The following is a 56397-nucleotide window of genomic DNA, read 5'->3' as shown; positions in this document are numbered from 1 at the left end:
TCCGATATCAGAGAACCGGCTCTATACGGCGTCAGGTGACGCCGGATTCCGGGAGAATGGGAGCCGATCTACCGGAGGCTTCCGGGCAGACAGCTCGCGCTGCAGACACGCTTGAAGTCGACATGGCGGCGTGCCACGAGTCGTACTCCAAGTCCAGTCATGAAGGTTATTGTGCCACGTCAGAAGGGTCGTTCCGACTGCCGGATCGAATTTTCCGCAGTTTTCCGGGAAATCCCCTGGATACATTGTCCGATTTGTGACGGGCATCATAGATCAGCCCGTACCAAACCACTTGGACGGTTGACCTGAACGGCTGCGTGTGAGTCTAGGACGCGCGATCGGCGTCGGTGTCGGCGAGGCGGGCCTTCGCGGCTGCGAGGCGGGCCAGTTCGTCGCCCAGTTCGGGGGAGAACATCCAGTCCGGGCGGTCGATGAATCCGGCCGGTAGGTACTCGGATCGGATGGCGGTGCGATAGCCGAGGTCCCGGGCCCAGCAGGCCAGGCCCAGGAGGGGCAGCGAGAAGACGCCCTCGGGGTCGTTGCGCCACATGTCGTTGTCGAAGAACGCTCGATGCCGGCGTAGGGCGTGGTTGAGCTCCCGGTCGAAACCCTCGGAATCGCCGTCCGCCAGGCGGATGAATACCTCCACGGCCGGGCGGAACAGCAGGTCGGTCACGCCTTGCGCACCCACGCGGCTGGTCATGTCCAGCGCCCACGCGGCCTCGTACACGCTCTTCGGGCCGAATCGCCACGCCGTCTGCAACAAGCGCACCCACTCGTATTGAAAGTCGTCGAACGCGCCGTCGCCGTACTCGCGCAGCCGCTCGATCGGGTAGTCGACGAGTTCGTTGATGGCCTCCGCGTCGCGGGCGATCAGTGTCCACCAGAACGCGGCCCGCCAGCCCGCCACCTTGTCGTGGCGGTCGAAGCCGGATTCGATGCCGTCCGACCGGAACCGCCGGGTCACCGTCTGCTCGGTCGAATGGGCGAAATACCAGGTCCGGGATCGCAAGGCCGCCGGATCCGGCAGCAGCATGGTCGCCAGCAGCACCCCGTCCATGGAGCGGGAGAAGTTCGGGCCGTCCGGGCGGACCGGCCGCCGCGAGCGATAGACCACCGGGGCCACCGACCCCTCGTCCACTTCCCTGATCGACTTGGCGTCGATCCCGTGCCGCGGCACCTCGATCATCGGCTCGTCCCCGTCCGCAACCCGGACCAGCTCGCGCCCGGCCCGCCGAAATCTCTTGGAATGTACCCGGATTCGCGGACTGCCGCCGGGTGGGCGGGAGGGACGCGTGCCCGTGGGCCCGGAGATCGCCCCGGCGGGTCGCCACCCGGATCAGGTATGACCGCGGTGCCACCGGGGCCCGGGCGTGGCCCCCGGCGTTGCCGCCGCCGGGTCCGGGCATTGGGCCCCGCGTTGTCGTCGCCGGGACCGAGCGTGGCCCTGGTACCGGCTGTCCCTCGGGCTCGGGATCGCCCGTTTGCTCGGCTGCCACCCGGTGCGCTGTGATGCGGGCAACCGGTCACACTGAAGGGGTGACCTCGACTGCTCCCGCACCGACCTCCGGCCCGGCCGCCGCGGACGACTCCGCCGCGCCGGTGCTGCGCGACTTCGGGGGCGGGCCGTTCGGGATCTACATCCACGTGCCCTTCTGCGCGACCCGCTGCGGGTACTGCGACTTCAACACCTACACGGCGGGGGAGCTGGGCAGCTCGTCCTCGCCGCAGTCCTGGTTCGAGGCGCTGCGGGGCGAGCTGGCCACGGCGGCACGGGAATTCGACGCGCTGCCGACGTCGACGCCCGCCGTGGAGACGGTGTTCGTGGGCGGCGGCACGCCCTCGCTGCTCGGCGGCGACGGGCTGGCCGGGGTGCTCGACGCGATCCGCGACAACTTCACCCTCGCGCCCGGGGCGGAGGTGACCACCGAGTCGAATCCGGAGTCCACCTCGCCCGAATTCTTCGAGCGGCTCCGGGCGGCCGGGTACACCCGGATCTCGCTGGGCATGCAGTCCGCCGCCCAGCACGTGCTGAAGATCCTGGACCGCACCCACACGCCGGGCCGGGCCGTCGCCGCGGCGAGGGAGGCGCGCGCCGCGGGCTTCGACCACGTCAATCTGGATCTGATCTACGGCACGCCCGGCGAGACCGATGCCGATCTGGACGCGAGCCTCGATGCCGTGCTGTCGGCGGGCGTCGACCATGTCTCGGCCTACTCGCTGATCGTGGAGGACGGCACCGCGCTGGCCCGTCGCGTGCGCCGCGGGGAACTGCCCGCGCCCGACGACGACGTCCTCGCCGCCCGCTACGAACGCATCGACAGCCGCCTGGCCGACGCGGGCCTGCACTGGTACGAGGTCTCCAACTGGGCCGCCTCCGATGCGGGCCGCTGCCGCCACAATCTCGGCTACTGGGACGGCGGCGACTGGCTCGGCGCGGGCCCGGGCGCGCACAGTCACGTCGGCGGGGTTCGCTGGTGGAACGTGAAACACCCGGCGCGCTACGCGGATCAGGTCGCCACCGGCGGGCTGCCCGCCGCGGGCTGGGAGGCCCTCACCGACGAGGAGCGCTACACCGAACGGGTCATGCTGACCGTGCGCCTGCGCACCGGGCTGCCGCTCGACGACCTGGACGCCGACGGTCGCGCCGCCGCCGCGAAGGTCGTCGCCGACGGCCTCGCCGAGATCGTCGCCGATCGCCTGCTGCTCACCGACCGCGGCCGCCTGCTCGCCGACGGTGTGGTCCGCACCTTGCTGACCTGACCTGCCGAATCGCCTAACCGCGAGTGAAACCGCCTGGTCCGGACTAGATTGGTCAGCGGAGAATTCCTGCAACCGGTCTGGATCGCGGCGGAGTCTCGGCCGCGATCCGCGCATTGAAGCGAACACCCTTCGGCCCGAGGACATCTCATGGTGAAGCCCCAGATGCGGCCCGTCGAGCTCGCGGATCGCCCCCGTACCCGTCGCGTAGCCCGCGCGGCCGCCGGCGCGGCCGCGGTCCTGGCCCTGGCCGCGAGCCCGATCGCCGCCGTCCCGGCGACCGCCGCGCAGCTACCGACGGTCGTGCTGGTGCACGGCGCGTTCGCCGACGCCTCCAGCTGGGACGGGGTGGCCGCGCAATTGCGCGCGGACGGCTATCCCGTTGTGACGCCGGATAATCCGTTGCGCGGACCCGCCTACGACGCGGCCGCGATCCAGGGCACCATCGACGGCATCACCGGCCCGATCGTGCTGGTCGGGCATTCCTACGGCGGCACCGTGATCAGCAATGTGCACGACTCCAAGGTCGAATCGCTGGTCTACGTCTCCGCTTTCGCGCCGACTCGAGGCGAAGCCGCACTGCTGGAACTGAATCCGATCCAATATCCGGGCTCGCAACTCACGCTCGCACTGCGGTTGAAGACGGTCGACGACACCCAGGGGATCGCGGGCAAGAACCTGGACGCCTACGTCGACCCGGCCCGCTTCCCCGAGGTCTTCGCCCAGGACGTCGACCCGGCGATCGCCGCCGACATGGCCGCCCGCCAGCATTCGCTGGCCCTGTCGGCCAACCTGGAGCCCTCCGGCGTGCCCTCCTGGGCCTCGACGCCGAGCTGGTACCTGGTCTCCACCGCCGACCGGGTGATTCCGCCCGCGTCCCAATGGCATATGGCCGAGCGCATGAACGCCCACACCTCCTCGATCGACGCCTCGCACGCCGGTCTGGTCTCGCACCCGGGCGACGTGGCGGCGGTGGTGGAGGCCGCCGCGGCCGGCTGACCCGACCGAGGGTGCAAGGGCGGTCACGCGGCGAGCTGCGCGACGCCCACTATCCTGGAGTGGATAATCCGGGAAATCCGCGTGGCCGGTGCCGAGTGCCCGCCGCGGAGGGCTCGGGCGTGCACGAGGCGTTCCCGAGGTCGAGCGAGGAGGTGGGGCCATGTCGAGCACCGAGCAGCGCCGGCTCGAGGTCCTGCGGGCCATCGTCGCGGACTACATCGCGACGAAGGAGCCGATCGGGTCCAAGACGCTGGTGGAGCGGCACAATCTGGGTGTTTCCAGCGCCACCGTCCGCAATGACATGGCCGTGCTCGAGGCCGAGGGTTATATCGCCCAGCCGCACACGTCCTCGGGACGGATCCCGACCGACAAGGGCTACCGGCAGTTCGTCGATCACATCTCCGAGGTGAAGCCGCTCTCGGGCGCGGAACGCCGGGCCATCATGGAATTCCTGGAGAGCGGCGTCGATCTCGACGATGTGCTGCGCCGCGGGGTCCGGCTGCTGGCGCAGCTGACCCGGCAGGTCGCCATGGTCCAGTACCCGACGGTGTCGGCGTCGACCGTGCGGCACATCGAGGTGGTGGCGCTGAACCCGGCGCGGCTGCTGCTGGTCGTGATCACCGACACCGGGCGCGTCGATCAGCGGTTGGTGGATCTGGGCAACCTGATCAGCGACGACGATCTGGCCGCGCTGCGCGGCATGCTGGGCAAGGCGATGGAGGGCAAGCGGCTGGCCGCCGCGTCCGCCTCGGTGGCCGAACTGCCCGAGCACTCCCCGGTCAAGTTGCGCGACGTGCTGATTCGCGTTTCCACGGTGTTGGTGGAGACCCTGGTCGAGCACGCGGAGGAACGGCTGGTGCTGGGCGGCACCGCCAACCTCACCCGCAACGCCGCCGATTTCCCCGGCAACGGTTTCCCCGGTTCCCTGCGCACCGTCCTGGAGGCGCTCGAAGAGCAGGTGATCGTGTTGAAGCTGCTGGCCGCGGCACAGCTGCCGGGTACCGTGACGGTGCAGATCGGTGAGGAGACCAAGGTCGAGCAGATGCGCGGGACGGCCGTGGTGTCCACCGGTTACGGGCTGACCGGTACGGTGCTCGGAGGTATGGGGGTGCTGGGGCCGACCCGCATGGACTATCCGGGGACCATTGCCTCGGTGGCGGCCGTCGCCCGGTACATCGGTGAGGTGCTCGCCGAACGGTGAGCAAGCACGAGACGAAACAGGACTAGAGACGCACGTGGCACGGGACTATTACGCACTGCTCGGAGTCGCACGGGGTGCGACCGACCAGGAGATCAAGCGCGCCTATCGAAAGCTGGCGCGTGAACTGCATCCCGACGTCAATCCGGAGCCGGAGGCGCAGGAGAAGTTCCGCGAGGTCTCCACGGCCTACGAGGTGCTGTCGGACCCGGAGAAGCGGCGCATCGTCGACCTCGGCGGTGACCCGATGGAATCCGGCGGCGGCATGGGCGGCGGGTTCTCCGGCGCCGGCTTCGGCGGACTCGGCGACGTCTTCGAGGCGTTCTTCGGCGGCATGAACACCGCCGGCGGCAGCCGCAAGCCGCGCGGCCGCGTGCAGCCGGGCGCGGATTCGCTACTGCGGACCCGGCTTTCGCTGCAGGAATGCGCGGTCGGTGTCACCAAGCACCTGACCGTCGACACCGCGATCCTGTGCGACCTGTGCCAGGGTTCGGGCACCAACGGCAATTCCAAGCCGGTGCGCTGTGAGACCTGTGGCGGCGCGGGCGAGGTGCAGACCGTGCAGCGGTCCTTCCTCGGCCAGGTCATGACCTCGCGTCCCTGCCCGACCTGCCGTGGTGCGGGCGAGACCATTCCGGATCCCTGCCGCAAGTGTGGCGGCGACGGCCGCGTGCGTTCGCGCCGCGAGATCGCCGCGCCGATCCCGGCCGGTGTCGCCAACGGCATGCGGGTGCGGCTGGCCGCGCAGGGTGAGGTCGGCCCCGGCGGCGGTCCGGCCGGCGATCTGTACGTGGAGATCGTGGAGCAGCCGCACGACACCTTCGTGCGCGACGGCGACGACCTGCACTGCACCATCCGGGTTCCGATGGTGGACGCGGCGCTGGGCACCACGGTCGTGGTCGACACCATCCTCGACGGCCCGGTGGAGCTGACCATCCCGGCCGGCACCCAGCCGGGCGAGGCGTCGGTGCTGCGCGGCCACGGTATGCCCAAGCTGCGCGCCAACTCTCGCGGCGACCTGATCGCGCACCTCGACATCGTGGTGCCGACCAAGCTCGACGCCAAGCAGACCGACCTGCTGCGCAAGTACAAGGGCATGCGGGCCAACGAGCACACCGAGGTGTTGTCGGCGCAGTCCGAGCACAACTCGGGCCTGTTCGCCCGCCTGCGCGCCTCCTTCAGCGGACGCTGATCCCTTGGCCGCCACCGTCTTCTACCTCGACGAGATCCCCGAACCGGGTGCGACCGCCGTGCTGGACGGCCCCGAGGGCCGCCACGCCGCCACGGTGCGCCGCATCCGGGTGGGGGAGCCGATCACGCTGTCCGACGGGCACGGGATCCTCGCCGATTCGGAAGTGGTTGCGGCCCAGAAGGATCGCCTCGAACTAAAGGTGCTGTCCAAGCGGGTCGCCGACCCCTGGACCCCGCAGGTGACGGTGGTCCAGGCGCTGCCCAAGTCCGACCGTTCGGAATTGGCGATCGAGCTGATGACGGAGGCGGGCGCGGACGCCATCGTGCCGTGGCAGGCCCTGCGCTGCGTCTCCAAGTGGGAAGCCAAGGCCCACAAGGCCGTCGAGAAGTGGCGCGCCGCGGCCAAGCAGGCCGCCCGCCAGTCCCGCCGCGCCTACATCCCGGATGTGACGGAGCTGCACAGCACTCGGGAACTGCTCGAACTGGTGCGGTCCGCGAAGGCGGGCGGCGCGGTGGTGGCGGCCCTGCACGAGTCCGGTGAATCCCGTTTGACCGAACTGTCTTTCGATGGGGTTCCGGAGATCATCCTCATCGTCGGCCCCGAAGGCGGCCTCGACGACTCCGAACTGCACGCCCTGTCCGAGGCGGGAGCCGACATCGTCCTGCTCGGCCCCACGGTGCTGCGCACCTCCACCGCCGCGGCCGTCGCCCTCGGCGCCTTGGGCGCCCTCACTCCGCGCTGGTAGGCCCGCATCCGCCCGGGTTCGCCACGGAATGGATTCGGGGGTGCGGCAGTTGCGTGTCGCACCGGCATTCTGCCTGCTGGTAGCGGCTTATTCACTGGGCGGTGTCGGTGGGCGGCGGTAAACTTCTGTCAACGACGATGGCTTCGAGACCGGAAAGCAGGCTATAGCCACTTTTGAGAACACCAGGCGAAATCGGCGATCAGAGCACACCCACTGCCCGAATCGGCGGTGGCGACGGTTCCGGACCGGCGGGGCGGACCGTTCGTTCCAGCATCGAATTGGCACCGGAGTCGGTATTCGGATTCCTGGGTTCGGCCGATGAGAACCTGCGTGAACTCGAGCGCCTCCTCGATGCCGATATCCACGTCCGCGGCAACTCCGTCACCCTCACCGGCAAGCCGGCCGATGTCGCGCTGGCCGAGCGGGTGGTGGCGCAGCTGGTCGCGTTGACCGCGCGCAACCGGGTGGTCACGCCCGAGGCGGTGCGGCACACCTACTCCATGCTCACCGAGGGCTCCTCGGATTCGCCGGCCGAGGTGCTGAGCCTGGACATCCTGTCGCGGCGCGGCAAGACCATCCGGCCCAAGACGCTCAACCAGAAGCGCTACGTCGACGCCATCGACAAGCACACCATCGTGTTCGGTGTCGGCCCGGCCGGTACCGGCAAGACGTATCTGGCCATGGCCAAGGCCGTGCAGGCCTTGCAGACCAAGCAGGTCAACCGCATCATCCTGACCCGGCCCGCGGTCGAGGCGGGTGAGCGGCTGGGCTTCCTGCCCGGCACGCTCAACGAGAAGATCGACCCGTACCTGCGCCCGCTCTACGACGCGCTGCACGACATGATGGATCCCGAGGCGATCCCGAAGCTGATGGCCGCCGGTGTCATCGAGGTCGCCCCGCTGGCGTACATGCGTGGCCGCACCTTGAACGATTCGTTCATCATCCTGGACGAGGCGCAGAACACCACGGCCGAGCAGATGAAGATGTTCCTCACCCGCCTGGGCTTCGGGTCCAAGATCGTGGTGACCGGTGACATCACCCAGGTCGACCTGCCGAACAACGCGCGGTCGGGCCTGCGGGCGGCCACCGACATCCTGCACGGCATCGATGACATCCATATCGCGGAGCTCACCAGCGCCGATGTGGTCCGGCACCGCCTGGTCGGGGCGATCGTCGACGCCTACGACCGGTACGAGTCGGAGACGCGGGCGCCCGCGGCGGTCCACTATCCGGGCAATCGGGCGCAACGGCGTGCCGCGAGCCGGGGAGACCGGCACTGAACTCGACCACTACGCTGATCGGGTGAGTATCGAGATCGCCAACGAATCGGGTATCGAGGTATCCGAAGAAGAACTGGTCAGCGTCGCGCGGTTCGTGATCGGTCAGATGGATGTGCATCCGGCGGCCGAGCTGTCGATGGTGCTGGTCGATCTCGACACCATGGCGGATCTGCATATGCGTTGGATGGACCTGCCGGGTCCGACCGACGTGATGTCGTTCCCCATGGACGAACTGGAGCCGGGCGGGCGGCCCGATGCCGCCGAGCCCGGTCCCTCCATGCTCGGTGACATCGTGCTCTGCCCGGAGTTCGCGGCCCAGCAGGCCGAGAAGGCCGGGCATTCCATGGATCACGAGCTGGCGCTGCTGACCGTGCACGGCGTCCTGCACCTGCTCGGCTACGACCATGCCGAGGAGGAAGAGGAGAAGGAGATGTTCGCGCTCCAGGCCTCCCTGCTGGAGGGCTGGTACGAGAACGTGCGCCAGGAGATGCGCCGCGCGGAGCTCGCCGAGCGCGATCAGCGCCTGCTGGGCAAGACCGGATTCACCGATACGACCGGTGATCCGCTGGGCCCGGCGTGAATTCATTCGTTCTGCTGTTGCTGGCGATCGTCCTGGTCCCGGCCGGCGGAGTGTTCGCGGCGCTGGATTCGGCGCTGAACACCATTTCGCCCGCGCGCGTGGAGGATCTGGTGCGTGTCGAGCGCACCGGGGCCACGCGGCTGGCGCGCATCATCGCCGATCGTCCGCGCTATGTGAATCTCATGGTGCTGCTGCGCCTCACATGTGAGATCACCGCGACGGTGCTGTTGGCGGCGGTGCTGCTGGACTGGCTGGGTGAGGCGCCGGCGCTGCTGATCACGGCCGCGGTGATGGTGCTGGTCGACTACGTGGTGATCGGTGTCGGGCCGCGCACGCTGGGCCGGCAGCACGCGTATTCGCTGGCGCTGGGGGCGTCGTTGCCGTTGCAGGCGATCGGTTCGCTGCTGGGCCCGGTCAGCCGGCTGCTGATTCTGATCGGTAACGCGATCACCCCCGGTAAGGGATTCCGCAACGGCCCCTTCAGTTCCGAGATCGAGCTGCGTGAAGTGGTGGATCTGGCGGGCGAGCGCGGCGTGGTGGACGCCGACGAGGCGCGCATGATCCAGTCGGTCTTCGAACTGGATTCGACCCCGGCGCGTGAGGTCATGGTGCCGCGCACCGAGATGGTGTGGATCGAGGCGGACAAGAACGCCGCGCAGGCCATGTCGCTGGCGGTGCGGTCGGGGCATTCGCGGATCCCGGTGATCGGGGAGAACGTCGACGACGTGCTCGGTGTCGTCTACCTCAAAGACCTTGTCCCGTACGCGGATCGGAGCCGCAAGGTGCAGGTCCGGCAGGTCATGCGGCCCGCGGTGTTCATCCCGGACTCCAAGCCGCTGGACGCGCTGCTCGACGAGATGCAGCGCCATCGCAACCATATGGCCGTGCTGGTCGACGAGTACGGCGGCATCGCGGGCCTGGTCACCATCGAGGACATCCTCGAGGAGATCGTGGGCGAGATCGCCGATGAGTACGACAAGGACGAGATCGCCCCGATCGAGCAGATCGGGCCCGGCAAGTACCGGGTCTCGGCGCGACTGCCGATCGACGACCTGGGCGAGCTGTTCGACCTGGAGATCGAGGAGGAGGACGTCGACACGGTCGGCGGTCTGCTCGCGCACGCGCTGGGCCGTGTCCCGCTGCCCGGCTCCAAGGCGATCGTCCACGGTCTGCAATTGAAGGGGGAGGGCGGGGCCGACACGCGCGGCCGCATGCGGATCCACACGGTGGTGGTGCGCAGTGCCCAGGAGAAGACGAAAAGCGAACCGGCGGATCAGGATCCGGGCGGCGCACACGATGACGGAGAGGCCGATGACCGAGATGAACGCCGATGATTGAGCTGGACGCCGAGGACGACAAGCTGCGGGTGCTGGCCCGCGGCGCGATGGGCCGCACCGGCGGTCGCGGCGGCGCGGCCGTACGCGACAGCGACGGACGCACCTACGCGGCCGGGACCGTGGAGCTGGCCGCGCTCGGGCTGACCGCCTTGCAGGCGGCGGTGGCGGCCGCGATCTCCAGTGGCGCAACGGGTTTCGAGGCGGCCGTGGTGGTGGCGGGCAAGCTGTCGGATCCGGGCGTGACCGCCGTGCGTGAGGTATCGCCGTCGGCGCGAATCGTTTTCAGTGACGTCAAGGGCGCGGTGTTCGACGTGCTGGAAGGGGAGGTTTTCGAATGAGTGGCAAGGACGAATTCCGTTCCGGTTTCGTATGTTTCGTGGGCCGGCCGAACACCGGCAAGTCCACGCTGACCAATGCGATGGTGGGGCAGAAGATCGCCATCACCTCCTCGCGTCCGCAGACCACGCGGCACACGATCCGCGGCATCGTGCACCGCGAGCACACGCAGCTGATCCTGGTCGACACCCCCGGTCTGCACCGGCCGCGCACGCTGCTCGGTCAGCGCCTCAACGACCTGGTGCGCGATACGTATTCCGAGGTCGATGTGATCGCGGTCTGCATTCCGGCCGACGAGAAGATCGGTCCCGGTGACCGCTGGATCGTCGACCAGATCAAGACCATGGCGCCCAAGACGACGCTGCTCGGTGTGGTCACCAAGATCGACAAGGTGAGCCGCGACCAGGTCGCCCACCAGCTGATGGCCGTCTCCCAGCTGCTGGGTCCCGAGGCCGAGGTGGTTCCGGTCTCCGCGGTCAAGGGTGAGCAGGTCGAGGTGCTGATCGACGTCATCGCCTCGCAGATGCCCGAAGGCCCGGCCTTCTACCCGGACGGCGAGCTCACCGACGAGCCCGAGGAAGTCCTGATGGCCGAGCTCATTCGCGAGGCCGCCCTGGAGGGCGTGCGCGACGAGCTCCCGCACTCGCTGGCCGTGGTGATCGAGGAGGTCCTCGAGCGCGAGGAGAACGACGACCAGGAGACCGAGGGCCGCCGTTCGGCCGAGGGCATGCTCGACGTGCACGCCCTGCTCTACGTGGAGCGCCCCAGCCAGAAGGCCATCATCATCGGCAAGGGTGGCGCCCGCCTCAAGGAGGTCGGCACCAACGCCCGCAAGCAGATCGAGCACATCCTCGGCACCCGCATCTACCTGCACCTGCACGTGAAGGTGGCCAAGGACTGGCAGCGCGATCCCAAGCAGCTGGGCAAGCTCGGCTTCTGACCGGAGCTTTCACGCGAGTGGCACATCACCCATCGGTGATGTGCCACTTCGTTTTTCGGGGCCGGATCAGGGCTGGGGCCACCACGGCGTGGGCCGGGTCTTGTGCCACTGCAATTCCGATTCCAGCTGGGCCGCAACCGAAACCAGCAGTTCCTCGGAGTTGGCGGGCCCCATCAGCTGGGAGCCGACCGGGAGCCCGGCGGCGGTGAAGCCGGAGGGGATGTTCACCGCGGGCCAGCCCAGTACGTTCCACGGCCAGGTGTAGGGGCAGGCGGCGGTGATCAGTTCGTCGGTGGCCCAGGAGCCGATGCCGTCGATCTCGCGGACGCCGGGCGGCGGGGTGGCGGTGGTGGGGGCCAGGACCAGGTCGAAGTCGTCGAAGATGCGGCCGGTCTGCTTGCGCAGCAACGGTTCCGCGCGGCGGGCGGCGAACAGCAGCGGGGACAGCAGGCTGCCGACGGTGGCGTTGTGGTCGGTGCGCGGGTCGACCTGGGCGCCGGGCAGGCGGTCGAGGGCGTCGCGGATGCCGACCATCGAGCGCGGCAGGAAGGTCGCGCCCATCAGCACGCCGTAGTGGACGTCGGCGACGGTGACCTGGTGGCCGAGGCGGCGCAGGGTGGCCGCGGTGGCGTGGACGCGGGCCTCGACCTCGCGGTCGAGCGCGGTCTTGGTGGCGGTGAACGGGATGCGCAGCGACAGCGCGATGCGCAGCCGGCCCGGGTCGCGGCCGACGGCGTCGCTGACGCGCAGGGCGGGCGGGGTGTGCAGGTCGCCGGGGTGCGGGCCGGCGGCGGCGTCGAGCAGCAGGGCGGCGTCGGCGACGGTGCGGGCCAGGGGGCCGTTCACGGTGAGGCCGTGGAACGCTTCGGGCAGTGGCCAGGTGGAGATGCGCCCGCGCTGGGGTTTGATGCCGAACAGGTTGTTCCAGGCGGCGGGGATGCGGACCGAGCCCGCGCCGTCGGAACCCAGTGCGGCGGGCACCAATCCGGCCGCGACGGCCGCGGCGGACCCGCCGGACGAACCGCCGGGGGTGTGCCCGGCGCTCCACGGATTGGTGGTGTGCCCGAAGGCGTCTCCGCTGGTGAACGGCAGCTGGCCGAGCTCGCAGGTATTGGTCTTGCCGACGATGACCGCGCCCGCGGCGCGCAGTCGCCGGACCGCTTCGGCGTCCTCGGTCTTGGCCGGGAAGTCGCCGCCGCAGCCGAACGCGGTCGGGGTGCCGGCCAGGTCGGTGTCGTCCTTGATGGCGAGGGGGACGCCGAGCAGTGGATCGCGTTGTCCGGCCGCGAGTTTGCGATCGGCCTCGGCGGCTTCGGCGAGGGCTTCGGCCCGGCGCACGATCCGGAAGGCATTGAGCGCCCCTTGGCTGGCTTCGATCCGATCGAGGACGGCGGTGGTCGCCTCGACCGAGGTGAAGGTGCCTGCCGCCAGTGCCGCCGCGAGTTCCGTCAGGCCGAGTTCGCCGACCGCCGCCATCGTCATGTGAGTCCCGTCTCTATCCATACTCGGGAGTAACATAGCGCGACTTTGGTCACACGTCCAACAGGTGGCGGGGTGTGACCAACAGGCGGAGGTTGTGAAAAGTGCCCGTCCTCCGGGCTCAGTGATCCCCGGTGGGCTCGCCCGAGGGCGCACTGCCGTCCGGCCCACCCCTCCGGGGCCGGACGGCAGTGCACGGGTGGATCGCCCCGCCCACGCGGCGGGCGATGCGCAGGGACCGAGGCGCGGACGGCACGGCCGCCCACCGGGAGCCGGCTGCGGGAGTCTGGCGTGTCATGGAGTCCTCCGGTGGCTGGTCCGAATTCTCGGCGCTGTGGGTTTCAGCCTGGTTTCAGTCGCCAACCGCGGGCCAACGAACTTCTAATCGCGCCGGCCCGGCGACCCGCCGCGCTACACGCCGTGACTCGTCACCGCCCGGTCGGTCCCGCGTGCGAGACTGTTGCGGTGCGGTTGTATCGGGATCATGCGGTGGTGTTGCGCCAGCACAAGCTGGGCGAGGCGGACCGTATCGTCACGCTGCTGACCCGCCAGTACGGTCTGGTGCGTGCGGTTGCCAGGGGTGTGCGGCGCACTCGCTCCAAGTTCGGCGCCCGCCTGGAACCCTTCGCCTACGTGGACATCCAGCTACATCCGGGCCGCAATCTCGACACCGTCACCCAGGTGCACACGGTCGAAACCTTCGCCGCCGACATCGTCGCCGACTACGGCCGCTACACCACCGCCTGCGCCGTCCTGGAAACCGCCGAACGCCTGGCGGGCGAGGAGGGCGCACCCGCCGCCCGCCTGCACACCCTCACCGCGGGCGCCCTGCGCGCCATCGCGCTGGGCCGCCGCCCGCACGAACTGATCCTCGACGCATTCCTGTTGCGCGCCATGGCCTTCGCCGGTTGGGCCCCCGCCCTCGACGACTGCGCCCGCTGCGCCACCCCCGGCCCGCACCGCGCCTTCCACGTGGCCGCCGGCGGCGCGGTCTGCGTCCACTGCCGCCCGCCCGGCGCGGCCACCCCCATGCTCGGCGTCCTCGACCACATGAGCGCCCTCAACCGCGGCGACTGGTCCGGCGTCGACGCCGTCCCCGAAACCCACCGCCGCCAGGCCAGCGGCCTCATCGCCGCCCACCTCCAATGGCACCTCGAACGCCAACTCCGCACCCTCCCCCTCATCGAACGCACCCGCCCCCACGACTCCGTCGACCGCACCCCAGCCGCCCTCGGCTGACCGGGGATCGCCCGGCGTTGTCCCTGGGAGTCCCGCTCACCGAGCGCGCGAATACCGTTCCGGATCAGTGAGATTCGATACAGCGACCCGGAACGTCAGTGAGCCTAAAGTTCAGCGCGTGACCGTTTCGATGAGTCGTCAATCCTCGGGGGCGGCGCTGCGCCGCCTGCCGGTGACGCTGGCCGCGGTGTCCGTCCTGGCCGCTTCGGCGACCGCCTTCGCCGCCGCCGAGCCGGTGCTGCCGGGCTTGCCGTTCGGCGGGCTCGCGTACACGGTGAAGGTCGAGAAGGGCGGGGTGGGGGACGGGTTCATCTACTACACGACCGGGGTGAGTGCGGCGGCGCTGGTGCCGGGGTTGGGGACTGTCGCGGGGGCGCTGCCGGGCGGGCGGCCCGCGAATGTGATCGCGGATCGGGCCGGGAAGGAGATTCGGCGGTACGAGCCGCCTGCGGGGCAGGATGTCTCGAACTTCCGGACGCAGGTGTATCAGGGGCGCAAGGTGCTGACCTGGTGGCAGGGGAGCACGGTGGCGGGGCACGGGTCGGGGGTGGGGATCATCGCGGATGAGAACTTTCAGGTGTTGGCGACCGTGGATCCGGGTGGGGCCGGCGCGGATGTGCACGAGTTCCGGCTGACACCGGACGGGCATGCGCTGGTCACCTCGTATCCGCAGGTCGACGCGGATCTCACCGCGATCGGCGGCCCGGCGGACGGGAAGATGTTCGACACCGTGGCGCTCGTGATCGACGTGGCCTCGGGCAGGCAGCTGTTCCGGTGGAGCGCGGCCGAACACGTGCCGCTGAGCGAATCGGAGACCTCCGGCAAGCTCACCGGCGACGTCTACGACCCGTACCACGCCAATTCGATCAGCCTCGATCCGGCGGGGAATCTGGTGGTGTCGCTGCGCAATACGGCGGCCGTCTACGACATCGACCCCGCCACCGGCGCGATCCGCTGGCAGCTCGGCGGCAAGCACCCCACGCTGACCGCCGACCCGGAGGTGCGATTCGCCTTCCAGCACGACGCCGAATTCACCGATGCCTCGACGCTGCGCCTGTTCAACAACAACTCCGACGGCCCGGAATCGCGCGGCAAGTCGAGTGTGGAGTGGATCCGTATCGACGAGGCCGCCCGGCACGCCACCCTGGTGCGCAATCAGGAACATCCCGAAGGGCTGGTGACCATGGCCATGGGCAACGCCGAGGCCCTCCCCAACGGCAACACCCTCGTCAGCTGGGGCATGACGCCCCGCATCTCGGAATTCGCCCCGAACGGCGAGCTCGTCTACGACGCGGTACTGCCCTTCGGCACCTACCGCGCCTACCTCGACGCCCTCCCGAACTGACCGGCCGAGCGCGCGGCGGGGAAATGCCGGTTTCCTCGCCGCCGCGGGCCGTCCTGTGGACCGAATGTGGAGGTCTCGTGCCAATCGTGTGGGCGGCGTTCGGCGCTGTGCGGCGTCGGGCAGGATGGTGGGCGTGATCGGTAACCGGAAGTCATCGACTGAGCAGCGTGTTGTGCGGCCGCCGTCGCCGCATCCGTCGGGGGCGGTGCCGCCGGCGATTCCGGCGGAGTTCGTGCCCAGGCACGTGGCGCTGGTGATGGACGGGAACGGCCGCTGGGCGCAGGAGCGCGGGCTGCCGCGCACCGCGGGGCACGAGCGCGGCGAGGCGGTGCTCATGGACACCGTCGAGGGCTGCATCGAGATGGGTGTGAAGTGGCTGTCGGCGTACGCGTTCTCCACCGAGAACTGGCGGCGTAGCCCGGACGAGGTCCGGTTCCTGATGGGCTTCAACCGCGATGTGATCCGCCGCCGCCGCGACGAGATGCACGAGATGGGTGTGCGGGTGCGGTGGGCCGGGCGGCGACCGCGCCTGTGGCGCAGCGTGATCAAGGAATTGGAAGTCGCGCAGGAGCTCACCAAGGACAATACGGTGATGACCCTCACCATGTGCGTCAACTATGGTGGCCGCGCCGAGATCGCCGATGCCGCACGCGAAATCGCGCGCCGGGTGGCGGCGGGTGAACTGGATCCGGAGAAGGTCACCGAGGCGACGGTGGCCCAGTACCTGGACGAACCCGATATGCCGGATGTGGACCTGTTCCTGCGGCCCTCGGGTGAGCTGCGCAGCTCCAACTTCCTGATCTGGCAGGCCGCGTACGCCGAATTCGTTTTCCAGGAAACGCTTTTCCCCGATTTCGATCGCCGCAACCTCTGGGCCGCCTGCCTGGAGTACGCCAAGCGTGACCGCCGTTTCGGAGGTGTGAAGTGACCGATCAACTCACTCCCGCAGAGGAATTGCAGGAGCGCGCCCGCGCCCTGCTGCTGCGCTACGGCGTGGACGTCCGGGAGGAGGAGGGCGGTCTCGGCTTCGAATACGAGGGCGCGCTGTGCTCGCTGCGCGGCGTCAATCTGTCGCCGGGCCTGGATGTGCTGGCGCTCATGTGCATTCTGGCCTGGGATCGCCCGGTGAAGCCGCAGTTGCACAAGCGGGTCGCCGAACGCAATGCCGCGCTTCAGTTCGGCACGCTGACCGTGGTGTCGCGCGACAAGCTCGCCGATGTCATCCTGCGCTTCACGTTCCCGGCCGCGGGTCTGGAGGACGAGCCGCTCGCCACCATGCTGCTGTTGACGCTCTCCGGCGCGGGCCGGGCCCGTCAGGGCCTGCTGCCCTGACGGTCGCGCGTCCGGGATCGGTTCAGGCTCGGGCGGTTTCGGGTTCCCCGGCGGCGCTGCGGTAGCCGGGGAGGATGTCGGTGATGCCGCGTGCGAAGGTGTCCGGGTCGGCGTCGCCGAGGATCAGATGCTGCAGGATGAACCCGGGTAGGAGCCCCAGGAGGATCTTGGCCACGGCGTCGGTGTCGGCGTCGGGGGACAGCCAGCCCGCGTCGCGCATGCGGTTGGCGTAGTCGAACCAGAGGCGGCGGAAGCCGAGGATGTTGGTGCGGACGTAGTCGGCGATATTGGCGTCGGTGAGGGCCAGCGCCCAGGCCTGGGGGATGACGCGGACGGGCCCGCCGGGCGCGCTGAGCTTGACGACGTCGGCGCTGATCAGGCGGATCAGTTCGGGCGGGGTGGGCAGGGGGTCGCTGTAGACGGCCTCGGTGAGGGTGGCGCGCAGGTCGGCGGGGGCCTCGGTGGCCAGCGCCTCGATGATGTCGTTCTTGGATTTGAAGTAGCGGTAGACCGCTCCGGCGGAGAGCCCGGATTCGGCGAAGACGTCCTGCATGGTGGTGGCGTGCAGGCCTTTGCGGGCGAAACAGGTCTGAGCGGCGTCGAGAATCTGCTGTCTACGGCGTTCCAGGTGATCCGCGCTGACTCTGGGCATGCGCCAAAACTAAAACGAATATCCGTTCTCAACAAGCTGACAATGGCATGTCAGCCTTGTCCGTTCGGTTGCGAATTTGCCAGGGCCGAACAGGATTCCGGCAGGTCAGCCCGCGGCGGCGCTGCATTCGCGACAGGTGCCGAAAATTTCCATGGTGTGGCTGATATCGGTGAATCCGTGCTCGGTGGCGATGGTGTCGGCCCAGGCCTCCACGGTCGGTCCCTCCACTTCGACGGTCCGGCCGCAGCGGCGGCAGACCAGGTGATGGTGGTGTCCGCTCGAGCACTGCCGGTACACCGATTCGCCGGTGTCGGTGCGCAGCACGTCGACCATGCCGGCGTCGGCGAGGGACTGCAGGGTGCGGTACACGGTGGTCAGTCCGATGCCCTCACCGCGTTTGCGGAGTTCGTCGTGTAGTTCCTGCGCGGAACGGAATTCGTCGATGTCGGCCAGCAGCGCGGCGATGGCGCTGCGCTGGCGGGTGCTGCGGACCCCGACGGTCTTCTCGGTTGTTCCCACGGGTCACCCTTCCTCGGCGTGCGCGACCGCGTCGATGACGATGTGCGCGAGATGCTCGTCGACCAGCTCGTAGATGACCTCGCGGCCGGTGCGCTCACCACGCACCACTCCGGCGGATTTGAGGATCCGCAGGTGCTGGCTGATCAGCGGCTGGGTCACCCCGAGCGTATCGACGAGTTCGTGCACGCAGCGCGGCGACTCCCGTAGTTGCAGCACGATGGCGATGCGTACGGGGGCCGCTAGGGCGCGCAGCAGTTCCCCGGCGGAGTCCAGAATGGTGCGTGACGGCACCACCGGCGGCTGTGGCGACCGGTACGGATACTCGTCGTGGGGAATCGCGGCCGGAGCCTCGGTCGCGACGTGCGAGCGCCGCAGGGGCGCGCCGCTGTCCGTGGTCATCGAACCAACTCCTTATTGGAAACCGATGCCATTCTTATATGCACGGGTGCGCATGTCAAACGCGACACTCTGACGATCTCGCGCCGCGCCGCGCCGCGGGGGCGGCGGGGCGCGAAGGCGGGGCCGGGGCGCGGGCATCGGTGTAAAAGGGCTGGCGGTGTGCAGATAGTCTGGACCTAATCCTTTGCAATCTTCCGGACACGGATGGAGAACTGTTCAGTGGCACCCAAGTCGAAGGTGGACACCGTCGCCAATCTCGCCAAGCGTCGGGGTCTCGTGTACCCGAGCGGTGAGATCTACGGCGGAACGAGGTCGGCCTGGGATTACGGTCCGCTGGGCGTGGAGCTCAAGGAGAACATCAAGCGGCAGTGGTGGCGGTCCATGGTGACCAGCCGCGACGACGTGGTCGGTCTGGACTCGTCGATCATCCTGCCGCGTCAGGTGTGGGTGGCCTCGGGTCACGTCGCGGTGTTCAACGACCCGCTGGTGGAATGCCTCAACTGCCACAAGCGGCACCGGCAGGACCACCTGCAGGAGGCGTACGCCGAGAAGAACAAGCTCGACGACCCGGACTCGGTGTCCATGGAGCTCATCGTGTGCCCCGACTGCGGCACCGTGGGCAAGTGGACCGAGCCCAAGGACTTCAACATGATGCTGAAGACCTACCTGGGCCCGGTCGAGTCCGAAGAGGGCATGCACTACCTGCGTCCGGAGACCGCGCAGGGCATCTTCGTCAACTACGACAATGTCGCCACCACCGCGCGCAAGAAGCCGCCGTTCGGCATCGCGCAGATCGGCAAGTCGTTCCGCAACGAGATCACCCCGGGCAACTTCATCTTCCGCACCCGCGAGTTCGAGCAGATGGAGATGGAGTTCTTCGTCAAGCCGGGCGAGGACGAGCAGTGGCACCAGTACTGGATCGACACCCGCATGGCCTGGTACACCGACCTCGGCATCGACCCGGAGAACCTGCGGCTCTACGAGCACCCGAAGGAGAAGCTGTCCCACTACTCCACCCGCACGGTGGACATCGAGTACCGCTTCCGCTTCGCCGGCAGCGAGTGGGGCGAGCTCGAGGGTGTCGCCAACCGCACCGACTTCGACCTGAAGACGCATTCGGAGCACTCGGGCAAGGATCTGGTCTACTTCGATCAGCAGACCGGTGAGCGCTACACGCCGTTCGTGATCGAGCCGGCGGCCGGTCTGACCCGTTCGCTGATGGCGTTCCTGGTCGACGCCTATCACGTCGAGCAGGTGCCGACCGCCAAGGGCGGCGTGGAGGATCGCACCACGCTGCGCCTGGATCCGCGGCTCTCGCCGGTCAAGGCGGCCGTACTTCCGTTGTCGCGCAACGCCGATCTGTCGCCGAAGGCCAAGGATCTGGCCGCGCAGCTGCGCCGGAACTGGAACGTGGACTTCGACGACGCCGGCGCGATCGGCCGCCGCTACCGCCGCCAGGACGAGATCGGCACCCCGTTCTGCATCACGGTCGACTTCGACACGCTCGAGGACCACGCGGTCACCGTGCGTGAGCGGGACTCGATGGCTCAGGAGCGGGTGGCTCTCGATCAGGTAGAGGGCTACTTGGCCGCGCGCCTCATCGGCGCCTGAAGATAGTTTCTCGGAAAGACCGGTCAATGGCTGACCGGTCTTTTCTTTTTTGTCACCCCGAAATTCGGAGTGACGAACTGAAATTGGGTACCCGACTACTCGTGTTAACGGCCCATCACCGGCGAACTATTTAAACGTACGTGGGCAACGGCGCCTTCTCCTGCCGAAGCTCGATCAGCCGAGGTGAGTCATGAGCGAGCGTGTTATCGGCCCCCGCTCGGGGCTGCAGTGGGTCCCCCTGAGGGACGCCGGATCGACCTGTCCCGCCGCCCTATCCACGGTGGCGGCCTTCCGGTCCTGGGCGGATTCCCATCTGACCCGACCCAAGGACGAAATGGGTCGTGACGGGCCGGTCTGTCCGTACGTGCTGCCGTCGATCCGGCGGGATCTGCTGTGGCTGGCGCAGGTGCCGGCCGCCGACCCGCAGCCCGAGTGGGTGCGCGCGATCATCCGCGACGCGCTGGAGCTGTATCCCGGACTGCCCACCGCGAACGGTAGTTCCGGTTCGGTGTTGCGCGCATTGATCACGATATTCCCGAATATGACTGACTATTCGCTGATCGATGAAATTCACGACGAATTCAAGACCATTTTCGTGAGCCACGGATTCATGCTCGGACAGTTCTATCCGGGGTGTGATCAACCGGGTCTGTGGAACAAGGAGCTCCGGCCGCTGGATGCGCCGCTGCCGATGCTGGTGGTGCGCCCCATGATGACAACCGATTTCCCGTTCCTGGTCGAGAAGCCGGAGTGGGCGGACGCCTATGTGCGCAAGTTCGCGCCGACGCTGCCCGCGCACGTGCGTTCGGTCATGGTGGGGCGCTTGACCTCTCGGGCCGCGTCCCGCCTACCCGCCTACCGGGTGCGACCGGCCGGCGAATCCTGCTCGACCGGCAGTTAGGCACTGCTTGATGGCACGCGTTCCGGAGCACACCTTTCCGCTTTCCCCGGCGCAGCTCGGGATGTTCTACGCCCAGCAGCTGGATCCGGGGGTTCCGCTGTCGGAGGCCCAGTTGCGGTGAAACTGATTCCGGCCGACTCCAGCAGTTCGGCCGCCCGTTCGGCGGTGAGGTGGTCGCCGCGTATGTGAGCCGCTGATCCTGACCGTGAGCGCGCCGACTGGGGAACAATGGGCCCGGAAACCCGCTCGGCTACGGAAGGTTCGAAGAAGTGTCGATGAACGAGCAGGCGTCGGCGCGTAAGAAGGGGCTGCTGCACGCGGTCGCGGTGGGGGTGGGCGCGGTCGGCGCGGGCGAGCTGCTCGCCGCGGCGCGGGGCGGGTCCATGCTCGACGGGATCGGGCGGCTGGCCGCGGATTACGCGCCCGTGCAGGTGGTCGAGACGATGGTGGCGCAGGCCGGGGAACACGACAAGGAGATGACCCGGTTCGGTGTCGCGTTGTGGGGTGTGGGCGCGGCCGTCGGCACGGCGCTGCTCCCGCCGCGGCTGCGCACGCCCGCGGCCGCCGTGTTCGGGGCCGCGACGGCGGCCGCCGCCCTGCGCAGCGCCGACCGTTCGGTGCCGGGTGCGCTCGGCGCGGTGGCCGCCGCGGCCGTGCTGCGGGCGGGACTGCGCAAGCCCACCGGACACGGATTGCTGTGGGCGGCAGCGGGAACCGGCATGTTCGCGGCCGCCGAAACCCTGGTGCGCCGCGCGGATCGGTCGCACCGGGAGCGGGCGCGCAAGGTCGGGCCGATGGGCGCGCACGTCCCGGTCCCCGAGGACGGCATCGGCAGCGAACCGGGCCTGACGTCATTGATCACTCCCGCGAGCAAATTCTATGTGGCGGATGTGAATTCGCGACCGCCCCGCATCGACCCCGCCGGCTGGCGGCTGTCCATCGGCGGTCGCGTCGCCCACAATCTGCGGTTGTCGCTGGCCGATCTGGCCGAGCAGGCGGTGGAATTCGACGCCGTCATGGTGTGCGTGCACAACACCGTCGGCTCCGGCCGCTGCGCCAACGCCCGCTGGCTCGGTGTGCCGCTGACCGCCCTGCTCGAACACGCCGTCCCCGAATCCGGTGCGACCCGGCTGGTCACCCGGGCCGTCGACGGCTACACCATCTCGCTGCCGCTGGAACCGCTGCGCACCGGCGAATGGCCCGGCTACCTGGTCATCGGCATGAACGGCGAACCGCTGCCGCCCGAACACGGCTTCCCCGCACGGGTTTTCGTGCCCGGCATCTACGGCCAGTACTCGGGTGCGAAATGGGTCGGCGAACTCGAGCTCACCGATGACAGCCACGTCGACTACTGGTGGAAACGCGGCTGGCCTCCCGAACCGCTGTGGGTGCGCCCGCAAGCCCGCATCGACGTGGCCTCCGGCTCCGGCTCCGGCAAGTTCACCGTGGCGGGCGTGGCCTGGGCCCCGCCGCACGGAATCTCGGGAGTGGAGATCCGCATCGGCGAAACCGACTGGCTCCCGGTCGAACTCGGCTCCGAGCTGGCCCCCGCCGCCTGGCGGCGCTGGCGCACCATCGTCGACGTGCCGCCGGGCACCCACATCATTCAGGCCCGCGCCATCAGCCGCTCGGGCGAAGTCCAGGACGCCGGAGAGCGCCCGCCGTTCCCGATCGGCCCGGGCGGTCTGCACAGCGTCACCGTCACCGCCTGATCGTCGCCTCGCCCGTGACATCTGTCATGGGCGACCGATGACGGACGGGGGAGGCGCGGCGGGCCCGCGTGCGTGACGGTGGACGCATGAACGTTCCCGTGACACCGATCGCCGACCGGAGCCCGCGGCTGTGGGCTCGGGTAGCGTCCGGCGGTGTGGACGCGGAGGAAGCGGGTATTCGGCGGCGGCGACGGTTCGGGACGCTGCTCGCGGCCGTGTGGGCGGTGTACCTGTTCGATCCGCTGCGGCAGGGCTGGCAGCTCGAGAGTTCGGTGGCCCGCGCGTACACGATCGCGGTGATCGTCGCGTTCGGCATCGTCTATGTCGCGTCGTATTGGCTGCTGGTGCGCGGCCCGTCCGACCAGGGCTGGCCGCCGCGGCCGCCCTGGCTGGTGGTGGCCGGGTCGCTGGCCGTGCAGGCGGCGCTGATCGCGGCCGCGGCGGTCACCCTGCACTCGCAGATGCTCGGGTTGGGCGTCTACATGGCCTCCTACATCGCGTTCACGCTGCCGGTGCGGCGGGCGGTCCCGCTCGAACTGGCGTTGCTGATCGTGTTCGCGGTGCTGCCGCAACTGCTCACCGGGCAGCCGCCCGCGTACTCGCTGATGCAGTCGATCGTGTTGGCGGCCTTCGCGGTCGGCGGGATCCGGGTGATCCTGCAACGCAATCACGAACTGCACATCGCCCGCCAGCAGCTCGCCGAACTGGCCGTGGCCGAGGAGAGGCTGCGGGTCGGGCGCGACGTGCACGACATCCTCGGCCACTCGCTGACCGTCATCACCGTGAAAACCGAACTGGCGCAACGGCTCATCGACGTCGCTCCCGAGCGCGCGAAGACGGAGATGGCGGATGTGGAGCAGCTGGCGCGCGAGGCGCTGGCCGGGGTGCGCTCGACCGTCGGTGGGCTGCGGGCGGTTTCGCTCGCGGGCGAGCTGACCAATGCCCGCACCGCGCTGAACGCCGCCGAGATCGAGGGTGTGCTACCGGATCCCGGCGACCTGCCGTCGCGGCACAGCGTCGTGTTCGGCTGGGTGCTGCGCGAGGCCGTCACCAATGTGGTGCGGCACAGCGGCGCGGCGCACTGCTGGGTGCGGGTGACCCCGAACAGCATCGAGATCGCCGATGACGGTGTGGGCCCGCGCGACTCGGCCCGCACCGGATCCGGTCTGTCCGGACTGCGCGAACGGGTCCGGGCCACCGGTGGCGAACTCACTCTCGGCGCGCGCCCGGAGGGCGGATTCCGGGTGCTGGCAAGCTTTCCGGAGACGATCGAGGAGTCGGAATGATCAAACTGCTGCTCGCCGACGACCAGGCCCTGGTGCGCGGCGCTCTCGCGGCCCTGCTGAGCCTGGAACCCGACCTGGATGTCGTCGCCGAGGTCGGTCGCGGTGACGAGGTGCTGGCCGCCGTCGAGCGCACCGCCCCCGACGTGGCGCTGCTGGATGTGGAAATGCCCGGCCTGGACGGCATCTCGGCCGCCGCCCTGTTGCACGCCGCTCACCCCGGCGTCCGCATCCTCATGGTCACCACCTTCGGCCGCCCGGGCTACCTGCGCCGCGCCATCGACGCCGGCGCCTCCGGGTTCGTCGTCAAGGACACCCCCGCCCGCGAACTGGCCGACGCCGTCCGCCGCGTCCACATGGGCCTGCGCGTCGTCGATCCGGCCCTGGCCACCGAAACCCTCACCGCCGGAACCTCACCCCTCACCGCCCGGGAACGCGAGGTCCTCGCCGCGGCCGCCGACGGCGCGACGGCGGGCGCGATCGCCAAGCTGCTGCACCTGTCCGAGGGCACGGTCCGCAACCATTTGTCCTCCGCCATCGGCAAAACGGGCACTCGCACGCGCGCCGAAGCCGTTCGAGCCGCCGAGCGTCTCGGCTGGCTCTAGCCCCTCGGGGGATTAGCTGAATCATGACCATGGGCGGCCAATTGCGGGAAATGTTCTGAAATGAGCCACTTTCTCAAGTTTGCTGGGTTAGGTTCACGGCTACACCGGACAGTCGGTGCGGACGAAGTCGGAGGACACCATGGGAATTCTCAGCCTGATCGCGGGGCTCGCGCAGATGGTCATCGGCACCATCGTGGCCAACACGGGTTCGGGTGGTACCGGCTCCGGTTGGTGAGTGCGCCGGGTTCGGCTCGCCTCCTGTGAGCCGAACCCACTGCCTCCGCGGTACGTCTCAGAAGCGGCCGCCTCGGCTGATCCGCCGGGAGCCGTCGGAGCCGCCGAAGGAGCCGGGGCCGTAGCCGCCGCTCCCACCGCCGCCGCCGAAACCACCACCGCCGCGGCGGTATTCGTTACCCATGCCGCGCAGCATGCCGTCGATGAGGATGCCGCCGAGGATGGCCCCGGTCTGGGAGCCGCGGGGCGTCACGCGTTGCTGCTGCTGGGCCTGCCATTCCTGAACCGCGGCCTGCGCGGTGTGCAGGGCGCGGGCGCCGAGTTCGACGGCCAGCTGGGCGGATTGGAGAGCCTGCTCGGGATTCGCGGCGGCGAGCTGATCGGCCTGCGCCAGATTGCGCTGTGCCTCGGCGAGGCGGGTCCGTGGTTCGGCGTCGACTCCGCCGCGGCGGGTGCTGATGTAGTCGGCCGCGGCGTTGACCTGGCTGCGGGCCGCGGTCAGCGTCTGGTCGAGGCGGCGACGCAGGTCATCGGCCGCCCGCTTGCGATCACCGGCCGCGGCGATCGCCTGATCCAATGCGGTGTCGGCGGCAACGGCCTGCCGGAAGATCCCGAGCGGATTGGTGGCCCCGTCGGCGGTGGCCTGATCGAGGGCGGTGCGGGCGGCGGCCGTCGCGGCGGGCAGATCGGTGCCACCGTGCTCCGACAGTCCTGCGGCGGTGGCCAGATCCCGGCGCAGTTCCTCGATCATGGCCGGCAGTCCGGCGCGCGCCTGCTCGATATCGGTGGCGGCGGTGTCGACCGCGTCCAGCAGCGTGCGGGCGGCGTCCACGGCCGACTCGGCGGCGCGAATGTCGGCGACCGCCGCGCCCTGCTGCCCGACGGGTTTGGCGGCGGCGGCGCGCCCGTCCGCGATCGTCTTCTCCGCGAATCCGATTCGCTCGCTCGCCATGCTCACGTTGTCGTGGATCGGCGCGAGCACCGATGCCGGATGCGCGGCCACCAGGGCGGCGAGGGTGGTCTGCGAGCCGGGCACGCGCGCGGTGAGTTCCACCAGATCGCGGGTCAGCGCGTCCAGCCGCTCCCCGGCATTGATGAGCAGATTGCGCATGGCGTCGAATTCGCCGACCTTGGCGTCGAGGTCCCGATTGGCGCTGCCGCAGCTGCTGACCAGGTCGATCAGCATGCGCTGCTGCTGATCGGGGGTTTCGGGAATGTCGTCGTCGAGCTGCTGGCGAATCGAGAACGCCTTGGCCAGTGCCCGTTTCGCGCCGTCGAGGGCGGCGGTGAAGGGCGCGGTGGCGGTGGCCCCGAATTCGTCGGTGGCCAGCCGCAATTCCTCGGTGCTGGTCCGGATCGCATTGTCGGTGTCGACCAGGGTCTCCTTGGACAGCGCGTCGAGCACGACCAAGGGCAGGGCTTCCAGCGCCCGGGTATCGGTCGGGTCGGTCTTGCGCGCGGAGTCCATGATCGAGCGTTCCCGCCGCGTCTTGCGCCGCCGTGACCACAGCCACACACCCAGCACGATCAGCGCCACCACGAGTGCCAGGAGCAGTACCGGGAACAGGCCGATGCCGCCGGATCCGCTCATGGCGTCCGACAGCCCGGTGGCGGTGGCCAGTCCGGCTCCGGCCCAGTTCCCGTCGCGCAGCTTCGGCTCGACCTGGTTGGTGAGCAGCCGATCGAGTTCCTTGTCACTGACGGACTTGGGCAGGGTCCCGGTGAACGCGTAGGCGCGATCGTCGACGGCCACCGACAGCAGCACGTCCCGATCCCCGAAGCCGGACAGTTGCGCGGTCTGCTCGCCCCACGCGTGCGAGTCCATCCCGCTGAAGTCGCGCACGTAGACCACCCACAGCCGTTCGTGGTCGCTGGCGTACAGCGCGTCGATGGCCTGCTGCAGCTCGGCGGTCTGCCCGCGGTCGAGCGCCCCGGCGTTGTCGGTGACGTAACCGGGCAGCCGCAGGGGCGCCTCGGCCGCGGCCGGCGCGGCAGTGCCGCCGACCAGGGCCAAGGCCAGGAGCAAGCCGGTCACGAGAATGGACAGCTGCTTCGGTGGCCGCATACGTCGAATCTAACTGTGGAACGCGAAGGGTCGGTTTCTTCTGCACACTGTGTCGGAAGCCTTGACTACGATCGATGTCGTGATCACGATCGATTCGCCCTACACGGGCCACGTCTCGCCCGGCTCCAATCCGCAGCAGCGTGAGGTTCAGGGCGCGCGCATCGTGAAGATGTCGGTCGGCGGCATGGACAACAACACCTACCTGGTGCAGTGCACCACCACCGGTGCGACCCTGCTGATCGACGCCGCCAACGAGGCGGACCGCATCCTCGAGCTCATCGGTCAGGAGGCGCCGGGCCGGGTGGAACTCATCGTCACCACCCATCAGCACCGCGACCACTGGATCGCGCTACCGGATGTGGTGTCGGCCACCGAGATTCCGACCGCGGCGCACGCGCTGGACGCCGAGCCGCTGCCGGTCGTCCCGGCCCGGCTGCTGGCCGACGGTGACAAGGTCCGGGTCGGCGAGCTCGAACTCGAGGCGATCCACCTGAGCGGGCACACCCCCGGCTCGGTCGCGCTGGCGCTGACCGACGGCGCGGGCGGCATCCACCTGTTCACCGGTGATTCGCTGTTCCCGGGCGGCGTGGGCCGAACCCAGTCGCCGGAGCAGTTCGACTCGCTACTCGGTGATGTCGAGTCCAAGCTGTTCGCCCGGTATCCGGACGAGGCCGCGGTGTATCCGGGTCACGGCGACGACACCACCCTCGGTGTGGAGCGTCCGCAGTTGCCCGAATGGCGGCAACGCGGTTGGTGAAACTCCGCCACCACCGAGCCGAACCAGACTGGCTGGTAACGGACATGACCGCCACCTCCGCCACCGGACGGGGCGGCGGCCCGCTGCGCTGGGTCCGGCGGCTCCTGCTCGGCGCGCTGCTGATGGGCCTGGTCGTGGTGGGCGGCACCGCCCTGCACGTGTGGCAGGTGGCCCGCATCGACGACTACTCGCGGGCCGACGCCATCGTGGTGCTGGGCGCCGCCCAGTACGACGGCACGCCGTCCTCGGTGTTCGAGGCGCGACTGGACCAGGCCAACAAGCTGTATCGCAAACAGGTCGCGCCGATGATCGTCACCGTGGGCGGTAAGCGGGTCGGCGACAACTACACCGAGGCGGCCTCCGGCAAGAACTATCTCGAGGGGGAGGGCGTACCCGACGACCGGATCCTGGCCGTCGAAACCGGCTCCGACACCCTGCAGAGCGTGGAGGCGGTGTCCAAAGCGCTGCTGGCGCGCGGCAAATCGTCGGTGGTGCTGGTCAGCGACCCCTGGCACTCGCTGCGCACCCGCACCATGATGCGCGACGCCGGGCTGGCCGCCTGGACCGCGCCCACCCGCACCGGCCCCGCCGTGTACACACGGGAATCACAGGCCCACGGCATATTCCGGGAGACCTTCGCCTTGCTCTGGTATCAACTGACCCACTTCTCCGCGGACTTCAAATACACAGCGGATCAGTGAGCCATGAACGCACGCATCGACTATGACGGGGTCTACACCGACGCCGACCGGGAACGGGTGGTTCCCGAGACCGAGCACACGGCCGGACTGAGCTGGTCACCGTGCCCGGCCCGGCGCAGCGAGTTCGCGCGCGACCGGGCCCGGGTGCTGCACTCGGCCGCGCTGCGCCGGCTCGCCGACAAGACCCAGGTCATGGGTCCGCGTGACGGTGACACCCCGCGCACCCGGCTCACCCATTCGCTCGAGGTCGCCCAGATCGGCCGCAGCATCGCCGACAGCCTGGGCTGCGATCCCGACCTGGTGGACCTGGCCGGGCTCGCGCACGACATCGGGCATCCGCCCTACGGGCACAACGGTGAGCAGGCGCTCGACCAATTCGCCGACGCGCACGGCGGTTTCGAGGGCAACGCGCAGAACCTGCGCATCCTCACCCGGCTCGAACCCAAGGTCATCGACGACCGCGGTGTCAGCTTCGGGCTCAACCCGACCCGCGCCGCTCTCGACGCCGTCATCAAATACCCTTGGGGCAGAACGGGCCCCGGCTCCAAGTTCGGCGCGTACGGGGTGGACATGGACCGCCTCGACTGGGTCCGCAAGGGTGCGCCCGACCGCCGGCAATGCCTGGAATCGCAGATCATGGACTGGGCCGACGACGTCGCCTACTCGGTGCACGATGTCGAGGACGGGGTCATCGCCGGTCGCATCGACCTGCGCGCCCTGGCCGACCCGGCCGAACAGGTGGCGCTCGCGGAACTCGGTGTGCGGCGACACTCTTCGATGACCGTCGACGAGATGGCCGCCGCGGCGCAACGCCTCTCCGAGCTGCCCGTGGTCTCCGCCGCCGCCGAGTACGACGGCTCCCTGCTCGCCTCCGTCGCGCTCAAACGGCTGACCAGCGATCTGGTGGGCCGCTTCGCCACCGCCGCCGTCGAGGCCACCCGCGCCGCCTGGGGCGGCCGCCAATTGTCGCGCTACACCGCCGATCTGGAGGTGCCGCGGATCGTGGCCGCCGAGGTCGCGGTGCTCAAGACCATGGCGCTGCGCTACGTGCTGTCCGACCCCATTCACCGGGTGCGCCAGGCCGGGCAGCGCGAACGCATCCTGCTCGTCGCCAACCGGCTGCTCGAGGCCGCCCCGCACGGGCTGGACCGGCTGCTGCTGCCGTGGTGGGAGGCCGCCGGCGACGACACCGCGCGGGTGCGGGTGATCGTCGACCAGATCGCCTCCTACACCGAGAGCCGCCTGGAACGCATCGCCGCCGCGATACCCTGATTCCGGATGGGTCCGGCGGCAGGGGGCGTGATGACACGCGAGGTGGACGGCACAGTCGACCTTGATCGATATCCGCTCGACCGGCGGTCCGTGACGCGGTTGCACGAGGTGATCGAGCGGGCGCAGGCGGACTTCCTGGTCAGCGGCGTCACCGTGCTGCCCGAATTCCTGCGGCCCGCGGCGGTCACCGAGATGGCCGCGGACGTGCTCTCCGACGGGCTCGGGGACGCCATGCGATTCGAGTACACCGTGGCCTGCGACCGAATCCCCGACTCCTCCCCGCTGAAGGCGCTCTATCAGTGGGAACCGTTGCGGGAGTTCGTCTCTCACCTGGTGGGGGAGCAGGCGTACCGGTCCGCCGACGAATTGGGCGCGATGACGGTGCAGATCCACGAGAACGGGGACGTGCAGGACTGGCATTACGACATGTCCGACTACACGGTGATGCTGCACATCGTCGCGCCCGAGCGGGGCGGGGCGCTCGAATACATTCCGCTGCCCGGCGCGTTCATCGAGCGCGGTGGCGGGCTGCCGATGCGGCATCGGCACATGGTGAAGATGCTGCCGACCGTGCCGGGGACGCTGGTGCTGCACGCCGGGCGGCGGTCACGGCATCGGGTGACGCCGGTGCAGGGCGAGATTCCGCAGGTGAGCGTGCACATGGCGTTCAACGCGCGGCCGGGGCAGCGGCTCAACGCGCATGTGCGGCGGCATCTGTTCGGGCGCGAGGACTGAGGCGGGGCGCCGCCTCGATCCGGGCCCGCGGTCAATCCGTATGCATCGCCACGTAATACGGGATGGTCTCGGCGGGCGCGCCGTCGGCGACGATGCGGCCCTCGTCGAACACCAGCACCCGATCGAAATCGGCGAGCAGGTCCAGATCGTGCGAGACCACGACCAGCCGCTGCGGCAGCTCGTGCAGCAGCCGGGTGATGCGGCGCTTGTTGCGCAGGTCGAGCAGCGTGGTGGGTTCGTCGAACACCACGTACTCGGGCCGGACCGACAGCACCGCGGCGATGGCGAGCAGTTGCTTCTGGCCGCCGCTGAGCAGATGCGCGGGATGGTCGCGGAACTCGGTGAGGCCGTAGGCCGCGAGGGTTTCGGTGACCCGGTCCGGGATCTCGGGTCTGGTGACGCCGTGGTGTTTGAGGCCGAACGCGAGGTCCTCGGCGACCGTCGGCATGACGATCTGCACATCCGGATCCTGAAAGACGAATCCGACCAGTTTGCGAACGGCCCGGCCCTGCTTGCGGGTATCGAGACCGTCCACCCGCACCCGGCCCGCGGTCGGCGTCTGGAGTCCGTTGAGCAGGCGCGCGAACGTGGACTTGCCCGAACCGTTCGCGCCGACGACCGCGATCCGGTTCTCGCTCAACCGCAGATTCAGATCGCGCAGCACCTCGCGCTCCCCGAATCGATGCGAGACGCTGTCGAGTTCGATCATGCGCGCGCCGGAATCATCGGATACGCCTTGCGGACCGCCACCGCGGCCAACGACCCGATGACCGTCTTGACCACGTCGCCGGGCAGGAACGCCACCGACGTGGTGATCGCCTTGCCCAGCGAGATGTGCGCGGCGGTGGCCATCCACGGAATGCCGATGGCGTACAGCACGATCGCGCCGCCCAGGAAGTTGATCAGCAGGGCGATGGGCAGGTTGTAGTGCTTCCACGCCCGTTCGGTGAGCAGTCCGATCACCAGTGCGCCGATCGGGTAGGCGATCACGAAGCCACCCGTGGGACCCATGACCACCCCCATGCCGCCGCGCCCGCCCGCCAGCACCGGCAGGCCCGCGAACACCAGCACGTCGAAGAGCAGGATGGCCAGCGCACCGCGCTTGGCGCCCAGAATCGAGCCCGCCAGAATGACGCCCAGAGTTTGCGAGGTGAACGGCGCGAACGCTCCCGGCAGCTGGATCAGCGGGAAGAATCCCAGTACCACCATGATTGCCGCGAACAGCGCGATCTGCGCCAAATCCCTACTACGCACGCGAGGCATCCTAAATGGAGGCCTTCCGGACTCTTCAGTCCAGGCCGCGAGCGTCCAGCGCCTCGCCGACCCCATCGGCCATGCGGAGTGTGCGGATCAGTAGCGGGACCAGGAAGACGGTGCTGCGCTCGATGCCGCGGGCGCGCTGGGCGTCCCGCACCAGTTCGGCCTGCTCGCGGATGACGGGGATGAATCGGATGGTCATGGCGACCAGCAGGCCGACGCGTTCGGGACGGACGCCGAGCGGGCGCAACGGGGTGAGCGCGCGTTCGATGGTCTCGACCATGGCCGAGGTGCGGGTGGTCAGCGTCACCAGATTCGCCAGCAGCACCAGGGTCAGCAGGCGTTCGCCGACCAGGATCGCGGTCCGGGCGTCGGTGAAGATCAGCTGTGCGAGCACGATCAGCGCCAGGAACGGTGTGAGTCCGAGCACCTGCCGGCCGGTCGCCCGCCAGGGAATCCGGGCGACGGCGTACAAACCCAGCACCACCACCAGCGCCGCGGTCAGTGCCGGGATCGACGACACGAGGAACAGCCCGGTCCCCACCGCCGCCAAGACCAGCAGCTTCACCCCCGCGGGCACGACATGCACCGGCGTCCGGGCATCGTGGTAGAGGCTGAGCACCCCAGGATCCTCGCAGCATCACGTCGCGGCGTTGGGTACGGGTCCGCTGATTTCGTTGCGCTGGGGGTAACTCGTCGGGTACGTCCAAAATTGCTTCGGCACCCGACCGCCGGCCCGTATGTGGGACGGTGAACGGCTCTCAGCTGTGCGCAAAAGTCTCGGGGAGGCGGGGAGCGCTAGACTCGCTGAGTGGCTGGCCGACTTCCGGACCGCGATATCGCGGCGATTCGTGAACGTGTCCGGATCGAGGATGTCGTGGGGGAGTACGTCGCACTGCGGCGAGCCGGCGCGGACTCCATGAAGGGCCTGTGCCCGTTCCACGACGAGAAGTCGCCATCGTTCCACGTGCGGCCCAATCACGGCGTGTTCCACTGCTTCGGTTGCGGTGAGGGCGGCGACGTTTTCGCGTTCCTGCAGAAGATCGAGCACGTCGGTTTCGTCGAGGCCGTCGAGCAGATGGCCGACCGCCTCAACTACAAGATCAACTATGAGGGTGGCGGCACCTCGGTCCGCGTCGACCGCGGCACCCGCGCCCGCCTGGTCGCCGCCAACGCCGCCGCCCACGAGTTCTACGTCTCCCAGCTCGGTGAGCCTGGCGCCGAGGCGGCCCGCAAATACCTCACCGACCGCAATTTCGACCACAATGCCGCCCACCAGTTCGGCTGCGGCTACGCCCCCGGCGGCTGGGACACCCTCACGAAACACCTGCTGCGCAAGGGTTTCGAGTTCAAGGAGCTGGAAGCGGCGGGCCTGTCCAAGCAGGGCCAGCGCGGCCCGATGGACCGCTTCAACCGCCGCCTGCTGTGGCCCATCCGCAACTTGGGCGGCGAGGTGATCGGCTTCGGCGCGCGCCGCCTCTACGACGACGACACCATGACCGCCAAGTACATCAACACCTCGGAAACGTTGCTGTACAAGAAGTCTCAGGTGCTGTTCGGTCTCGACCACGCCAAGCGGGAGATCGCCAAGGGGCATCAGGCCGTCGTGGTGGAGGGCTACACCGACGTCATGGCCATGCACATGGCCGGGGTCAAGACCGCGGTCGCCTCCTGCGGCACCGCCTTCGGCGACGAACACCTCGCGATCCTGCGCCGCCTGCTCATGGACGACAACTTCTGGCGCGGCGAGATCATCTACACCTTCGACGGCGACGCCGCCGGCCAGGCCGCCGCGTTGAAGGCGTTCTCCGGCGACCAGAAACTGGCCGGCCAGACCTACATCGCCGTCGCCCCCGACGGCCTCGACCCCTGCGAACTGCGCCAGCGCAACGGCGACGGCGCGGTCCGCGACCTGGTCGCCCGCCGAGTCCCGTTGTACGAGTTCGTCATCCGCGGCCTGCTCGCCGAACACAACCTCGACGCCCCCGAAGGCCAGGTCGAGGCGCTGCGCCGCGCCGTCCCCGTGGTCTCCCAGATCAAGGACTTCGCCCTGCGCAAGGCCTACGCCACCAAACTGGCCGGCTGGGTCGGCTGGGACGACATCCAGCAGGTGGTGCGCCGTGTCGGCGAGGAGGCCCGCAAGGGCGCCCGCACCGGCGCCAAGCCCGGCATCCCCGAACGCCAACCCCACCATGAGGTTTCGCCCAGCCCCGCCGCCCGTCCCAACCCGTCGGACCCGGCCCTGCTGCCCCAACGCCAAACCCTCGCCGCCGCACTCCAATACCCCGGCTTCGCCGGCACCGTCTTCGATTCCCTGGAACCCGAAGCCTTCACCCACCCCGCCTTCGTCGCCGTCCGCGCCGCCATCGCCGAAGCCGGCGGCACCGCCGCGGGCCTCACCGGCGCCGAATGGGTCAGCGCGGTAGCCGACAACACCGACGACCTCACCCTGCGCGCCATGGTCTCCGAACTGGCGGCCGAACCGCTCCCGGTGAAATCCGCCGAAGACATCCCCCGCTTCGTGGCGGGCGTCCTCGCCCGCACCCAGGAATCCTGGGTCGGCCGTCAGATCGCCGAACTGAAGTCGAAACTCCAGCGCATCTCCTCCACCGAGCAGCCCGACGCCTACATGGCGCTGTTCGGCGATTTGGTGGCCTTGGAGCAGTACCGCAAGAGCCTGCTCACCCAGGCCATGGGCAACTCAGGCGACTTCGCAGGCGTCTAGCCACACCCCACCCACCCGGCAGGCGGCGACAGCTCGCCGCCCCAGGGCAGGGTGTGGGGGCGCAGCCCCCACCAGGGGGCAAGGGGCAAAGCCCCAATCCCTCAGCGCCGCAGCTGATCCTGCGGCACGAGGATGGTGGTCCGCTCGTCCAGCGGCACCATCGGTTCCAGCTTCGGCTGGGTGTTCAGCTTGTCCGCGAGCTTCTGCCGCCCCATCAACACGACCTTGCGCGTGACAGGACTCTCACTGATAGCGCGGGTCGTCTTGCTGATCTGTTCATACCGAACCCGCCCGGCCTTGGCGCCCAGCACATACCCAGCCGCCACACCGATGATCAACCGCAGCATCCCGAGAAGCTCCTCCCATAAGACCAGTCCGCCCCCACATCCTGCCCGACCCCACCCCGCCCTGTCGATCCGGCACCCCGTGCCCCCAACACTCATATTCCCGCAGGTAGGGCCGCGATTTGGGAACTGTACAACCGATACGCTAAAGTTTTCTCCGGCCGGTCCGGAAGGGCCAGCCAGGGAAACAATCCCCTATAGCTCAATTGGCAGAGCAGCCGACTGTTAATCGGCAGGTTTCTGGTTCGAGTCCAGATGGGGGAGCCGAAAAGGCCCCTGACCAGCGGTTCACCCCGCAAGGTCAGGGGCCTTTCTCGTTTTCTGAGATAGCCGGAATTGACTACTTTCCGGCTACATTCCGCGCTGCCGGAGCGCATGGAGGGCGAGGAGTGGTTTCAACGGCATCCATTCGCCGAAGCGGTAGTCCGCCCCGCGAACGAGCCGTTGGGCCAAGTCTGGGCGCTGCTCGTTGAGGTAGTGCCTGGCCCGTTCGGCGTGGAAGGGGAGGGAGACGAGTTTGATTCGGTCGGCGTCTTCCAGGTAGGGGATTGCGAAAGCGATGTTCTCCCAGGTGGTTCGGCTCTGTTGTTCGATCACGAGTGTGCCGTGGTAGCCGCGGGCGCTGGTGGCGTAGTCGGCCATCAGGGTTGCCTCGGCGGTCGGGCCCGCGCAGGCGCCGCCGCACAGGACGAGGCGGCTGACGGCTGCTGATGGGTCGAGGGAGCGTAGGCCTGCGCGGACTCGCCAGCGGTTCATGGCGTTCGCGCGGGGGCCCGGGTTGCGGTAGCCGAGGACGACGACGGCCTCGGTGGGGCCGGTGGCGGGTCCTACGAGTCGGCGTGATGCGCGCCAGTTTTCCCATTCGCCCCACAGGATCGTCAGGGCGAACGCGGTTCCGGTGGCCGGCCACGGTCGGATGCGCATCTGTTCAGCCAATCACATGCCGGAAGTGCCTGGTAGTGAGCGTGTTAGACATTTGTTCTAGACAAGCGTTTCAGACCCGTGTAGACATATGTCTTAGACAAGCGTTCTTCAAGACTTCGGGAGAGACCCAATGAGCACCACCGACAACACCCTCCGCGTTCTGGTCGCCGGTGGCGGCATTGCCGGTAATGCTGTTGCCCTGCAATTGCTTCGGGCCGGCATGGCGGTCACCGTAGTCGAGCGGGCGAGCGCGCCCCGACCCGGCGGACAGGCGGTGGATCTGCGGGGGCCGAGCCGGGAAGTGGCGGAGCGCATGGGGTTGATGGAGGGCATCAACAAGTTCCTGCTGCACGAGAAGGGGATGAGCCTCGTCACGGCGGACGGGTCGCCGGTCTACCGGATGTCGATGGAGATGTTCGACGGGAAGGGGCCGGTCGCGGACATCGAGATCAGCCGCGGCGACCTGAACGGGGTGCTGCTCACCGAACTCGCCGGTGCGGGAGGGGAACTCGACTACCGGTACGGGGATTGGATCGAGACCATCGAACAGGACGCCGAAGGCGCCACGGTCGGATTCAACTCGGGCCGCAGTGAGCGGTACGACCTGGTGATCGGCGCGGACGGGGTGCACTCGCGGACCCGGAAGATGGTGTTCGGCCCGGAGGAGGAGTTCACCACCTTCCTCGGCGGGTACATGTCCTTCTACACGATTCCGACCCCGGCGGGTGTGGAGAAGGACTGGATGTCGATGCATGTGGTGCCGCGCGCCTCGCTCGGCGTCCGCCCCGATTTCGACCCGGCCACCGCCAAGGCCATCATCACCCTGCGCACCGACGCCGACCCGGCCCTGCGCCGCGATATTACCGCCCAGCGCAAGCTGATTCGCGACATGCTGGCCGACGCGGGCTGGCTGGTCCCCGAGGCCCTGGAGCACCTGGAGACCACGCCCGACTTCTACTTCGACGAGCTGGTCCGCGTCGACATGCCGACCCTGTCGAAGGGCCGCGTCACCCTGCTCGGCGACTCCGGCTTCTGCGGCTCCCCGATGACCGGCATGGGCACCGCCATGGCCATCGTCGGCGCCTACCTGCTCGCCGGCGAACTCGCCGCCACCCCAACCGATGTCGAGGGCGCCCTGGCCCGCTACGAGGCCCAGGTCACCCCGTTCCTCGAGAAGGCCAAGGAACTCCCCGGCGGCGGCATCCAAATGATGCTCCCCACCTCGAAGCTCGGCCTCAAGCTGATGCAGCAGGTCGGAAAGCTCATGACCACCAAGCTGTTCCGCCCGATCATGATGAAGATGCTCGACCAGACCCAGGACTACGTGCTCCCGACCTACTGATCATCGGCAGCGGGCTATGAGCCCGAGCCGCTGGTCGCCGCGCCGAGTAGGCCGGAGAGGATGCTGGAGATGAGGGCGCCCGGTAGGTCGCTGGTGGCGGAGCCGGAGGCGAAGCCGCTGGCGGAGCCGGTCAGGTAGCCGCGGCCGGGGCCGTCGGTCGAGCCGGTGAAGGCGTCGCCGCCGGCGTTGGCCAGTTCGTCCAGGCCGCAGGTGGCCAGGCCGCCGCCGGAGCCGCTGGTCAGGGCGGTGATGATGCCGTTGGTGAGGCCGGCGGCGGAACCGGCCTCGGGGCCGGCGGAGGATCCGCCCAGGAAGCCGAGGGCGGAGCCGGTGACCGAGCCGGTGGCGGCGGAACTGAGCCAGCCCTTGAGGAATCCCTGGAGACAGGCCATGCCGGGCGGCTGCACCTCGGCGGCGGGATCGGCCTGAGTGACGCTCGGGCCTTCGATGGGTAGTGGGTCGGCGGCGGCCGGTCCGGCCCCCAGTGCAAGTGCGATGCCGACAGAAGCGGTGATCAGAAGTGTATTTCGCATCGAAGACTGCTTTCCCCGTATTTCTTGGACGCGCGACCAACTTAACTCGATGCGTGCCGCTCCGCAGGGTGAACGGGAAACTCTTCGTTCGCTCACCTCGATCGCGAAAAGTGCTGGGGGATAGCCAGACTCGTGGACAGAGCTGTCTTTTCAGTGGGGTGCGAAGTTGTCGTCACGGTGTCGCGCGGGGAAAGAGTCGTGTACTCATAGGACCTGAAGCGTGGTCGGGGGAGACGAGGGGAGCAGGCGATGAGCGGGACGCGATGGCTGTTGATCGAGACGTTCGGCGGCGGGGAGCCGACGGTGATCGGATTGGGGAGTGCGCCAAGGAAATTCGTGCCGCTCAGCCAGATGTTCCGGCAACGGGAGACGCTGTCGGCCATACGCGGCGCGCTGGCTACGACGCTGGCCCGGCTCGGGCCGGTGGACACGGTCGGTGAAGACGGGCGGCGGCGCACGGTGACGGTGCCGCTGCTCATCACGCCCGAACGGATGCACGCGGTGCTGCTGTGGTCGGGGCCGGTCGAGGAGGAGATCCCGCCGCGAGATCCCGTGGGGGCGTGGTATTTCAACCTGTCGACGTCGAAATCCACGCGGTCGGACGAACTGCTCGATCTGTACGGTGTCGCGCCGGAGAATCGGGCGCGTGAGCATGCCATCGCGAGCGTTTTCACCCGGGTGATCACCAATAGTGACGAGTCCGACGCGCTGGCGAAGGTGGTGCGGTCCGCACCGGGAACCGAGCATCAGGCGGTGTGGACCGTGCGCCGCGACGACGGGGCGCTGCGGGCGGCGCACTTCTCCTGTCGCATTCTCGAAGAGCGTTCCGCCGCAGGCGAAACCGAGGTCTTCTTCCGCGGCGTCACCCATGACATCGGGGACGCCACCGAGGTGAGCGCGGCGCCGCCGCCGGTCATTCTGGAGCATCGGGTGCTCGACGCGGCCGCGGCGGAGGGCGATTACCGAGCCATCGTCGATCTGCGCACGCTACGGCTGCTGCGGTGGATGGGACCGGCCATGCCGGACATTGCCTGGCAGTCGCTGGCGGGGGAGCCGGAGCCGGAAATCCATCCGGAGGATCTGGCCACGGCCAAGACCATGAGTCGCGATCTCGCGCAATCGCGTACCTCCGGCGTGCTGCGGTTGCGGACTCTCGACGGCGGGTGGCGGGCGGTGCGTGCCCGCGCGGTGCTGATGGCGCTGGATCAGTACACGACCGCCGCCCTGGTGACGGTGCGGGACCCCGACGCGGTGGACTAGCCCCCAGCAAACAGACCAGCAGTAATGTTTGTTGGGTATATAACATCACTCGGCCGCGCGTCGCGCACACACGCCAGGTCAGCGTGATCTCCCGTGAAATGCGCAGGTAGGCGGGGGATTTGCTCAATTGATCAGGCACTGAGCCGATCGCTACACTGCCGTCGGTACGCACCCGCGCGAGCGGGAATCTTGCCGGTCATCCCCGTGATACCGCCTGGCGCGTCGTTGACAGGCCCTGCCCGGAAGCCCTGTGGCGTCCGGTGATCCGGGCTGCTCGGCGTAGGGAGGCGCAACTGTGCTCGGACCGGACAACGCGTGGTGGCTTCGCCTTCTCACCGGCCTGCGGCACTGGGCGGCGGCCCGCCTGGCTCGATCGATGGTGCTGCGTAGCTACGGGTGCACGAAAGCCCGCGGTCTCGAGGCCGATCCCTCGGAGCTGGTGCGAATCCCGCTGGACCGCCTGCGCATCGGCACCGTGATCCGGCGATCGGGCCAGAACGCGCGACATGTCGCGGCGCTGTCCGAGGTCGCCGCCGCCCTGCCCCCGATCGTCGTGCACCGGTCGAGCATGACCGTCATCGACGGCGTGCACCGCGTGCGGGCCGCGCAGGACAGCGGCTCGCAGTGGATCGACGCGGTGTACTTCGACGGCGACGACGGACAGGCGCTGCTGCTGGCCGTCCGGTTGAACACCGCGCACGGCCTGCCCCTGTCCGCCGCCGACCGCAAGGCCGCCGCCGAGCAGGCGCTGGCCTACTACCCGGATTGGTCGAATCGCCGGCTGGCGATGGCGATCGGACTGTCCGAGCGCGCGATCGCGGCCATCCGCCGCAAGTCCGCGACGACGCCCCGCCGCGAGACGCGCCCCGCCGCAGCCGTTGCGGTGACAACGGGCGACATCCAGCACCGCCACGAGCGCGCCCGCACCTCCTCGGCCACCCCGGCCGCGGCCCGGCGGGCAGGCGGTGGACGCGCATCCGGGTCGCCGACCCAGTCGATGGCGAATCCCGCGCTCAACACCGGTCACCCACTTCCGGTATCGCGGCAGCCGGCGCCCGATCGCGCGTATCCCACTCGCGCCCTGCGCAATCTGTGCTCCGACCCGGCCGTGAGCCGCACCGAATCCGGCCGCCGGCTGCTCGCCCTGCTGGCCCTGATCCCCGCCGATCCCGAGGCCTGGGCGGATCTGGCCGACAATCTCCCGCCGTATCACGCCGCCCTCATCGCGGACCTCGCCGCTCAGCAGGCCCGCAATTGGGCGGCTCTGGCCCGCACCGCGACCCGGCACGCGGTGACGGAGAATCACACCGCCGCGTGACGGTGGCCGGCTGTCGGCGGTCGACCGGGGGATGGCGCCGGCGACCGGCTCGGTTGTGCGGGGCATGAAAGACTGGTCGGATCATGGTGTCGGGGTAGGTGTTACGGAGTGAATGCGTTGTCGGCGGTTCGGCGGGTCGAAGTCGGCGGCGGCCAGGACCACGATGCGGGACAGCTTTTCGAGCAGTGGGAGGCGGGACTGTCCGATGCGTATGTGCCGCTGGCGGTCTCGCCCCGGGGCGGTGATCGGTTCCGGGGCTGGATCGCGCACGGCGTGTACAACGACGTGGAGCTGTCGACCCTGGGTGCGAGCCGCCAGCGGGTGGACCGCACCCGCAGCCTGATCGCCCGCACCGATGAGGAGTTCCTGCACACCAGCATTCAGATCGCGGGCCACGGGCGGTTGCATCAGGACGGTCGCGTCGCGCAGGTGGGACCGGGGGAGATGGTCTTCTACGACAGCACCCGGCCCTACCACTGGGAGTTCGACGGCGACTGGGAGATGTCGGCCGTGCAGGTGCCGCTGAGCCGGTTGCGCCAGCGGGCCGGGATCACCGTTCCGGACATCCCGACCGCGACCACGGTCGTACCGGACAGTCCCGGCGGTGTGGTGGCGGGATTCCTGCGCGAACTGACCGAATTGCAGAACACCGCACCGGAACAGGCCGCGATCCTGGCCGGTTCGACGGTCGATCTGCTGGCCTCCGCGATCGCCCTGACGGCGGGTCGACCGGCCCCGGGTGCGGCGGCCGAGACCCTCACCCGCCGTCAGGTCGTGGAATTCATGCGCCGGCACTGCCGTGACACCACACTGGGCGTGGAGGCGATCGCCGCGGGTTGCGGGGTGTCGCGCCGGACGTTGTATCGGGTGCTCGAGGAATTCGAGGAGGGCCCGGCGACGCTGTTGCGCCGCATGCGGGTCGAGTACGCGTGCGGATTGCTCACCGCGCGAAGGGATCTCCCGGTGACGGCGATCGCGCGCAGCGCCGGATTCGCCACCGAGCGGCAGTTCTATCGAGCCTTCCGAGTCGAGACCGGCACGACGCCAGCGGCCTTTCGTGAGACCGGGGTCCTGCCCCGGATCCTGTGATCGGGCCCCGGAGATCGCTCGTTGCTCGGCTCCGGCTCGTCTGCTAGCTTCTACGTATCTACTTAGTAGATGCGTAGAAAATCTTGGGCCGTAGACCACCTGCGGGCCGAGGGCGCCGTGGGGACGGCGTCGTTGCGGCGGGATTGTGCGGACCCCTCATCGCGCACAACTCCGGCGGAACCACAGGGGCGGGGCCGCCTTCCAGCGGCCCCGCCCCGAGTGTTTCGTCTTCGATTGTGCGCGCGACACGCTCAGACGCGTGCGCGAATCCACTTGTAGATCGCCAGCACCACGATCGCGCCGACGATCGCACCCAGGAACGCGTGCTTGACCGGCGGATGCACACTGAACTCGTGCGGCGAGAAGAGCAGGCTGCCGAGCGTCCCGCCGACATAACCGCCGACGATGCCGAGCACACCCGTCCAGATGATGCCGAAGTCCTCCTTACCGGGAAGGACCAGCCGGGCTATCGCGCCCGCGATCAGGCCGATGATGATCATCGAGATGATGCCGCCCATGACACACTCCTTGCCGTTGGGTTCCGCTGCATCGACGGTAGCAGGGCGAAGGCCGGTAATGAGCGAGCCGAAACACCCGAATCTGCCCGTGGCGGGACGCGAACGCGCGCGCCGGAACCCCCCGGGTCCCGGCGCGCGGACGAGCGATCAGACCAGCTGCAACGGCAGCGCCGCGATGTCGTTCTGCGTCATGACCGGAAGATTCACGATCTCCGCATCCGACCCGGCCAACCGCAGCGCCGGGAAGCGGTCGAACAACGCGGGCAGCGCGATGGCCGCCTCCAGCCGGGCCAGCGCCGCGCCCGGGCAGATGTGCGGGCCGTAACCGAAGGAGATATTGCGGTGCGCGGTCGGGCGGGTGATGTCGAAATCGTCGGCGTCCTCGCCGAACACGCCGTTGTCGCGGTTGATGGCGCGGTAGGACATGACCACGCCCTCACCCCGCTCGATCACGGTGTCGCCCACCGTGATGTCCTCGGTGGCGAAGCGCATGAGCAGATGGGTCACCGGGCCGTCGTAGCGCAGCGACTCCTCGATCACCTGCTTCCACTCCACCTCCTCCGACCGCACCCGGGCCAGCTGCTCGGGCTGGTTCAGCAAGGCGCGCACCGTGTTCAGGATCAGGCTGACCGTGGTCTCGTGCCCGGCGGCGACCAGCGCCTTGAGGTTGCCGACCACCTCTTCCTCGGTGAGCGGCTCGCCGCCCTCGTCCGCCAGGATCAGCGCGCTGGTGAGATCGTCGGTGGGAGTGGCGGTCTTGCGCCGGACCATCTCGGTGAAGTAGACGTCCATGGCGTCGATGACCTGCAGCCGCTCGTCCTGCGGGGTCATCATGGAGAAGAACTTCTTGTACCAGTCCAGCAGCATCGGGTGGTCCTCGCGCGGCACCCCCATGAGCTCGGAGATCACCCGCATCGGCAGCGGGTAGGCGAAGACCTGCTTGAGGTCCACCACGGCGCCCTCGCCGCCCGCCTCGTCCAGGTCGTCGAGCAGCTCCTTGGTGAGCCGTTCGATGGTGGGGCGCAACGCTTCCAGGCGGCGCGGGGTCAGCGCCTGGGTGGTCTTGATCCGCAGCCGGCGATGTTCGGAGCCGTCCACGGTGAACATGGAACGCCCGGCGTCGATCATGCCGATCAGCGGCCACTGCCGGGTCACGACGCCGTCGCTGAACAACTTCCAGGCGTTGATGTCCTTGACCAGACGGGTGTCGGTGAGCAGCTGACGCGCGACGGCGTGATCGGTGATCGTCCAGGCGGGCGCGCCCAACAGGTCGATACGGGTGATCGGCCCGGCGGCGCGCAGACGCGCGGTCTCACCGGCGAGATCGCCCACCATCGGATCGATCGAGATGGCATGCGGGCAAGGGGAACTCACTGGAAACCTCCGAGAGCACGAACAGGTGTGAAAACAACAGGAAGAGAAGTCATTCCGCACAGGAACGGGGACGGCCGGCGCACCAGGCTCTGCGCGGGCACCGCCAGATCGATGTCGGGCAGCCGGTCCAGCAGCACCTCGATGCCGGTGCGCGCCACGGTCTCCGCGATCTGCTGCGCCGGGAACGGGCAGCGGTATTCGCCGTGGCTGAACGCGAAGTGCGCGTTGTTGCCGCTGTGGCCGCCGTCGCTCACCGACTGCCGCACGTGCGGATCGGTGTTCGCGGCGGCCAGCCCGAGCAGCAGCAGGTCGCCCTGACGGATCAGGGTGTCCGCCAGGCGGGTGTCGCGAGCTGCCCAGCGGCCGGCCAGGATCGAGTTGGGGGAGTCCTCCCACAGCACCTCGTTCATGGCCTGGTCCACACTGCGGCGGCCACCGCCCAGCGCGGCCGCGAACCGGTCGTCGGTGAGCATCAGCCGCACCGAATTGATCAGCCAGTCCGCGGTCGGCAGATGCCCCGCGGCGGTGACCGCCATCAGGTCGTTGACGTATTCCTCATCGGTGAACTGCCCCGGCTGGGCGAGCATGCGCGAGACCAGGTCGCCGCCGGGCGCGGCCTTCTTCATCGCCAGCAGGTGCTGCATGTATTGCATGAACTGTCCGTACGCCGCCTGGGCGTCCGCGCCGCCGTCGGCCATCGTCTTCATCGCCCGCGCCAGCCCGGGGCCCTCCACCTCGGGAATGCCCAGCAGCCAGGCCAGCACGAGCACGGGCAGCGGTTCGGCGAAGTCGGCGACCAGGTCGGCGGCGCCGCGCCCGCAGAAGGTGTCGATCAGCTGATCGGCGACGCTCTCGGAGACCTTGCGCAACTCGAACTGGTCCACCGTCTCCAGCGCCGGTTCCACCATCGCCAGATGGCGTCGATGCTCGGCGCCCGCGGTGAAGTAGATCGACGGCATCGGCGAGCCGACCATGGGCAGCAGCGGCCAGTCGGCCGGGATGTTGGGCCACTGGTTCCACAGGCTCACATCGCGCGGGAACAGTTCCGGAGAACTGGTCACCTGATGCATCTCCCGGTAGCCCAGCACCAGCCAGGCCGGGATGCCGCCGATCAACTCGACCGCGGCGACCGGCCCGTGGTCGCGGCGGATCTCGCGGTAGAGGGAATTGCGGTCGGTGTGGAAGCGGGGGCCGCTGAGCGGCACCACCGTGGATTCGGGTCGCACGGAGCCGTGCGGCACGGGGCAACTGCCCTGCGCGGGCGAGGTCATGCGGGATTCCTCCAAGCGGTGGTCTCCGGCCGGTACAGGTACTCGACCAGGGTGATCAGAACGTTCTTGCAGGAGTCGCGCACCCGCGCGTCGCAGTCGATCATCGGGATGTGCGGACCCAGATCCAGCGCCTCCCGCACCTCATCCAGCGACGGCCCGGGCCCGAAACTGTTGCACGCCACGATGAACGGCATGCGCTGGTGCTCGAGCCGGTCGATGGCGTACCAGGAGTCGGCGATCCGGCGCTGATCCACCAGCACGATCGCGCCCAGCGCACCGGTGAACAGCCGGTCCCACAGGAACCAGAAGCGTTCCTGGCCGGGCGCGCCGAACAGGTAGAGCACGTGCTCGTCGTCGATGGTGATGCGGCCGAAGTCGAAAGCCACCGTGGTGGTGGACTTTCCGGGCACCCCGGCCGGGTCGTCGACACCCTGCCCGACCTGGGTCATGGTGGCCTCGGTGTCGAGCGGGCGGATCTCGCTGATCGACCGCACCATGGTGGTCTTGCCGACGCCGAAGCCGCCCACGATCACGATCTTCAGGCCCTGCCGGGCATCCGCGTGCAGCGGCGCCTCGGACCGGAGCGGACGGTTGTCAGAGTTTGCGGAGTCCAACGAGCACCTTTTCCAGCGTGTCGGTAGTGGGCAGCCAATTCCATTGCCGCGAAGCATGATCGGGATGACGAACGGTGATCTTGCCCGCGTGCAGCAGGTCCGACAGGAGGATGACGGTGATGCCCACCGGCAGCCGCAGCTCGGCCGCGATCTCCACCACCGCGGTCGGCGCGCGGCACATATCGAGGATCGCCGCATGCTCGGACTGCATGCCGCGCACCGGATCGCATTCGCTGACCACCAGGGTCACCAGATCGAAAGCGTCCGAATCCGGTCGACTGCGCCCGCCGGTCAGCGTGTACAGCCGATCCGGATCCTCGTCCGGCCTGGTCACGACACGCTCGCCCCCGGCACTCGCGGGGCGGCGGCCAGATGCTCGCCCAGCTGCTCCACCAGCTCCCGCATATTGTGCCCGACCAGCCCGGCGTCGGCGTCCTCGCCGGCCACCACCGCGATATGCGCTCCCACCCCGGCCTCCACGATGAACAGGATCCCGCCGTAGAACTCGGTCATCGACTGCCGCACCCCGCCGCGCCCGTCCCCGAACTCCACCGAGGCACCGTGCGAAAGGCTTTGGATCCCGGCGGCGATCGCCGCCAGCTGGTCAGCGCTGTCGTTCCCGAGCCCGGACGTGTGACAAATCTTCAACCCGTCCCCCGACAGCAGCAACGCGTGCCGCGCCCGCGGCGTACGCACCAGCAACTGCTCCAGCAACCAGCCCAGATGTGTGGCGGACGGTGTCATCGATCGGTCTCCCAGGGGTTCGCAGGGGCGGGGGGAGCGCCGGCGCCGTGATCACGGCCCGTCGCGACATCCGGGGCCTCGGCGGGCGGGCCGGCGGAATATGTAGTGGCACCGGCCTTCTCGCGGATATCGATGCCGCGCCGGACCGCGTCCATCAGCGACCGCGGCAACAGCGACGCATCGCCTTCCGTGCCGAGGCCGAGCGGATCCTGCCGGGTGGACACTGTGGGAACCCGCCCCCCGACCGGTTCGGATGCCGGCGGATCGAGATTGGTGAGCGGCGAAGACGCTGGGCCGGTAGAGGTTTCACGACCGGAGACGGCGCGCTGGAAGGCTCCCATGGCAGACGGTGCGGCGGGCGGGCGCGGCGGAGGCGGGACCGCCGGGGCGGCCAGACCCTCCGGGTGCACGGCGGCGAGGGTGCTGCCCCGCTGCCGCTTCGGCAGCCCGCTGGAAGTCGCTGCCTGTCCGGCGAATTCATCGCTGGGTACACCGCCGGCTGCGGGACTGCTGCCAGTAGCGCTCTCCTGCGCGGGTGCGGCGGGGGGCTGGGTGAACCGCTCGAACCCGTCGGCCCGCGCCGCGGTCGCATCGGCCGCGAGATGGTCGGATCCGCGTGCGCGTGTCGGAGCGGTGGGATCGCCGTGGGCCGTGGTGGAGCGTTCGGATCGGTGTGCTCGCGCCGCAACGGTGGATCCGGCAGGCGCCGCGTCTGCTCTGGCCGGTTCGATCGGTCGCGCTGCGGTGCGGGAGGGTTGGGGCGCTGCGGGTTCGGCGGTGTCCACCGGGGTGAGGCGGCTGAGGGTGCCGGACTGGCGTTCCAGGCGGGTGGTCAGTTCGCGGGGGATCACCACGACGACGGCGGTGCCGCCGATCGCGGAGGGGCGGTAGCTGACGGTGAGATCGTGTTTGCGGGCCAGGTGGCCGACCACGGCCAGGCCCAGGCGGGTGCCCGACAGGGAGGAGAGGTCGGTGTCGGCGCGGGGGCCCGCGACCGCGGATTCGGCTCTGCGGAGCGCGGATTCGCTCATCACCAGGCCGCTGTCCTCGATGGTGATCACCACGCCCGCGGGCACCTCGGCGGCGTAGACGTGCACCTCGGTGGTGGGCGGGGAGAAGTTGCAGGCATTGTCGAGCAGTTCGGCCAGCGCGTGCATAACGCCCTCGGCGGCGTGGCCCGCGACCGCGATCTCGGTGACCGCCCGCAGCCGCACCCGCTGATATCCGGCGACCCGTCCCATGGCCCCGCGCAGGATCGACTCCATGGCAATGGGTTTCGCCCAGCGGCGGCCCGAACGCGCGCCGCTGAGCACCGCGATGCTGTCGGCCAGCCGCCCGGCCTGGGCGGTGCGGTGGTCCAGTTCCAGCAGGTCGGACAGCACCTTCGGGTCGGCGTGCCGGTGCTCCATCTCGCGCAACTCGGCCAGCATGGAGGTGCTCATGGCCTGCATGCGGCCGGCCGCCCCGGCGAACGCGGCCAGCGCGGCGGCCCGGCGGTGCTCGTTCTCCTTGGCGGCCCGCGCCTGCTCGGCGGCGTGTTCACCGATGCTGTGAATCCTGGCCTCGGACTCGGTGATTCGCGCCTGGGCGGCGGAGATGGTCGCGGCCACCCGGGCGTCGGCCTGCGCGGTGTAGGCGTGGGCCTCCTGCCGCACCGCCCGCACCCGGTCGCGGTAGTACGCGGCCGCGGTGACCGCGCCGGTCAGCAACAGCGCGGCGATGCTCGCCCCGATCGCCAGGGGAACCCGGAATTCGTTGGGGGAGAGCAGAACCGCGACCGCCACCGTGACGGCGGTGATCGCCAGGGCGACGGCCGCGATCGCATACGGCGGGCGCTGACTCCGAACGGTGTGCTGTTCCCCATTCGGCGGATTGACTGATTCCGACACGCTCCGCACTTCCGAACTCACGTCCACCAGGACGTTCGCCCCGATGCCCCCGACCGCGCCCGCCCGTGCGAGCCGTGCGAAATGCCCGGACCGGCAAGCGGATTCGGTTCTGCCGGTCGCAGCATAAGCGCACCGGGCGAGCGGCGCTACCCGAGCGCGTACCCAGGCTCAAACATCGATCCCATTCGCTGGGACATCGCTCAGACGCGGGCGAAAACCCGTGGCCGGGTGGAGGAATAACCGAACGCCAGCACCGCCGCCAGATACAGCAGCAACGCCGCGGCGGGCAGCACCAGGCCGACGCCCGCGATCAGGTCGAAACCGACGAATCCCGCCACGGCCTGCAGGCTCTCCCGGCGCGCGTACTCGGCGTCGAAGCCGGGCTCGAACAGTTCGGGATTGCGGCGCAACGCCGTCCACATGACGAACCACGCCGCCGCCTGCAACGCACCGACCACACCGTAGAAGGCGGTCGCCACCTTGGCGTTCCAGCCGCCGTCCTCGAGGTGATGGGCCAGCACCGTGGTCGGGAACGGCAGGAACGCCACCGCCAGGAGCAGCAGCAGATTGCCGCAGTGCAGCAGTCCGTCCATGGCGCGGACCCGGCTGAAGAAGCGGTGGTGGCACAGCCAGATCACGCCGATGGTCAGGAACGATCCGGCGTAGGCGAGATAGCTGGGCCACAGCCCGGTCAGCTCGTGCCACAGCGAGCCGCCTTCGGTTTCGGGGAGCCGGATCTCCAGGACCAGCAGGGTGATCGCGATGGCCATGACACCGTCGCTGAAGGCCTCGACACGGGTGGTGTCGGAGAGCCGGGATTCGGGGTAACGCATGCGGCCATTATCGATCGAACCGGTCAGCCCTCGAGGTCGCCGAGTTCCTGTTGGCGCAGACGGACACTCGCGAGCAGCGACCCCAGCGCGAAGCCGAAGATGGGGACGCTGACGATCGGCGACCACGAATGCACTTGCGGACCGGCCGGCCGCAACAGCGTCACCACCCGCATCACCGCCAGCGTCACGCCGCTCAACCCGGCGAACATGAACAGCGACAACGGCAGCCGGAACGGCGGCGGCGCAGTGCGCTGACTCAGCACCGCCGCGGCCACCACCGCGCCGTTCACCGCGATACCCGCCAGCGCCAGGATCCACTTGTGCGTCTCGATGGTCAGGTACGACGGATGCAGCGGGTCGTAGGTGAACAACAGCGCCGCCGCGAGCGCGACCAGCCCGACGTAGAACGCCCGCTTCAACAGCGGCCGACTCCACAGGTCGGCCACCGTCACCCCGATCAGCGCGCCCGCGCCGACCAGCGCCAGATCCGCGACCAGCCCGGCGAAACCCTCGAAATGGCCGCTCGGCAGCGCCAATTCGTCGGCCGAGCCGTTGATCGCGGGCGTGCGCAGGATCGCCCACAGCGCCAGCAACGCCATGGCGATGGTGAAGGGCCGGGATTCGGCGGACCGCCAGCGCGGCAGCCGGGCGATCGTCGCGGCGATCGCGCTCAGCGCGGCCAGCAGGGGCACCGCATTGTTCATCGAGACGGCATCGCTCACCGCAGCGACGGTGGTCATCGAAGCGAGAGGGCTCACCTGCAACAGCCTGGCCCGGGCCGCACCCCGAGTGGGTTTGTTCCGCGGCGTGTCCGCGGTTTCTTTTCGCCTGGAGCGAAACCGCCGGAGTTCCGCTTGACCTCAACATATGTCGAGGTTGGAGGGTAGGTGCATCGACGCTCCGTCGAAAGCGAAAGGGAGGCAGCGAGATGCGTGTGGTGCAGGTCAAGGAGTTCGGTGGACCCGAAGTGCTGACGGTGGACGAGGTCGCGGACCCGGTCGCCGGTCCCGGCGAAGTCGTGGTGCGGGTCGCGGCCGCGGATGTGATGTTCCTGGACACGATGCTGCGCAGCGGCATGGCCCGGGCCTTCTTCCCGGCCGAACCGCCGTTCGTGCCCGGCGGCGCGGTGACCGGAACCGTCGAGTCCGTCGGCGCGGACGTCGACCCCGCCTGGATCGGCAAGCGGGTCGCCACCCCGACCGCGGCCAGCGGCATCGGCGGCGGCCTGCCCATCGGCGGCTACGCCGAGCTCGCCCTGGCCAAGGCCGACACCCTGGCGGACATCCCCGACCAGCTGAGTTTCGAACAGGCCGCCGCTCTCGTCCACGATGGCCGCACCGTGTTCGCCATCGCCGACCGCGCCGCCATCCAGCCCGGGCAGTGGGTGCTGATCACCGCCGCCGCGGGCGGATTGGGCACGCTGCTGGTCCAATTGGCTCGCACGGCCGGCGCCCGGGTGATCGCCGCCGCCCGCGGCGAGGCGAAACTCGCACTGGCGCAACGGCTCGGCGCGGACGAGGTGATCGACTACTCCGAATCCGGCTGGGCCGAGCGGGTCCGGGAACGCACCGGCGGCGTCGCGGTGGTCCTCGACGGCGCGGGCGGCGACATCGGCCGTGAGGCATTGGCCGCGGTCGCGCCCGGCGGTCTGCTCATCGCCTACGGCAATGCCGCCGGCGGCTTCGCCGCGGTGGACGCGGAATCCGCTGCCGCCCAGGGCGTCACCGTCGTATCCCTGTTCGACCTCACCGCCCCGGGCACCGACTGGCTCGCGCTGCACCGGCGCGCGCACGCCGAGGTCGCGGCCGGTCGCCTGCAGGTCGTCATCGGTCAGACCTTCCCGCTCGACCAGGCCGCCGCGGCGCACACCGCCATCGGGTCCCGCGCGGCCGTCGGCCGCACCCTGCTCACGGTCTGACCGTCATCGGCGTGTCGTGAACATTCGCCCAGTTCCGGGTAGCAAGGTGGCACCGGGTGCTACGCGACACGGAGGTGGGCGATGGGCAGGCGGGCAGGTGTGGTCGCGAGCGTGGCGGCCGGAGTCTGGCTGGCGGCAGCGGGAATCGCGGTCGCGCAGCCCGCGCTCGACCCCGGCGCCTTCGATCCCGCGCGCGTCCCGCCGCGCACCGCGTTCGCGGTGCGCACCATAGTCCCGGGCGCGGGCTGGGGCACCGCCAACCAGTACCAGGAGCGCGCGGCCCTGTCCCTCGCCAAGCTCTACCTCGCCGATTTCGCGCTCAAGCACGGTGACGGTTCGGCCGAGGACCGTGATCTGGGCGAGCGCATGATCCGCAAGTCCGACGACGCGGCCGCGGACCGCATCGCCGCGAAGTATCCGTACGCCATCGACGCCGAAGCCGCGGAGTACCACCTGCGCGCCACCCACGGCCAGGGCAACTGGGAACTGTCCACCACCAGCACCGCCGACATCGCCGACTTCCTCGCCGCCAAGATCCGCGACGAACCCGACAGCCCGATCCTGGCGTGGATGGAACAACCCGCCGAGCGCGCCGCCGACGGCACCCGGCAGGACTGGGGGACCGCCCGGCTGCCGCAGGTGTACGGAACCAAATGGGGCTGGTCCGATGTCGGTGACCCGGAGGTGTCGTCGGTGTCGTTCGGCCCCGGCTTCACCGTAGCGGCCCACACCTACGGCACCCCCGAACAGCAGACCGAGGACGTCCTCGCGGCGTGGTCGACCGTGCTGCCCGAAATGAGCCCCAAGCGCTGATCCGGACGACGGGAGCCCGGCTACCGGGTGCGGAGCTTGCCGGCCATGATGGCCAGTCGCTCCGACAGGGGAGCCGAGATCTCGTCCGGGGTCATGGCCGTGGGGTCGTCACACCACACGAAGATGCCCGAGCCGATCAATTGGGGCCGGCTGGATTCGGGCAGGGTGCTGAGGTCGACGAAGATGCGCGGATTCCACAACTCGAGCAGGGCCGGTGGGGTGTTGAGGCGGGCGGCCGGTCCGCCGGTGACGAAGTAGGTGGGCGTGAAACCGGCATTGACCAAGCGGTTTCCATTGGCGGTGAGCTCGGCGGGCGCGCGTCCGGTGCGGATCCACGGCGCGGTGCCGGCGGACCAGTAGTCCACGATGACCGATGAGTCGAGGCCGAGCGGGCCGGGCCAGTTCAGGCCGTCGTTCCAGACGATCGGGGTCTTGCCCGCCGAGCCCAGAATGCCCGAAGCCCACGTGATGTAGTCGCGTACCGCGTACGGGCTCAACTGCGGGTAGCGGCCGAAATCGCTGACGTACTCGTCCGCGCCGAGGTGCCAGTACGGGCCGGGGAACAGCGGCAGGAACTCGCGCAGCAGATCGCCCATGAGCCGGTAGGCCGCCGGGTTGGACAGGTCGATCTTGGTGGCCGGTCCGCCGAGCAGCGAATCCTGTTGCGCCTCCAGCGGTGTGGTGTGGGCCGGCACGAGCTGGAGTTCGGGATGCCGCGTGAGGATGTGACCCATGTGGCTGGGCATGTCGATCTCCGGCACCACCGTGATGCCGTAGTTGTCCGCGTAGGTCACCAGCGTGCGGATCTCGTCCTTGGAATAGGTCTGCGCCGAGTTCACCTCTGGATGGGTGTCGCTGCGCAGCCGGAACCCTTGGTTGTCGGACAGATGCAGATGCAGCGTGTTCATGCCCAGGGTCGACAGCTCCCGCACCCGTGCCTCGAGCCAGTCGATCGGGAAGTACTCGCGGCCGGTATCGACCATGAGCTGACGCCACGGGTACCCGTCCGCCGTCGGCTGCGCCTCGACCGGTGCTGCAGTGAGCATTGCGGTGGTGAGTACGGCGGCGGCGATGACCAACCGGCGCTTCACGTTTCCCGTCATGGGAATCGAGTGTCCTCCACGCGGGGGACTCCGTATGTGACCGGGGACACATGGCGGCGCCTTGCATCCGGAACAGTTGTGTACACACAATAGTTGTGTGCATACAACCGTTGAGGGGCTGGACTCGCGTCGGAAGACGATCATCCTGGTCACCTGCTGCCTGAGCCTGCTGATCTCGTCCATGGACGCGACCATCGTGAACGTCGCCATCCCGGCCATCCGCGACGATCTGGGCGCGCCGCTGTCGCGGCTGCAATGGATCGTCGACGTCTACACGCTGACCCTCGCCAGCCTGCTCATGCTCTCGGGCGCGGCCGCCGACCGCTTCGGGCGCAAGCGGGTGTTCCGGATCGGGCTGCTCACCTTCGCCGCCGGGTCGCTGCTGTGCAGCATCGCGCCGAGCATCGAGATCCTCATCGGCGCGCGATTCGTGCAGGCCATCGGCGGGTCCATGCTGAATCCCGTTGCCATGTCCATCATTACGACCACCTTCACCGGCCGGGTGGAACGGGCGCGCGCGGTCGGGGTGTGGGGCGCGGTGGTCGGCATCTCGACGGCCTTGGGGCCCATGGTCGGCGGCGTACTCATCGACAGTCTGGGCTGGCAGTCGGTGTTCTGGATCAACCTGCCCATCGTCGCGGTGGCGTTCGCGCTGACCACCATCTTCGTGCCGGAATCGAAGTCGGCCAATCCGCGCGGCATGGATCCGATCGGGCAGCTACTGGCCATCGCGGTGCTGTTCACGCTGGTGTTCGGGCTGATCGAAGGCAAGCCCGCGGTGTTCCTCGTCGCGGCGGCGGCGCTGGCCGGATTCCTGTGGCACGAGTCGCGGCACCGGTCGCCGTTCATCGACCTGCGCTTCTTCCGCAGCTTCCCGTTCTCCTCGGCCACCCTGATCGCGGTCTGCTCGTTCGCGGGGCTCGGGGCGTTCCTGTTCAGCATGTCGATGTATCTGCAAGGCGCCCGGCACTTCTCGGCCGTGCACACCGGACTGCTGTACCTGCCGATGGCGCTGGGCATGCTGGTCTTCTCGCCGCTGTCGGGACGACTGGTGGGCCGCTACGGCACCCGCCCGTCGCTGCTGGCCTCCGGCTCCTTGATGGCGGTGTCCGCGGTCCTGCTCACCCTGCTGCGCGCCGATACCCCGATCTGGCAGCTGGTCATCACCTTCGCGCTGTTCGGCATCGGCTTCGGCATGGTCAACGCGCCCATCACCACCACCGCGGTCAGCGGCATGCCGCTGGATCGGGCGGGCGCGGCCGCGGCGGTCGCCTCCACCAGCCGGCAGGTCGGGGTGAGCCTGGGTGTGGCACTGTGTGGTGCGCTCACCGGTGCGGGATTGTGGTGGACCATCAGTGGATTCGCCGTGGCCGTCATCGGGCTCGGAGTCGCCGCCACTACCGACTGGGCGTACCGCTCGCGAGACCGGATCGCGCCCCTGCTGGAACAGAAGGTCCCCGTTCATGCCGGATGACACGCCCACCACCGACCAGGTCTGGCGGCAGCTCACCCACCTGGTGATGGACACCCGCGACGGCTGGAAACGCGCGGTGGTCGAGCGAACCGGCATGCCGTTCAGCCGGATTCGCATCCTGCGCCGGCTGCTGCCCGGCCCGCTCACCGCCAAGGAGCTGGCCCGGGCGGCCACCATGGACGCGCCCGCCACCACGGTCGTGGTCAACGACCTGGAGGAGCGCGGGCTGGTGACCCGCGAGATCGACCCGGCCAACCGGCGCACCAAGCTGATCTCGCTCACCGCGGCGGGCCGCGAGACGGTGGCCGACGCCCTCGCCACACCCGACCCCGCACCCGCGGAATTGGCCGATCTGACCCCGGCCGACCTGCGCACTCTCCACCAGATCCTGCGCAAACTCGAACACTGACTTACCTGTCCGTGATTGAACCGTTATCGTTTGATCCGTGCGACACCGACACTGGAAGTCCATGACGGCCCTCTGCGGCGTCCTGCTGCTCGCGGGGTGCATGCAGAGCGAGGCCGCAGCGCCGGTATCGGAGTCGCTCGCGCGCTCGGCCCTCGACCGGCCGGCCTCGGATTCCCCTGCCATCCCGCTGTTTCCGATCACGGGCCGCACGGTGGTCATCGACCCCGGCCACAACGGCGGCGGCGCCGCGCACGCCGACGAGATCAACGCGCAGGTGCCCGACGGCCGCGGCGGTATGAAGCCCTGCAACACCACCGGCACCAGCGGCACCGACGGCTACACCGAGCACGAGTTCAATTGGGATGTGGCCCAACGGGTCCGCGACGTGCTCACCGCGCGCGGCTTCCAGGTGATCATGAGCCGCGACAGCGACACCGGCGTCGGACCGTGCGTGAACGATCGCGGCACCCTCGGCAACCGGGTCGGGGCCGCGGCCGTGGTGTCCATTCACGCCGACGGCGCGCCCGCCGGGGCGCACGGGTTCCACGTCGCCTACTCCTCGCCCGCGCTCAACGACGCCCAGTCCGGGCCGTCGGTGCAGCTCGCGACCACCCTGCGCGACACCCTGGCCGGGTCCGGCTTCACGCCGTCCACCTATGTCGGCTCCGACGGCCTGAACCCGCGCCCGGATCTGGCGGGACTGAACTTCTCCGAGCGGCCCACCGCGCTCGTCGAATGCGGCAACATGCGAGATCCCGGCGACGCCACGATCCTCGAATCACCCGACGGCCGCGCCCGATTCGCGCAGGCCATCGCGGACGCCGTCGCGGCCTACCTGCGCTAGCACATTCCCTTCACCCACTCACGGCGCGGGCTCGCTCTGTGCCCGGATTGTCGTGAGTACATTCGTCACGTCATTTCGGAATATTTCGAGAAACCGGACCGCAGAGCTCCGGGGAGGACCCCCTTGACCACGACCGACGTACGGCCGCGCTCGCGCTTCGCGGACTGGCTACTGGAAGACGCGGGGGAAAACCACTCGCAGATCCAGGGCCCGATGGCCAAGAAGCCGCCCAAGGAGCATCAGCACTCCTGGTGGAAGGTGATGTGCCTGACCGGTGTCGACTACTTCTCGACGCTGGGCTACCAGCCCGGTATCGCGGCGCTGGCCGCGGGCGTGCTCTCCCCGCTCGCGACGATCGTGCTGGTCGCGCTCACCCTGCTGGGCGCGCTGCCGGTCTACCGCCGGGTGGCGGGGGAGAGCCACGACGGCGGCGGGTCCATCGCCATGTTCGCCAAGTTCCTGCCCAACTGGTGGGGCAAGATCTTCATCCTGGTGCTGCTGGGCTTCGCCGCCACCGACTTCACCATCACCATGACGCTCTCGGCCGCCGACGGCGCGGCCCACATCGTCGAGAACCCGTATGTGCCCGGGTGGCTGCAGGACCAGAACATGACCATCACCCTGGTCCTGCTGGCGCTGCTGGCGGCGGTGTTCCTCAAGGGGTTCAGTGAAGCGATCAGCATCGCGGTGACCCTGGTCGGCGCGTACCTGGCGCTGAATCTGGTGGTGGCCGCGGTCGGCATCGCCAAGGTGCTGCAGGCTCCGCACCTGGTGACCGACTGGTCGCATCTGCTGACGGCCAAGCACGGCAACATCTTCGCCATGATCGGCGTCGCGCTGCTGGTCTTCCCCAAACTCGCGTTGGGCCTGTCCGGGTTCGAGACCGGTGTCGCGGTCATGCCGCAGATCAAGGGCTCGCCGGCCGACACCAAGGAATATCCGCGCACCCGGATCATCGGCACCCGCAAGCTGCTGACCACCGCGGCGCTCATCATGAGCGGGTTCCTCATCGTCACCAGCTTCATCACCACCATCCTCATTCCGGAGAAGGAATTCGAGGAGGGCGGGCAGGCCAACGGGCGCGCGCTGGCGTACCTGGCGCACGAGTACCTGGGCAACGCCTTCGGCACCGTCTACGACGTCAGCACCATCGCCATCCTGTGGTTCGCGGGCGCGTCGGCCATGGCCGGCCTGCTCAACCTGGTGCCGCGCTATCTGCCGCGATTCGGCATGGCTCCGGAATGGGCGCGTCAGATCCGGCCGCTGGTGCTGGTTTTCGCACTGATCGCCTTCGGTATCACCTGGTACTTCGACGCCAGCGTGGACGCGCAGGGTGCGGCGTACGCGACCGGTGTGTTGGTACTCATCACGTCCGCGGCCATGGCGGTGACCATTTCGGCCTGGCGCAAGCAGCAGTACACGAGGGTGCTGGGCTTCGGTCTGGTGTCGCTGATCTTCGTCTACACCACCATCGACAACATCATCGAGAAGCCCGCGGGTCTGCATCTGGCCATCCTGTTCGTGGTCGCGACCCTGGTGGTGTCGTTCGCCTCGCGTATCCGCCGGGCCTTCGAGCTGCGCGCCGTCGAGGTG

Annotated in this window: 57 protein-coding genes and 1 tRNA gene (1 of these 58 only partly in view); 35 read left to right on the top strand and 23 right to left on the bottom strand. The window is 69.1% G+C overall.

The window, feature by feature from the left end; genetic code table 11:
• Positions 1 to 68: 68 nt before the first annotated feature.
• Together ACYVKL_RS11825 and ACYVKL_RS11820 are read right to left on the bottom strand one after the other, a co-directional pair.
• A complete protein-coding gene (locus tag ACYVKL_RS11825) occupies positions 69 to 161 on the bottom strand; it encodes an Ms4527A family Cys-rich leader peptide (RefSeq protein ID WP_354835468.1) in 93 nt (30 codons plus the stop codon).
• 164 nt (positions 162 to 325) lie between these two features.
• Positions 326 to 1189, bottom strand: coding sequence for an immunity 49 family protein (locus tag ACYVKL_RS11820; RefSeq protein WP_379162075.1), 864 nt, complete (start codon positions 1187 to 1189; stop codon positions 326 to 328).
• 323 nt (positions 1190 to 1512) lie between these two features.
• On the opposite strand from ACYVKL_RS11820, the gene hemW reads away from it, so the two are divergent.
• The 10 genes from hemW (at position 1513) to era (ending at position 11367) form a co-directional block, all read left to right on the top strand.
• The gene (hemW, locus tag ACYVKL_RS11815; protein ID WP_379162072.1) at positions 1513 to 2763 is read left to right on the top strand and encodes a radical SAM family heme chaperone HemW; all 1251 of its coding nucleotides are present in this window, start codon (positions 1513 to 1515) and stop codon (positions 2761 to 2763) included.
• Between the two features lie 162 nt (positions 2764 to 2925).
• Positions 2926 to 3759 carry an alpha/beta fold hydrolase gene (locus tag ACYVKL_RS11810; RefSeq protein WP_379165692.1) on the top strand — a complete coding sequence of 278 codons (834 nt, stop codon included), beginning with the start codon at positions 2926 to 2928 and terminating at the stop codon, positions 3757 to 3759.
• Between the two features lie 160 nt (positions 3760 to 3919).
• Entirely contained in the window at positions 3920 to 4960 is a 1041-nt protein-coding gene (gene hrcA / locus ACYVKL_RS11805) for a heat-inducible transcriptional repressor HrcA (protein WP_213560095.1), read from the top strand.
• A gap of 34 nt (positions 4961 to 4994) precedes the next feature.
• On the top strand, positions 4995 to 6149 hold the full coding sequence (dnaJ, locus tag ACYVKL_RS11800) for a molecular chaperone DnaJ (RefSeq protein ID WP_379162069.1): 1155 nt from the start codon (positions 4995 to 4997) through the stop codon (positions 6147 to 6149).
• 4 nt (positions 6150 to 6153) lie between these two features.
• Complete coding sequence (locus ACYVKL_RS11795; protein ID WP_357192182.1) at positions 6154 to 6894, top strand: 16S rRNA (uracil(1498)-N(3))-methyltransferase; 741 nt, start codon at positions 6154 to 6156, stop codon at positions 6892 to 6894.
• Between the two features lie 221 nt (positions 6895 to 7115).
• Positions 7116 to 8174 (top strand): PhoH family protein, encoded by a 1059-nt coding sequence (locus ACYVKL_RS11790; protein WP_357192434.1) that lies wholly within the window; start codon positions 7116 to 7118, stop codon positions 8172 to 8174.
• Positions 8175 to 8196: 22 nt separating this feature from the next.
• Positions 8197 to 8754: an rRNA maturation RNase YbeY gene (gene ybeY / locus ACYVKL_RS11785; protein ID WP_213560098.1), complete on the top strand. Its 558-nt coding sequence runs from the start codon at positions 8197 to 8199 to the stop codon at positions 8752 to 8754.
• Positions 8751 to 10088, top strand: coding sequence for a hemolysin family protein (locus ACYVKL_RS11780; RefSeq protein ID WP_379162064.1), 1338 nt, complete (start codon positions 8751 to 8753; stop codon positions 10086 to 10088). Before ybeY ends, ACYVKL_RS11780 begins: the two co-directional genes overlap by 4 nt.
• Positions 10085 to 10429: a cytidine deaminase gene (locus ACYVKL_RS11775; protein WP_357192187.1), complete on the top strand. Its 345-nt coding sequence runs from the start codon at positions 10085 to 10087 to the stop codon at positions 10427 to 10429. Before ACYVKL_RS11780 ends, ACYVKL_RS11775 begins: the two co-directional genes overlap by 4 nt.
• Positions 10426 to 11367, top strand: coding sequence for a GTPase Era (gene era, locus ACYVKL_RS11770; RefSeq protein ID WP_379162061.1), 942 nt, complete (start codon positions 10426 to 10428; stop codon positions 11365 to 11367). Before ACYVKL_RS11775 ends, era begins: the two co-directional genes overlap by 4 nt.
• A 66-nt stretch (positions 11368 to 11433) precedes the next feature.
• On the opposite strand, the gene ACYVKL_RS11765 is transcribed toward era, so the two are convergent.
• Positions 11434 to 12849 carry an amidase gene (locus tag ACYVKL_RS11765; RefSeq protein WP_379162058.1) on the bottom strand — a complete coding sequence of 472 codons (1416 nt, stop codon included), beginning with the start codon at positions 12847 to 12849 and terminating at the stop codon, positions 11434 to 11436.
• Positions 12850 to 13311: 462 nt separating this feature from the next.
• Between ACYVKL_RS11765 and recO the strand changes: the two genes are divergently transcribed.
• From recO to ACYVKL_RS11745, 4 genes are all read left to right on the top strand, one after another.
• A complete protein-coding gene (gene recO / locus ACYVKL_RS11760) occupies positions 13312 to 14085 on the top strand; it encodes a DNA repair protein RecO (protein ID WP_379162055.1) in 774 nt (257 codons plus the stop codon).
• Between the two features lie 118 nt (positions 14086 to 14203).
• Positions 14204 to 15430 carry an arylsulfotransferase family protein gene (locus ACYVKL_RS11755; protein WP_379162052.1) on the top strand — a complete coding sequence of 409 codons (1227 nt, stop codon included), beginning with the start codon at positions 14204 to 14206 and terminating at the stop codon, positions 15428 to 15430.
• 124 nt (positions 15431 to 15554) lie between these two features.
• On the top strand, positions 15555 to 16358 hold the full coding sequence (locus tag ACYVKL_RS11750) for an isoprenyl transferase (protein ID WP_213560105.1): 804 nt from the start codon (positions 15555 to 15557) through the stop codon (positions 16356 to 16358).
• On the top strand, positions 16355 to 16762 hold the full coding sequence (locus tag ACYVKL_RS11745) for a hypothetical protein (RefSeq protein WP_213560106.1): 408 nt from the start codon (positions 16355 to 16357) through the stop codon (positions 16760 to 16762). Before ACYVKL_RS11750 ends, ACYVKL_RS11745 begins: the two co-directional genes overlap by 4 nt.
• 22 nt (positions 16763 to 16784) lie before the next feature.
• Here the strand turns inward: ACYVKL_RS11745 and ACYVKL_RS11740 are convergent, their stop codons facing one another.
• The 3 genes from ACYVKL_RS11740 to ACYVKL_RS11730 form a co-directional block, all read right to left on the bottom strand.
• Complete coding sequence (locus tag ACYVKL_RS11740; protein ID WP_379162049.1) at positions 16785 to 17414, bottom strand: TetR/AcrR family transcriptional regulator; 630 nt, start codon at positions 17412 to 17414, stop codon at positions 16785 to 16787.
• A 105-nt stretch (positions 17415 to 17519) separates the two neighbouring features.
• Positions 17520 to 17933 (bottom strand): Fur family transcriptional regulator, encoded by a 414-nt coding sequence (locus ACYVKL_RS11735; RefSeq protein ID WP_213560108.1) that lies wholly within the window; start codon positions 17931 to 17933, stop codon positions 17520 to 17522.
• A 3-nt stretch (positions 17934 to 17936) separates the two neighbouring features.
• Complete coding sequence (locus ACYVKL_RS11730) at positions 17937 to 18332, bottom strand: ArsR/SmtB family transcription factor (RefSeq protein ID WP_213560109.1); 396 nt, start codon at positions 18330 to 18332, stop codon at positions 17937 to 17939.
• Between the two features lie 219 nt (positions 18333 to 18551).
• On the opposite strand from ACYVKL_RS11730, the gene ACYVKL_RS11725 reads away from it, so the two are divergent.
• The 5 genes from ACYVKL_RS11725 (at position 18552) to ACYVKL_RS11705 (ending at position 24444) form a co-directional block, all read left to right on the top strand.
• A complete protein-coding gene (locus tag ACYVKL_RS11725) occupies positions 18552 to 19943 on the top strand; it encodes a glycine--tRNA ligase (RefSeq protein WP_213560110.1) in 1392 nt (463 codons plus the stop codon).
• A gap of 190 nt (positions 19944 to 20133) precedes the next feature.
• Positions 20134 to 20844 (top strand): DUF6875 domain-containing protein, encoded by a 711-nt coding sequence (locus tag ACYVKL_RS11720; protein ID WP_379162045.1) that lies wholly within the window; start codon positions 20134 to 20136, stop codon positions 20842 to 20844.
• A gap of 275 nt (positions 20845 to 21119) precedes the next feature.
• Entirely contained in the window at positions 21120 to 22556 is a 1437-nt protein-coding gene (locus ACYVKL_RS11715; RefSeq protein ID WP_379162042.1) for a molybdopterin-dependent oxidoreductase, read from the top strand.
• 86 nt (positions 22557 to 22642) lie between these two features.
• Positions 22643 to 23842: a sensor histidine kinase gene (locus ACYVKL_RS11710; protein ID WP_379162039.1), complete on the top strand. Its 1200-nt coding sequence runs from the start codon at positions 22643 to 22645 to the stop codon at positions 23840 to 23842.
• A complete protein-coding gene (locus ACYVKL_RS11705; RefSeq protein ID WP_379162036.1) occupies positions 23839 to 24444 on the top strand; it encodes a response regulator transcription factor in 606 nt (201 codons plus the stop codon). The genes ACYVKL_RS11710 and ACYVKL_RS11705 overlap by 4 nt, the downstream gene beginning before the upstream one ends.
• 292 nt (positions 24445 to 24736) lie before the next feature.
• Here ACYVKL_RS11705 and ACYVKL_RS11700 read toward each other — a convergent pair whose 3' ends face one another.
• Positions 24737 to 26743: a TPM domain-containing protein gene (locus ACYVKL_RS11700; protein ID WP_379162033.1), complete on the bottom strand. Its 2007-nt coding sequence runs from the start codon at positions 26741 to 26743 to the stop codon at positions 24737 to 24739.
• A 79-nt stretch (positions 26744 to 26822) separates the two neighbouring features.
• Here ACYVKL_RS11700 and ACYVKL_RS11695 point away from each other — a divergent pair, with 79 nt between their 5' ends.
• From ACYVKL_RS11695 to ACYVKL_RS11680, 4 genes are read left to right on the top strand one after another with little or no spacing between them, the layout of a single operon-like run.
• Complete coding sequence (locus ACYVKL_RS11695) at positions 26823 to 27500, top strand: MBL fold metallo-hydrolase (protein ID WP_379162030.1); 678 nt, start codon at positions 26823 to 26825, stop codon at positions 27498 to 27500.
• Positions 27501 to 27544: 44 nt separating this feature from the next.
• Complete coding sequence (locus ACYVKL_RS11690) at positions 27545 to 28201, top strand: YdcF family protein (RefSeq protein ID WP_379162027.1); 657 nt, start codon at positions 27545 to 27547, stop codon at positions 28199 to 28201.
• Between the two features lie 3 nt (positions 28202 to 28204).
• Positions 28205 to 29473, top strand: a complete 1269-nt coding sequence (locus ACYVKL_RS11685; protein WP_379162024.1) for a deoxyguanosinetriphosphate triphosphohydrolase — start codon at positions 28205 to 28207, stop codon at positions 29471 to 29473.
• A 30-nt stretch (positions 29474 to 29503) separates the two neighbouring features.
• The gene (locus tag ACYVKL_RS11680) at positions 29504 to 30208 is read left to right on the top strand and encodes a HalD/BesD family halogenase (protein WP_379162021.1); all 705 of its coding nucleotides are present in this window, start codon (positions 29504 to 29506) and stop codon (positions 30206 to 30208) included.
• 31 nt (positions 30209 to 30239) lie between these two features.
• Here ACYVKL_RS11680 and ACYVKL_RS11675 read toward each other — a convergent pair whose 3' ends face one another.
• The 3 genes from ACYVKL_RS11675 to ACYVKL_RS11665 are packed head-to-tail and all read right to left on the bottom strand — an operon-like array spanning position 30240 to position 32087.
• Positions 30240 to 30917: an energy-coupling factor ABC transporter ATP-binding protein gene (locus tag ACYVKL_RS11675; RefSeq protein WP_379162018.1), complete on the bottom strand. Its 678-nt coding sequence runs from the start codon at positions 30915 to 30917 to the stop codon at positions 30240 to 30242.
• A complete protein-coding gene (locus ACYVKL_RS11670) occupies positions 30914 to 31462 on the bottom strand; it encodes a biotin transporter BioY (RefSeq protein ID WP_379162015.1) in 549 nt (182 codons plus the stop codon). Before ACYVKL_RS11670 ends, ACYVKL_RS11675 begins: the two co-directional genes overlap by 4 nt.
• A 34-nt stretch (positions 31463 to 31496) precedes the next feature.
• The gene (locus ACYVKL_RS11665; protein WP_379162013.1) at positions 31497 to 32087 is read right to left on the bottom strand and encodes an energy-coupling factor transporter transmembrane component T family protein; all 591 of its coding nucleotides are present in this window, start codon (positions 32085 to 32087) and stop codon (positions 31497 to 31499) included.
• 189 nt (positions 32088 to 32276) lie between these two features.
• Between ACYVKL_RS11665 and dnaG the strand changes: the two genes are divergently transcribed.
• Positions 32277 to 34190 (top strand): DNA primase, encoded by a 1914-nt coding sequence (dnaG, locus tag ACYVKL_RS11660; RefSeq protein WP_213560123.1) that lies wholly within the window; start codon positions 32277 to 32279, stop codon positions 34188 to 34190.
• Positions 34191 to 34291: 101 nt separating this feature from the next.
• Here dnaG and ACYVKL_RS11655 read toward each other — a convergent pair whose 3' ends face one another.
• Entirely contained in the window at positions 34292 to 34537 is a 246-nt protein-coding gene (locus tag ACYVKL_RS11655) for a hypothetical protein (RefSeq protein WP_213560124.1), read from the bottom strand.
• A gap of 188 nt (positions 34538 to 34725) precedes the next feature.
• Between ACYVKL_RS11655 and ACYVKL_RS11650 the strand changes: the two genes are divergently transcribed.
• Positions 34726 to 34798: transfer RNA gene (locus ACYVKL_RS11650), tRNA-Asn, on the top strand.
• A gap of 87 nt (positions 34799 to 34885) precedes the next feature.
• Here the strand turns inward: ACYVKL_RS11650 and ACYVKL_RS11645 are convergent.
• Positions 34886 to 35458: a YdcF family protein gene (locus ACYVKL_RS11645; RefSeq protein ID WP_379162009.1), complete on the bottom strand. Its 573-nt coding sequence runs from the start codon at positions 35456 to 35458 to the stop codon at positions 34886 to 34888.
• A gap of 130 nt (positions 35459 to 35588) precedes the next feature.
• Between ACYVKL_RS11645 and ACYVKL_RS11640 the strand changes: the two genes are divergently transcribed.
• The gene (locus ACYVKL_RS11640) at positions 35589 to 36800 is read left to right on the top strand and encodes an FAD-dependent monooxygenase (protein WP_379162006.1); all 1212 of its coding nucleotides are present in this window, start codon (positions 35589 to 35591) and stop codon (positions 36798 to 36800) included.
• A 14-nt stretch (positions 36801 to 36814) separates the two neighbouring features.
• Here ACYVKL_RS11640 and ACYVKL_RS11635 read toward each other — a convergent pair whose 3' ends face one another.
• Entirely contained in the window at positions 36815 to 37333 is a 519-nt protein-coding gene (locus ACYVKL_RS11635) for a hypothetical protein (RefSeq protein WP_213560127.1), read from the bottom strand.
• Positions 37334 to 37582: 249 nt separating this feature from the next.
• On the opposite strand from ACYVKL_RS11635, the gene ACYVKL_RS11630 reads away from it, so the two are divergent.
• The 3 genes from ACYVKL_RS11630 (at position 37583) to ACYVKL_RS11620 (ending at position 41000) form a co-directional block, all read left to right on the top strand.
• Positions 37583 to 38593: a GAF domain-containing protein gene (locus tag ACYVKL_RS11630; RefSeq protein ID WP_379162003.1), complete on the top strand. Its 1011-nt coding sequence runs from the start codon at positions 37583 to 37585 to the stop codon at positions 38591 to 38593.
• A gap of 295 nt (positions 38594 to 38888) precedes the next feature.
• The gene (locus ACYVKL_RS11625; RefSeq protein ID WP_379162001.1) at positions 38889 to 39911 is read left to right on the top strand and encodes a ParB/RepB/Spo0J family partition protein; all 1023 of its coding nucleotides are present in this window, start codon (positions 38889 to 38891) and stop codon (positions 39909 to 39911) included.
• Between the two features lie 108 nt (positions 39912 to 40019).
• Positions 40020 to 41000 (top strand): AraC-like ligand-binding domain-containing protein, encoded by a 981-nt coding sequence (locus ACYVKL_RS11620; RefSeq protein WP_379161998.1) that lies wholly within the window; start codon positions 40020 to 40022, stop codon positions 40998 to 41000.
• 251 nt (positions 41001 to 41251) lie between these two features.
• On the opposite strand, the gene ACYVKL_RS11615 is transcribed toward ACYVKL_RS11620, so the two are convergent.
• The 9 genes from ACYVKL_RS11615 to ACYVKL_RS11575 form a co-directional block, all read right to left on the bottom strand.
• Positions 41252 to 41518 carry a GlsB/YeaQ/YmgE family stress response membrane protein gene (locus ACYVKL_RS11615; protein WP_213560131.1) on the bottom strand — a complete coding sequence of 89 codons (267 nt, stop codon included), beginning with the start codon at positions 41516 to 41518 and terminating at the stop codon, positions 41252 to 41254.
• Positions 41519 to 41665: 147 nt separating this feature from the next.
• Positions 41666 to 42892, bottom strand: a complete 1227-nt coding sequence (locus ACYVKL_RS11610) for a cytochrome P450 family protein (RefSeq protein WP_379161995.1) — start codon at positions 42890 to 42892, stop codon at positions 41666 to 41668.
• On the bottom strand, positions 42889 to 44163 hold the full coding sequence (locus tag ACYVKL_RS11605) for a cytochrome P450 family protein (protein ID WP_379161992.1): 1275 nt from the start codon (positions 44161 to 44163) through the stop codon (positions 42889 to 42891). Before ACYVKL_RS11605 ends, ACYVKL_RS11610 begins: the two co-directional genes overlap by 4 nt.
• Positions 44160 to 44777, bottom strand: coding sequence for a GTP-binding protein (locus ACYVKL_RS11600; RefSeq protein WP_460771851.1), 618 nt, complete (start codon positions 44775 to 44777; stop codon positions 44160 to 44162). Before ACYVKL_RS11600 ends, ACYVKL_RS11605 begins: the two co-directional genes overlap by 4 nt.
• Positions 44758 to 45111, bottom strand: a complete 354-nt coding sequence (locus tag ACYVKL_RS11595) for a DUF742 domain-containing protein (protein WP_213560134.1) — start codon at positions 45109 to 45111, stop codon at positions 44758 to 44760. The genes ACYVKL_RS11600 and ACYVKL_RS11595 overlap by 20 nt, the downstream gene beginning before the upstream one ends.
• Positions 45108 to 45521: a roadblock/LC7 domain-containing protein gene (locus tag ACYVKL_RS11590; protein ID WP_357192231.1), complete on the bottom strand. Its 414-nt coding sequence runs from the start codon at positions 45519 to 45521 to the stop codon at positions 45108 to 45110. Before ACYVKL_RS11590 ends, ACYVKL_RS11595 begins: the two co-directional genes overlap by 4 nt.
• A complete protein-coding gene (locus ACYVKL_RS11585) occupies positions 45518 to 47410 on the bottom strand; it encodes a sensor histidine kinase (RefSeq protein ID WP_379161987.1) in 1893 nt (630 codons plus the stop codon). The genes ACYVKL_RS11590 and ACYVKL_RS11585 overlap by 4 nt, the downstream gene beginning before the upstream one ends.
• Before the next feature lie 200 nt (positions 47411 to 47610).
• Positions 47611 to 48243 (bottom strand): TMEM175 family protein, encoded by a 633-nt coding sequence (locus tag ACYVKL_RS11580; protein ID WP_379161984.1) that lies wholly within the window; start codon positions 48241 to 48243, stop codon positions 47611 to 47613.
• Positions 48244 to 48266: 23 nt separating this feature from the next.
• Entirely contained in the window at positions 48267 to 49001 is a 735-nt protein-coding gene (locus ACYVKL_RS11575; RefSeq protein WP_379161981.1) for a hypothetical protein, read from the bottom strand.
• 170 nt (positions 49002 to 49171) lie between these two features.
• Here ACYVKL_RS11575 and ACYVKL_RS11570 point away from each other — a divergent pair, with 170 nt between their 5' ends.
• Together ACYVKL_RS11570 and ACYVKL_RS11565 are read left to right on the top strand one after the other, a co-directional pair.
• On the top strand, positions 49172 to 50161 hold the full coding sequence (locus ACYVKL_RS11570) for a zinc-binding dehydrogenase (RefSeq protein ID WP_379161978.1): 990 nt from the start codon (positions 49172 to 49174) through the stop codon (positions 50159 to 50161).
• A gap of 81 nt (positions 50162 to 50242) precedes the next feature.
• Entirely contained in the window at positions 50243 to 50974 is a 732-nt protein-coding gene (locus ACYVKL_RS11565) for a hypothetical protein (RefSeq protein ID WP_379161975.1), read from the top strand.
• A gap of 20 nt (positions 50975 to 50994) precedes the next feature.
• Here the strand turns inward: ACYVKL_RS11565 and ACYVKL_RS11560 are convergent, their stop codons facing one another.
• On the bottom strand, positions 50995 to 52077 hold the full coding sequence (locus tag ACYVKL_RS11560) for a family 20 glycosylhydrolase (protein ID WP_379161973.1): 1083 nt from the start codon (positions 52075 to 52077) through the stop codon (positions 50995 to 50997).
• Between the two features lie 97 nt (positions 52078 to 52174).
• On the opposite strand from ACYVKL_RS11560, the gene ACYVKL_RS11555 reads away from it, so the two are divergent.
• From ACYVKL_RS11555 to ACYVKL_RS11540, 4 genes are all read left to right on the top strand, one after another.
• Positions 52175 to 53551, top strand: a complete 1377-nt coding sequence (locus ACYVKL_RS11555; protein WP_379161970.1) for an MFS transporter — start codon at positions 52175 to 52177, stop codon at positions 53549 to 53551.
• A complete protein-coding gene (locus ACYVKL_RS11550) occupies positions 53541 to 53960 on the top strand; it encodes a MarR family winged helix-turn-helix transcriptional regulator (RefSeq protein WP_213560141.1) in 420 nt (139 codons plus the stop codon). Before ACYVKL_RS11555 ends, ACYVKL_RS11550 begins: the two co-directional genes overlap by 11 nt.
• Before the next feature lie 37 nt (positions 53961 to 53997).
• Positions 53998 to 54804: an N-acetylmuramoyl-L-alanine amidase gene (locus ACYVKL_RS11545; protein ID WP_379161967.1), complete on the top strand. Its 807-nt coding sequence runs from the start codon at positions 53998 to 54000 to the stop codon at positions 54802 to 54804.
• Between the two features lie 123 nt (positions 54805 to 54927).
• On the top strand, positions 54928 to 56397 hold the 5' portion of the coding sequence (locus ACYVKL_RS11540) for an APC family permease (RefSeq protein ID WP_379161964.1). 486 nt of this gene lie beyond the right edge of the window; 1470 of the gene's 1956 nt are visible here — the first part of the coding sequence; its start codon is at positions 54928 to 54930; the stop codon falls past the right edge of the window.

This window comes from Nocardia tengchongensis (assembly GCF_054781395.1).
This window is presented reverse-complemented; position numbering and strand designations above follow the sequence as displayed.

What these genes read in the sequence shown, in the direction of transcription:
- ACYVKL_RS11825 (WP_354835468.1), bottom strand. Translation starts at nt 161, where the DNA reads ATGACTGGACTTGGAGTACGACTCGTGGCACGCCGCCATGTCGACTTC.
- ACYVKL_RS11820 (WP_379162075.1), bottom strand. Translation starts at nt 1,189, where the DNA reads ATGATCGAGGTGCCGCGGCACGGGATCGACGCCAAGTCGATCAGGGAA.
- hemW (WP_379162072.1), top strand. Translation starts at nt 1,513, where the DNA reads ATGCGGGCAACCGGTCACACTGAAGGGGTGACCTCGACTGCTCCCGCA.
- ACYVKL_RS11810 (WP_379165692.1), top strand. Translation starts at nt 2,926, where the DNA reads ATGCGGCCCGTCGAGCTCGCGGATCGCCCCCGTACCCGTCGCGTAGCC.
- hrcA (WP_213560095.1), top strand. Translation starts at nt 3,920, where the DNA reads ATGTCGAGCACCGAGCAGCGCCGGCTCGAGGTCCTGCGGGCCATCGTC.
- ACYVKL_RS11775 (WP_357192187.1), top strand. Translation starts at nt 10,085, where the DNA reads ATGATTGAGCTGGACGCCGAGGACGACAAGCTGCGGGTGCTGGCCCGC.
- era (WP_379162061.1), top strand. Translation starts at nt 10,426, where the DNA reads ATGAGTGGCAAGGACGAATTCCGTTCCGGTTTCGTATGTTTCGTGGGC.
- ACYVKL_RS11765 (WP_379162058.1), bottom strand. Translation starts at nt 12,849, where the DNA reads ATGACGATGGCGGCGGTCGGCGAACTCGGCCTGACGGAACTCGCGGCG.
- ACYVKL_RS11750 (WP_213560105.1), top strand. Translation starts at nt 15,555, where the DNA reads ATGGTGGGCGTGATCGGTAACCGGAAGTCATCGACTGAGCAGCGTGTT.
- ACYVKL_RS11740 (WP_379162049.1), bottom strand. Translation starts at nt 17,414, where the DNA reads ATGCCCAGAGTCAGCGCGGATCACCTGGAACGCCGTAGACAGCAGATT.
- ACYVKL_RS11730 (WP_213560109.1), bottom strand. Translation starts at nt 18,332, where the DNA reads ATGACCACGGACAGCGGCGCGCCCCTGCGGCGCTCGCACGTCGCGACC.
- ACYVKL_RS11720 (WP_379162045.1), top strand. Translation starts at nt 20,134, where the DNA reads ATGAGCGAGCGTGTTATCGGCCCCCGCTCGGGGCTGCAGTGGGTCCCC.
- ACYVKL_RS11715 (WP_379162042.1), top strand. Translation starts at nt 21,120, where the DNA reads ATGAACGAGCAGGCGTCGGCGCGTAAGAAGGGGCTGCTGCACGCGGTC.
- ACYVKL_RS11710 (WP_379162039.1), top strand. Translation starts at nt 22,643, where the DNA reads ATGAACGTTCCCGTGACACCGATCGCCGACCGGAGCCCGCGGCTGTGG.
- ACYVKL_RS11705 (WP_379162036.1), top strand. Translation starts at nt 23,839, where the DNA reads ATGATCAAACTGCTGCTCGCCGACGACCAGGCCCTGGTGCGCGGCGCT.
- ACYVKL_RS11700 (WP_379162033.1), bottom strand. Translation starts at nt 26,743, where the DNA reads ATGCGGCCACCGAAGCAGCTGTCCATTCTCGTGACCGGCTTGCTCCTG.
- ACYVKL_RS11690 (WP_379162027.1), top strand. Translation starts at nt 27,545, where the DNA reads ATGACCGCCACCTCCGCCACCGGACGGGGCGGCGGCCCGCTGCGCTGG.
- ACYVKL_RS11685 (WP_379162024.1), top strand. Translation starts at nt 28,205, where the DNA reads ATGAACGCACGCATCGACTATGACGGGGTCTACACCGACGCCGACCGG.
- ACYVKL_RS11680 (WP_379162021.1), top strand. Translation starts at nt 29,504, where the DNA reads ATGACACGCGAGGTGGACGGCACAGTCGACCTTGATCGATATCCGCTC.
- ACYVKL_RS11675 (WP_379162018.1), bottom strand. Translation starts at nt 30,917, where the DNA reads ATGATCGAACTCGACAGCGTCTCGCATCGATTCGGGGAGCGCGAGGTG.
- ACYVKL_RS11655 (WP_213560124.1), bottom strand. Translation starts at nt 34,537, where the DNA reads ATGCTGCGGTTGATCATCGGTGTGGCGGCTGGGTATGTGCTGGGCGCC.
- ACYVKL_RS11645 (WP_379162009.1), bottom strand. Translation starts at nt 35,458, where the DNA reads ATGCGCATCCGACCGTGGCCGGCCACCGGAACCGCGTTCGCCCTGACG.
- ACYVKL_RS11640 (WP_379162006.1), top strand. Translation starts at nt 35,589, where the DNA reads ATGAGCACCACCGACAACACCCTCCGCGTTCTGGTCGCCGGTGGCGGC.
- ACYVKL_RS11635 (WP_213560127.1), bottom strand. Translation starts at nt 37,333, where the DNA reads ATGCGAAATACACTTCTGATCACCGCTTCTGTCGGCATCGCACTTGCA.
- ACYVKL_RS11630 (WP_379162003.1), top strand. Translation starts at nt 37,583, where the DNA reads ATGAGCGGGACGCGATGGCTGTTGATCGAGACGTTCGGCGGCGGGGAG.
- ACYVKL_RS11615 (WP_213560131.1), bottom strand. Translation starts at nt 41,518, where the DNA reads ATGGGCGGCATCATCTCGATGATCATCATCGGCCTGATCGCGGGCGCG.
- ACYVKL_RS11605 (WP_379161992.1), bottom strand. Translation starts at nt 44,163, where the DNA reads ATGACCTCGCCCGCGCAGGGCAGTTGCCCCGTGCCGCACGGCTCCGTG.
- ACYVKL_RS11590 (WP_357192231.1), bottom strand. Translation starts at nt 45,521, where the DNA reads ATGACACCGTCCGCCACACATCTGGGCTGGTTGCTGGAGCAGTTGCTG.
- ACYVKL_RS11580 (WP_379161984.1), bottom strand. Translation starts at nt 48,243, where the DNA reads ATGCGTTACCCCGAATCCCGGCTCTCCGACACCACCCGTGTCGAGGCC.
- ACYVKL_RS11570 (WP_379161978.1), top strand. Translation starts at nt 49,172, where the DNA reads ATGCGTGTGGTGCAGGTCAAGGAGTTCGGTGGACCCGAAGTGCTGACG.
- ACYVKL_RS11565 (WP_379161975.1), top strand. Translation starts at nt 50,243, where the DNA reads ATGGGCAGGCGGGCAGGTGTGGTCGCGAGCGTGGCGGCCGGAGTCTGG.
- ACYVKL_RS11560 (WP_379161973.1), bottom strand. Translation starts at nt 52,077, where the DNA reads ATGACGGGAAACGTGAAGCGCCGGTTGGTCATCGCCGCCGCCGTACTC.
- ACYVKL_RS11550 (WP_213560141.1), top strand. Translation starts at nt 53,541, where the DNA reads ATGCCGGATGACACGCCCACCACCGACCAGGTCTGGCGGCAGCTCACC.